21 protein-coding genes (1 of these 21 only partly in view) are annotated in these 49,827 nt (G+C 71.4%); 9 read left to right on the top strand and 12 right to left on the bottom strand.

Annotated features, from left to right (window positions below; all coding sequences use genetic code 11):
• Window positions 1–52: 52 nt before the first annotated feature.
• From AB0F17_RS37535 to AB0F17_RS37505, 7 genes are read left to right on the top strand one after another with little or no spacing between them, the layout of a single operon-like run.
• On the top strand, window positions 53–2,194 hold the full coding sequence (locus tag AB0F17_RS37535) for an SDR family NAD(P)-dependent oxidoreductase (RefSeq protein WP_358032771.1): 2,142 nt from the start codon (window positions 53–55) through the stop codon (window positions 2,192–2,194).
• Window positions 2,195–2,226: 32 nt separating this feature from the next.
• Complete coding sequence (locus tag AB0F17_RS37530; RefSeq protein WP_358032769.1) at window positions 2,227–12,570, top strand: type I polyketide synthase; 10,344 nt, start codon at window positions 2,227–2,229, stop codon at window positions 12,568–12,570.
• Window positions 12,567–28,256 carry a type I polyketide synthase gene (locus AB0F17_RS37525; RefSeq protein ID WP_358032766.1) on the top strand — a complete coding sequence of 5,230 codons (15,690 nt, stop codon included), beginning with the start codon at window positions 12,567–12,569 and terminating at the stop codon, window positions 28,254–28,256. Before AB0F17_RS37530 ends, AB0F17_RS37525 begins: the two co-directional genes overlap by 4 nt.
• A gap of 6 nt (window positions 28,257–28,262) precedes the next feature.
• Window positions 28,263–32,708 (top strand): type I polyketide synthase, encoded by a 4,446-nt coding sequence (locus AB0F17_RS37520; RefSeq protein ID WP_358032763.1) that lies wholly within the window; start codon window positions 28,263–28,265, stop codon window positions 32,706–32,708.
• Window positions 32,705–34,183: an FAD-dependent monooxygenase gene (locus AB0F17_RS37515; protein WP_358032760.1), complete on the top strand. Its 1,479-nt coding sequence runs from the start codon at window positions 32,705–32,707 to the stop codon at window positions 34,181–34,183. Before AB0F17_RS37520 ends, AB0F17_RS37515 begins: the two co-directional genes overlap by 4 nt.
• Window positions 34,183–36,690 (top strand): cytochrome P450, encoded by a 2,508-nt coding sequence (locus AB0F17_RS37510; protein WP_358032757.1) that lies wholly within the window; start codon window positions 34,183–34,185, stop codon window positions 36,688–36,690. The genes AB0F17_RS37515 and AB0F17_RS37510 overlap by 1 nt, the downstream gene beginning before the upstream one ends.
• On the top strand, window positions 36,687–37,430 hold the full coding sequence (locus tag AB0F17_RS37505; protein ID WP_358032755.1) for an alpha/beta fold hydrolase: 744 nt from the start codon (window positions 36,687–36,689) through the stop codon (window positions 37,428–37,430). The genes AB0F17_RS37510 and AB0F17_RS37505 overlap by 4 nt, the downstream gene beginning before the upstream one ends.
• Window positions 37,431–37,455: 25 nt before the next feature.
• Here the strand turns inward: AB0F17_RS37505 and AB0F17_RS37500 are convergent, their stop codons facing one another.
• The 5 genes from AB0F17_RS37500 to AB0F17_RS37480 form a co-directional block, all read right to left on the bottom strand.
• Window positions 37,456–38,433, bottom strand: a complete 978-nt coding sequence (locus tag AB0F17_RS37500; RefSeq protein ID WP_358032752.1) for an SDR family NAD(P)-dependent oxidoreductase — start codon at window positions 38,431–38,433, stop codon at window positions 37,456–37,458.
• A 36-nt stretch (window positions 38,434–38,469) separates the two neighbouring features.
• Window positions 38,470–39,231: a chitosanase gene (locus AB0F17_RS37495; RefSeq protein ID WP_358032750.1), complete on the bottom strand. Its 762-nt coding sequence runs from the start codon at window positions 39,229–39,231 to the stop codon at window positions 38,470–38,472.
• Between the two features lie 116 nt (window positions 39,232–39,347).
• Window positions 39,348–39,953 carry an FMN reductase gene (locus tag AB0F17_RS37490; RefSeq protein WP_358032747.1) on the bottom strand — a complete coding sequence of 202 codons (606 nt, stop codon included), beginning with the start codon at window positions 39,951–39,953 and terminating at the stop codon, window positions 39,348–39,350.
• A 12-nt stretch (window positions 39,954–39,965) separates the two neighbouring features.
• Complete coding sequence (locus AB0F17_RS37485) at window positions 39,966–41,033, bottom strand: LLM class flavin-dependent oxidoreductase (RefSeq protein ID WP_358032796.1); 1,068 nt, start codon at window positions 41,031–41,033, stop codon at window positions 39,966–39,968.
• A 75-nt stretch (window positions 41,034–41,108) separates the two neighbouring features.
• Window positions 41,109–41,759 carry an NAD-dependent epimerase/dehydratase family protein gene (locus tag AB0F17_RS37480; RefSeq protein WP_358032745.1) on the bottom strand — a complete coding sequence of 217 codons (651 nt, stop codon included), beginning with the start codon at window positions 41,757–41,759 and terminating at the stop codon, window positions 41,109–41,111.
• Between the two features lie 191 nt (window positions 41,760–41,950).
• Here AB0F17_RS37480 and AB0F17_RS37475 point away from each other — a divergent pair, with 191 nt between their 5' ends.
• Entirely contained in the window at window positions 41,951–42,856 is a 906-nt protein-coding gene (locus tag AB0F17_RS37475) for a helix-turn-helix transcriptional regulator (protein WP_358032742.1), read from the top strand.
• A 2-nt stretch (window positions 42,857–42,858) separates the two neighbouring features.
• On the opposite strand, the gene AB0F17_RS37470 is transcribed toward AB0F17_RS37475, so the two are convergent.
• The 3 genes from AB0F17_RS37470 to AB0F17_RS37460 form a co-directional block, all read right to left on the bottom strand.
• Entirely contained in the window at window positions 42,859–43,680 is an 822-nt protein-coding gene (locus tag AB0F17_RS37470) for an SAM-dependent methyltransferase (protein ID WP_358032739.1), read from the bottom strand.
• Between the two features lie 100 nt (window positions 43,681–43,780).
• Window positions 43,781–44,794: a hemolysin family protein gene (locus tag AB0F17_RS37465; RefSeq protein WP_358032737.1), complete on the bottom strand. Its 1,014-nt coding sequence runs from the start codon at window positions 44,792–44,794 to the stop codon at window positions 43,781–43,783.
• Window positions 44,791–46,104 (bottom strand): hemolysin family protein, encoded by a 1,314-nt coding sequence (locus tag AB0F17_RS37460; RefSeq protein ID WP_358032734.1) that lies wholly within the window; start codon window positions 46,102–46,104, stop codon window positions 44,791–44,793. The genes AB0F17_RS37465 and AB0F17_RS37460 overlap by 4 nt, the downstream gene beginning before the upstream one ends.
• Before the next feature lie 69 nt (window positions 46,105–46,173).
• Between AB0F17_RS37460 and AB0F17_RS37455 the strand changes: the two genes are divergently transcribed.
• Window positions 46,174–47,358, top strand: a complete 1,185-nt coding sequence (locus tag AB0F17_RS37455; protein ID WP_358032732.1) for an acyltransferase — start codon at window positions 46,174–46,176, stop codon at window positions 47,356–47,358.
• A 70-nt stretch (window positions 47,359–47,428) separates the two neighbouring features.
• Here AB0F17_RS37455 and AB0F17_RS37450 read toward each other — a convergent pair whose 3' ends face one another.
• The 4 genes from AB0F17_RS37450 to AB0F17_RS37435 form a co-directional block, all read right to left on the bottom strand.
• Window positions 47,429–47,887, bottom strand: a complete 459-nt coding sequence (locus AB0F17_RS37450) for a hypothetical protein (protein WP_358032729.1) — start codon at window positions 47,885–47,887, stop codon at window positions 47,429–47,431.
• Window positions 47,888–47,998: 111 nt separating this feature from the next.
• On the bottom strand, window positions 47,999–48,742 hold the full coding sequence (locus AB0F17_RS37445) for an FCD domain-containing protein (RefSeq protein WP_358032726.1): 744 nt from the start codon (window positions 48,740–48,742) through the stop codon (window positions 47,999–48,001).
• A 41-nt stretch (window positions 48,743–48,783) separates the two neighbouring features.
• The gene (locus AB0F17_RS37440) at window positions 48,784–49,197 is read right to left on the bottom strand and encodes an ACT domain-containing protein (protein WP_358032723.1); all 414 of its coding nucleotides are present in this window, start codon (window positions 49,195–49,197) and stop codon (window positions 48,784–48,786) included.
• Window positions 49,190–49,827: the 3' portion of an aminotransferase class I/II-fold pyridoxal phosphate-dependent enzyme gene (locus AB0F17_RS37435; RefSeq protein ID WP_358032721.1), read on the bottom strand. It continues 523 nt past the right edge of the window; 638 of the gene's 1,161 nt are visible here — the last part of the coding sequence; its start codon lies off the right edge, out of view — the gene reads right to left on this strand; it ends in the stop codon at window positions 49,190–49,192. Before AB0F17_RS37435 ends, AB0F17_RS37440 begins: the two co-directional genes overlap by 8 nt.

The raw sequence follows: 49,827 nt of genomic DNA, 5'->3' as shown, positions 1-49,827 counted from the left end.
GGGTGGGGCGTTTGTTCGTGGGGTGCCGGTTGAGTGGCCTGGGGTGGGTGGGGTGTCGGTTGATGTGCCGACGTATCCGTTCCAGCGTCAGCGCTACTGGCTGGAGCACACCCGCCAGGACCCCGTAGACGCCGAGCTCTGGCGGGCAGTCGAAGGCGGCGACCTCGACAGCCTCACCCAGACGCTCGACCTGGCCGGTGACCCACCGCTCAGCTCGGTCCTCCCCGCGCTCGCGAGCTGGCGCAACCGCCACCATGCCCGTTCCATCCTGGACACGTGGCGCTACCGCGTCACCTGGCAGCCTGCGGAATCCGCACCCCCCTTGCTCTCGGGCACCTGGCTGGTCGTCGTGCCGGAGAGCCACGTCGGCAACGCGACGGTGGAGGAGACCGTACAGGCGCTGAAGAAATACGGCGCGCTCCCAGTGACGCTGGCCGGTTCTGACCGGACCGCGCTCACAGCGGCGCTGGCGGCGGAGCCCGCAGGCGTGCTGTCGCTGCTCGCCCTCGACGAGCGGGCCGGGCCGGACGGCGTGCCCGGTGGTACGGCGGCCACGCTGGAACTGGTCCAGACGATGGCGGCGGCCGGAAGCAGGGCACCGTTGTGGTCGCTCACCAGTGGAGCCGTTTCAGCGGGGCCGGACGACACAGTGCGCAGCCCGGCACAGGCGGCCGTCTGGGGTCTGGGACGGGTGGCGGCGCTGGAGCATCCAGAGCTATGGGGAGGCTTGATCGATCTGCCGGAAGACCCCGGCGAGGCCGTGTACGCGCGGGTCTGCTCCGTACTGGCCGGGCTCGGCGAGGAGGATCAGGCTGCGGTGCGGCCTTCGGGGGTGTACGTCCGGCGGCTCATCCGCGCCCCGCTCGCGGGCAGTCCCGCCGGCGAGGTCCGTCTTCGCGGTACGGCGCTGCTCATCGGCGGCACCGGTTCGATCGCGCCGTACGTGGCCCGCTGGCTGGCCGAGCAGGGCGCCGAGCATGTCGTGCTGGTCAGCCGCCGGGGCCCGGACGCCCCGGGGGCCGCCGAACTGGTGGCCGAGCTGACCGCGCTGGGCACACGTGCGAGCGCCGTGGCCTGCGACGTGGCCGACCGGGACGCGGTGGCTGACCTGCTGGCCCGCCTCGACGCTGACGGGCAGACCGTGCGTACGGTGGTGCACGCCGCCACCGCCACCCGGCTGGCCCCGCTCGCCGACGTCACGGTTGCCGAACTCGGCGCCGTGGCGGCGGCCAAGATCCGCGGCGCCCAGCATCTGGACGAACTTCTCGATCCCCAGCAGCTCGACCATTTCATCTGCTTCTCCTCGGTGGCCGGGTTGTGGGGGAGCGGCGACCACGCCGCGTACGCGGTGGGCAACGCCTACCTGGACGCCTTCGCCGAGCACCGGCGGGCGCGAGGCAGGGCCACCACGTCGATCGCATGGGGCGTCTGGGCCAGTGAGCGCATGCCCGACGAAGTGGACGAGGCGCACCTGCGCCGCCAGGGACTGCCGACCCTGCCGCCCGAACTGGCGCTCGCCGCCCTGGCGCGGATCCTGGCAGAGGACGAGACGTTCGTGACAGTGGCCAACGTCGACTGGGCGGTCTTCGCGCCGGTCTTCGCCTCCGCCAGGTCCCGGCCGCTGCTTGCCACGATCGAGGCGGCACGTGGCGACGGCGACGCGCCGGCTGAGCCGTCCACCGGGGATTCCTGGGCGGATCGGCTGGCCAGGTTGCTGCCCGCCGAGCGGGAAACCGAGGTGCTGGCGCTCGTCACCGAGCACGTCGCCGCCGTACTCGGGCACGCGACGCCGGACACGGTCGAGGCCGAGCGGTCCTTCAGAGACCTGGGCCTCGGGTCGCTGAGCGCGGTGGACCTGCGTAACCGGCTGGGTGCGGCGACGGGCCTGCAGTTGCCGGTCACCCTGGTGTTCGACCATCCCAGCCCGGCCGCGCTCGTCCGCTATCTGCGTACCGAGCTGGAAGGGCTGCCCACAGTCCTCGATGATCTCGACCGGTTGGAGGCGGCGGTCACGGCGATGGCGGCCGACGGCCCGGACCGCGCCCTCGTCCAGAGCCGCCTGGCCGCGCTGGCCGCCAGGCTCAGCGGCGCCACCGAGGACGAGGTCACCTACGTCTCCGACGACGACGATCTCGAATCGGCGACCGACAAAGAGATTTTCGACCTCATCGATCGCGAGTTCGGCAGTTCCTGAACGGCCCGGCGAACCAAGGACGGCGGCTTCGTATGTCGGAAGACGAAAAGCTTCGCGAATACCTGAAAAAGGTCACCACCGAGCTGCGGGCCACGCGCAGGCGGCTCAAGGAGAACGAGGATCGCGATCGGGAACCGATCGCCATCGTCGGCATGGCCTGCCGCTATCCGGGCGGCGTCGACACGCCCGACCAGCTGTGGGAGCTGGTCGCGGCGGGCCGGGACGCGACCTCCGAGCTGCCGGGGGACCGGGGCTGGAACCTGGCCGCGCTGTATGACCCCGACCCGGGCCGGTCGGGGACGACATACGTCAGGCGCGGCGGCTTCATGAACGAGGTGGCCGGGTTCGACGCGGCCTTCTTCGGGATCTCGCCGCGTGAGGCGCTGGTGATGGATCCGCAGCAGCGGTTGCTGCTGGAGAAGGCGTGGGAGGCCCTGGAGAACGCCGGGCTCGACCCGCAGGGGCTGCGCGGCAGCCACACCGGCGTGTACGTCGGCATCAACTACCAGGAGTACGGCCCGCTGTTCCACCAGGCGCCACCCAACGTCAAGGGTCACGTGGTGACCGGTGTCGTGCCGAGTGTGGCCTCCGGGCGCATCGCGTACACGCTGGGGCTGGAGGGCCCCGCGGTCACCGTCGACACCGCCTGCTCGACCTCGCTGGTCGCACTGCATCTCGCCGCGCGAGCCCTGCGGGACGGCGACTGCGACCTCGCGCTGGCCGGGGGTGCCACCGTACTGTCGTCTCCTGGCTCGCTCGTGGAGCTGGGCGGTCAGCGGGCGCTGGCGGCCGACGGCCGGTGCAAGGCGTTCTCGGCCGGGGCCGACGGCATGGGCATGGCCGAGGGCGTGGGCATCCTGGTGCTGGAACGGCTCAGCGACGCCCGCCGCCATGGCCACCGGGTGCTGGCCGTGGTGCGGGCCAGCGCCATCAACCAGGACGGCGCCTCCAACGGCCTGACCGCGCCCAACAGCCTGGCGCAGCAGCGGGTGACCCAGCAGGCACTGACCAACGCGGGGCTGTCGTCCGATCAGGTCGATGTGGTGGAGGCGCACGGCACCGGTACCGCGCTCGGCGACCCGATCGAGGCACGCGCCCTGCTCGCGACGTATGGCCAGGGCCGGGAGCGTCCCCTGTGGCTGGGCTCGGTGAAGTCCAACATCGGGCATACGCTCGCGGCGTCCGGCGTGGCCGGCGTCATCAAAATGGTCCAAGCCCTGCGGCACGACACGCTCCCGCGCACGCTGCACGTGTCCGAGCCGACACCCCACGTGGACTGGGACGCGGGTGGACTGGCGCTGCTCGCCGAGCCTGTGGAGTGGACGCGCGGTGCGGAGCCGCGCAGGGCGGGCGTGTCCTCGTTCGGGCTGAGCGGCACCAACGCGCACACGATCCTGGAGGAGTTCCCCGGGGAGGCCGTCGCGGACGGCGCGGACGTGGTCGTCATGCCGGTCATGCCGGTCATGCCGGTCGTGCTGTCGGCCAAGACCGCCGAGGCACTGCGTGCCCAGGCGCGGCGGCTGCTGAAGGTCGAGCACGAGCCACTCGACGTCGCTTACACCACGAGCCTGCGGCCGGTGTTCGAGCACCGGGCGGTCGTGGTCGCGCAGGACCGCGAGGAACTCGCGGCCGGGCTGACCCGGATCGCCGAGGACACGTCGGATGCCGTCAGCCCCGGCAAGGTGGCGTTCCTGTTTTCGGGTCAGGGGTCGCAGCGGCTGGGGATGGGGTTGGAGTTGTGTGGCCGGTATCCGGTGTTCGCTGCGGCTTTTGATGAGGTGTGTGCGGAGCTCGATCCGCTTTTGGGTCGGTCGTTGCGTGAGGTGATCGCGGGCGACGGGCAGGCGCTGGATCAGACCGTGCATACGCAGGCGGCGTTGTTCGCGGTGCAGGTGGCGCTTTTTCGGTTGGTGGAGTCGTGGGGGGTGCGGCCGGATTATCTGCTGGGGCATTCGATTGGTGAGTTGGCGGCTGCGCATGTGGCGGGGGTGTTGTCGTTGGTGGATGCGTGTGTGCTGGTGGGGGCGCGGGGCCGGTTGATGCAGGCGCTGGCGCCTGGTGGCGCGATGTGTGTGTTGGAGGTCGGTGAAGCGGAGGTCGCTCCGGTGTTGTCGGGCGGGGTGGAGATCGCCGCGTTCAACGGGCCGCGGTCGCTGGTGATTTCTGGCGATGTGGGGGAGGTGGAGCGGGTCGCGGCGTATGTGGCGGGGTTGGGGCGGCGGACCCGGCGGTTGCGGGTCAGCCATGCTTTTCATTCGCGGCGGATGGAGCCGATGTTGGAGGCTTTTGCCGGGGCGGCGGCTGGTTTGTCGTTTAAGGCGCCGTCCATTCCGGTGGTTTCTACGTTGACGGGTGGATTGGCGCCCGAGATTGCTTCGCCAGGATATTGGGTGCGGCAGGTGCGCGAGCCGGTGCGCTTCGCCGACGGGCTGCGCGAACTGGTCGCCCGCAAGGCGACGGTGCTGGTCGAAGTGGGGCCCGACGGCGGCCTCGGGGCGATGTCGCCCGACCATCGGATCGTCCCGCTGTTGCGGAAGGGCCGCGACGAGCCCCGCACGCTCCTCGCCGCGCTGGGCGAAGCCCACGCTCGCGGGATGGCGGTGTCCTGGAAGCGCCTGTTCTCCGGCGCGCCCGCCACGCTGGCCGATCTGCCCGCCTATCCGTTCCAGCGGCAGCGCTACTGGCTGCCCCCCGCCTCCGGTACCGACGCGGGCGCTCTGGCCCCGACGGGTCACCCGTTGCTGAGCGGGTCCGTGGAGCTGGCCGAGGGCGACGGGATGCTGCTCACCGGCCGGATCTCCCTGGACACGCAGCCGTGGCTGGCCGACCACGTCGTGCTCGGCACCGTACTGCTGCCCGGCACCGCCTTCGTGGAGCTGGCGCTCCAGGCGGCGGCTCGCGTGGGCTGCGATCACGTCGAGGAACTGACCCTCCAGGCACCCCTGGTGCTGCCCGAGCAGGGAGCCGTACAGATCCAGGTGGAGGTCGGCCCGGCGGACGAGTCGGGGCGGCGTGCCCTCGCGATCCACTCACGACTTGAGGAGTCCGACGCCGCGGACAGCGGCTGGGTCCGGCACGCGGGCGGCTTCGCGGGCGTGCGGACCGAACCGGACTCCACCTTCGTTGACCTGGCCACCTGGCCACCGCCCGGTGCCGAGCCGGTCGAGGTCGAGGGACACTACGAGCTGCTGGCCAGGCGTGGTTACCACTACGGGCCCGCCTTCCAGGGGTTGCGCGCCATGTGGCGGGCGGGCGACGAGGTGTACGCCGAGGTGGCGGCAGACGTGGACGCAGGAGCGTACGGGCTGCACCCGGCGCTCCTCGACGCGGCTCTGCACGCCCTCGCCTCCAGCGACCTGCCCGAGGGGCGGGTGCTGCTGCCGTTCTCTTGGGCCGATGTCTCCCTCCGCGCCTCCGGCGCGGAGACCCTGCGGGTACGCCTGCGGCCCGCCGGCCCCGACATCGTGTCCATCGACGTGGCCGACGGCGCCGGGGCCCCGGTCGCCTCGGCCGGAGCGCTCACTCTCCGGCCGGTGACCGCGGGTGCCCTGTCGCAGGACCGGGCGAACACGGGCGCCCTGTACCGGGTCGGGTGGAAGCTCATTGAGGCGCCGGACCCTGAACCTGTCCGCTGGGCGCTGCCGGACGGCTGGGATCCGGCCGCCTGGCCCCACCCCGATGTGGCGGCCATAGCCGCTGACGCGCCTGACGTGGCCGTCGTCCCCTGCGTGGGAGAGGACGCCGTCGACGCCGTACATCGGGTGCTGGGCATCCTGCAGGAGCGGATCGCCGACGACCGCTCCGGCAGCTCCCGGCTGGTGCTGGTCACTCAGGGAGCGACTGCCGTCGGCGGCGAGGTCAGTGATCTCGGTGGCGCGGCGGTGTGGGGTCTGGTGCGGTCGGCCCAGGCCGAGCATCCCGGCCGGTTCACGCTGGTCGACCTCGACGCGGACGGTGCGGGCCGCGGTCTGCTCCCCGCCGCGCTCGCCACCGGAGAACCCCAGGTCGCGGTACGCGGAGGCGAACTCCACGTGCCCCGCCTGGCCGAGCACCCGACCGCGCCCGCCTGGACAGCTCCCGGGGGGACGGTGCTGGTCACGGGTGGGACCGGGACGTTGGGCCGGTTGGTGGCGCGTCATTTGGTGTCGGTGCATGGGGTGCGGGATGTGGTGTTGGTTGGGCGTCGGGTTGTTGCGGTTGATGATGTGCCGGGTGTGCGGGTGGTGGCGGTTGATGTGACGGATCGTTCGGCGATGGTGGCTTTGGTGGGGTCGTTGCCGGATCTGTCGGTGGTGGTGCACGCGGCGGGTGTGGTGGATGACGGGATGGTCGCGTCGCTGGACGCGGGGCAGGTGGATCGGGTGCTGGCCGCGAAAGTGACCGGTGGCCTCATCCTGCACGAGGTGACCCGGGACCGGGACCTCGCCGCCTTCGTCGCCTTCTCCTCCGTGGCCGGAACACTCGGCGGAGCCGGACAGGCCGCCTACGCGGCCGGAAACGCCTTCCTGGACGGTCTGATGTCCTGGCGGCGTGGCCAAGGACTGCCCGGCACCTCGCTCGGCTGGGGGCTGTGGGCCGAACGCAGCGACATGACGAACAAGCTCGGCCAAGCCGATCTGGCCCGCTGGGAGCGGATCGGACTCGGCGCCATGAAGACGGACGCGGCCCTGCGGCTCCTGGACCGGGCGGTCGCGACGGGTGCGGCCGCGCTGCTGCCCCTCCAGCTCGACCTGCCGACGTTGCGTGGGACCGCCGAGCAGGTTCCCACCATGCTGCGGGGGCTGGCCAGGGTGCCGGGGCGGGGGGACCGTACGGGGGCGCGGGAGACCCTGCGGCAGCGCCTCGCCGATCGGCCCGCCGCCGAGCGAGAACGGCTGGTTCTCGACCTGGTGCGCACCAATGTCGCCACCGCCCTCGGGCACCCGTCGCCGGCATCGGTCGAGTCAGGGCGTTCCTTCAAGGACCTGGGGTTCGACTCGCTCACCGCGGTCGAGCTGCGCAACCGGCTCACCACTGCGACCGGGCTGCGGCTGCCCGCCACGCTGGTCTTCGACTATCCCGAACCCGCCGCTCTGGCCCGCTACCTGTTGGGGGAACTGGCCGGGACGCTGCCGGACCGCGCTCCCGCGCGAGTACAACGGAGGGCCGACGACGATCCGGTGGTGATCGTGGGGATGGCGTGCCGGTATCCGGGTGGGGTGGCCTCGCCTGAGGATCTGTGGGAGCTCGTGGCTTCGGGTGGGGATGCCATCGGGGGCTTTCCGACTGATCGGGGCTGGGATTTGGCGGCGTTGTTCGACCCGGATCCTGGGCGTTCTGGGCGTTCGTACGTCCGTGAGGGCGGGTTCTTGTATGACGCTGCTGAGTTTGATGCCGGGTTTTTCGGGATTTCGCCGCGTGAGGCGTTGGCGATGGATCCGCAGCAGCGGTTGTTGCTGGAGACGTCGTGGGAGGCGTTCGAGCGGGCCGGGATCGACACGGCGTCCCTGCGCGGCAAGGACGCGGGTGTGTTCTTCGGCCTGATGCACCACGACTACTCGGCCCGGCTGCACACCACACCGGCTGACCTTGAAGGCCACATCGGTATCGGTAACTCCGGGAGCGTCGCCTCCGGTCGTGTGGCGTACACGTTCGGGTTGGAGGGCCCGGCCGTCACGGTGGACACCGCCTGTTCGTCGTCGTTGGTGGCGTTGCATCTGGCGGCGCAGTCGCTGCGGCAGGGGGAGTGTTCGCTGGCGCTGGTCGGTGGGGTGACGGTGATGGCGTCGCCTGGGGTTTTTGTGGAGTTCAGTCGTCAGCGGGGGTTGGCGGTGGATGGCCGTTGTAAGTCGTTCGCGGAGGCTGCGGATGGTACGGGCTGGTCCGAGGGTGTTGGGGTTCTAGTAGTGGAGCGGCTGTCCGACGCCACACGCAACGGCCATCAGGTGCTGGCTGTTCTGCGCGGCAGCGCGGTCAATCAGGATGGCGCGTCCAATGGTTTGACGGCTCCGAACGGTCCTTCGCAGCAGCGGGTTATCGGGCGGGCGCTGGCTGATGCGGGTCTTGTTCCCGGCGACGTCGACGTGGTGGAGGCGCATGGGACCGGTACGTCGTTGGGTGATCCGATTGAGGCGCAGGCGTTGATTGCGGCTTATGGGCAGGGTCGGGACCGTCCGTTGTGGCTTGGGTCGGTGAAGTCGAATATTGGTCATTCGCAGGCGGCGGCGGGGGTTGCCGGGGTGATCAAGATGGTGCAGGCGATGCGGCACGGCACGCTGCCGGCGACGTTGCATGTGGATGAGCCGTCGTCGCATGTGGACTGGTCGGCCGGTGCGGTGGAGTTGGTGACCGAGGCCCGGGAGTGGCCGGAGTCGGGTCGGGTTCGGCGGGCAGGGGTGTCGTCGTTCGGGGTCAGCGGCACCAACGCGCACGTGATCCTCGAAGCGGCCCCCGCCGAACCCGAGCCCGTGGCAAACCCGGAACCCGGGCCGCTGCCGTGGGTGTTGTCGGCTCGCAGCAAAGAGGCGTTGCGGGTTCAAGGGCAGCGGTTGCTGTCCTATCTGGAAGGGCGTCCGGAGGTCGGATTCGGGGACGTGGCGCGCACGTTGGCGACTGGTCGTAGCGCGCTGGAGCACCGTGCTGCCGTTGTGGGCGCGGATCGTGACGAGCTGATGGCCGGGCTGACCGCGCTCGCCGAAGGCCGCGAGGCATGGGGGTTGGTCACCGGTCAGGCGACCTCTGGGCCGGTGGCGTTCCTGTTCTCGGGTCAGGGGTCGCAGCGGCCGGGGATGGGGTTGGAGTTGTGTGGCCGGTATCCGGTGTTTGCGGCGGCTTTTGATGAGGTGTGCGCCGAGCTTGACCCTCATATGGATCGGCCGTTGCGTGAGGTGATCGCCGAGGGTGGGGAGGCGCTGGATCAGACGGGTTTTACGCAGACGGCGTTGTTCGCGGTGCAGGTGGCGCTTTTCCGGTTGGTGGAGTCGTGGGGCGTTCGGCCGGATTATCTGCTGGGTCATTCGATTGGTGAGTTGGCGGTTGCGCATGTGGCCGGTGTGTTGTCGTTGGCGGATGCGTGTGTGCTGGTGGGGGCTCGGGCCCGGTTGATGCAGGGCTTGGCGGCCGGGGGTGGGATGTGTGCGCTGGCGGCGGGGGAGGCGGAGGTTGTTCCGCTCCTGTCCGATGGGGTGGAGGTCGCTGCGGTTAATGGGCCGGTTTCGGTGGTGGTGTCGGGTGATGTGGGGGAGGTGGCGCGGGTTGAGGCTTATTTTGCGGGGTTGGGGCGGCGGACGCGGTGGTTGCGGGTGAGTCATGCTTTTCATTCGCGGCGGGTGGAGCCGATGTTGGAGGCTTTTGCTGGGGTGGCGGAGGGGTTGTCGTTTAAGGCGCCGTCGATTCCGGTGGTTTCTACGTTGACGGGTGAGTTGGCGCCGGAGATTGCTTCGGCGGGCTATTGGGTGCGGCAGGTGCGTGAGCCGGTGCGGTTCGGGCGGGCGTTGGGCTGGTTGCGTGATGTGCCGGTGTTGGTGGAGGTGGGGCCGGACGCGGTGTTGACGGCGATGGCCGCTGATCGCGACGTCGTGCCCCTGTTGCGGAAGGGCAGGGACGAGCCGCGCCAACTGCTCACCGCCCTGGCCACCGCCCACTCGCGCGGGGCGCAGGTCGATTGGCGTGCCATGCTCACCGGCACGCTGGTGGACCTGCCCACCTACCCCTTCCAGCGCCAGCGCTACTGGCTCGCGCCCACCTCTGGTGCGGACGCCGCTGGGTTGGGGCTGACTCCGGCCGGGCACCCGCTGCTCGGTGCCGCCGTCTCCCTGGCCGACGATGACGGTCTGCTGCTCACCGGGTACCTGTCCACAGACACCCATCCCTGGCTGGCCGATCATTCGGTGGCGGGGGCGGCGATCGTCCCCGGGACCGTCCTGGCCGAGCTGGCCTGGCAGGCCGCCGACCACGCCGGATACGCGGGGATCGAGGAGCTCGTCCTGCACGCCCCGCTGGTACTGCCGGAGACGGGCGGGCTGCGGGTCCAGGTGCGAGTCTCCGCCCCCGCTCCGGCCGGTCGTCCTGAGCTGACCGTGCACGCCCGTGCCACGGACGACCAGCCATGGGTACGGCACGCGTCGGGGACACTGGCTGACGTACCACCCGCCCCAGCCGGAGATCTCACCGTCTGGCCGCCGCCCGGCGAGCCGGTCGACGTGGATCTGCTGTACGCGGGGCTCGCGTCGGCCGGACTCCACTACGGTCCCGCCTTCCGCGGGCTGGTGACAGCATGGCGCGACGGCGACGACACCTACGCCGAGCTGGCACTGCCGGAGCCGTTGTCCACGGACGCCGACCGCTACGCCTTCCACCCGGCCTTTCTCGACGCGGTCCTGCATCTGCTGACGCCGGACGGCAGCGGGATGGCGCAGGTGCCGTTCTCCTGGCGGGGCGCGTATCTGCACGCCGCCGCCACCTCACGGCTGCGCGTCCGGGTCACCGCCGCGGCGCCCGGCCAGGCATCGATCATCGTCGCCGACGACACCGGCAGGCCGATCGCGGACGTCGAGGCCGTTGCCGTCCGCCCACTGGACATCGCGGCCGTTCAGCGGGTCCCTGCCGCTGACGCGCTGTTCGACGTCGAGTGGACCCCCTTGCGTACGCTCCCGACCGCCCAGGCGACCCAGTGGGCCGTCCTGGGTGAGGCGGAGCCGGGGCTGGAGGGCGACCGACATCCGGATCTGGAGTCGGTGGCCGCGGCGGGCGTGCCGGATGTGGTGCTTCTCCCGCTCGATTCCGGTGAGCTTTTACCCTCGCGGGCACGTGAGGCCGTGACGGTCGTGCTGCGAAGGATGCAGAGCTGGCTCGCCGATCCTCGGTTCGCTCGCTCGCGACTGGTCGTCGTGACCCGCGACGCCTCGTCCACCGACCCGGTGGGGGCGGCGGTCTGGGGTCTGGTGCGGTCGGTCCAGGCCGAGCACCCTGGCCGCTTCACGCTGCTCGACCTCGGTGAGAAGGCCGCCGCTGTCCTGCCTGCCGCGCTGGCCGCCGAGGAACCGCAGCTGGCCGTGCGGGATGGTGCCGTTCTTGTGCCCAGGCTGGTCAGGGTCATGCCCAGGGGAGGCGGTCCCGAGGGTACGGAGTTCCGCACCGGCTGGGACCCCGACGGCACCGTGCTCGTCACCGGTGGCACCGGCACCCTGGGCGGCCTGCTCGCCCGCCACCTCGTGACCGCTCACGGCGTACGGCATCTGGTGCTCGCGAGCAGAAGCGGCACCGGCGCGCCGAACGCGGTCAGCCTGGCCGCCGAGCTCATCCGCCTGGGAGCGAGCGTCCGCGTCGCCGCCGTCGACGTCGCGGACCGTGAAGCCCTGACCGCGTTCCTCGCCACGCTCGATCGGCCGTTGACCGCGGTGGTGCATGCGGCGGGGGTGTCCGACGACGCGCTGGTCGAGTCGCTCACCCCGGACCGGCTCGACACCGTCCTCCGTGCGAAGGCCGAGGCCGCCTGGAATCTCCACGAACTCACCCGCGACCACGAACTCGCCGCGTTCGTGATGTTCTCCTCCGCCGCAGGTGTCCTTGGCAGCCCGGGACAGGCCAACTACGCCGCCGCGAACCAGTTCCTCGACGCGCTGGCCAGGCACCGCCGGGCCGCCGGGCTCCCCGCGACCTCGCTGGCCTGGGGGCTGTGGGCGGAAGCCAGCGGCATCAGCGAGGGGCTCAGCGCGGCCGATTACGCCCGCATCGCCCAGCTTGGCATCCGGCCGCTGGCCACCGCCGAGGCGCTGGCTCTGTTCGACGCCGTGCTCGCCGACGGCCGGGCCACCGCCGTACCGGTCAAACTCGACCCTGACGCCGGGCGCGCACACCCGCTCCTGCGCGGCTTCTCGCCCGCTGCCGCCCGAAGGGCGGAGCGGCCCCCGGCGCCGCTGCTGGAACGGCTGGCGGCACTGCCGGACGCCGAAGCCGCAGACCTTCTCCTCGATCTGGTACGGCGGTACGTCGCGAGCGTGCTCGGCCACTCGGACACCGGTGAGATCGACCCGGACAGGCAGTTCAAGGAACTCGGCTTCGACTCGCTGACCAGCGTGGACCTGCGCAACCGCCTCCGCGCCGAGATCGGGCTGGACCTGCCGGCCACGCTCGTTTTCGACTACCCGACGCCGGAGGCACTCGCCGGGCACCTGCGTGAGCGGGTCCGTCAGGCAGCCCCCGACCCGGTCGGCGCCGCGTTCGACCGCTTCGAGGCCACGCTGGCCGCGCAGAAGGACGATGCGTCCCGTGACCGGATCGCGGCCCGGCTGCGCGCACTTGTCTCGCGACTGGCACCGGAGGCCGCCGACCTGGCCGCCGCCAGCGACGACGAACTCTTCGACCTTGTTGAGAATCTGGGGGCTGACACCGCATGACGAACGCCAACGAGGACAAGCTGCGCGAATACCTCAGACGGGCCATCGCCGAGGCTCAGGACGCCCAGCGGCGCCTGCGCGAGGTCGAGGAGGCGGACCGCGAGCCCATCGCGATCGTCGGCATGGCCTGCAGGTTCCCCGGCGGGGTGACCTCACCGGAAGAGCTGTGGGACCTGGTCGTGGCGGGGCGGGACGCGATCACCGAGTTCCCCGCCGACCGGGGCTGGGACCTTACCGCACTGCTCGGCTCTGGGACGGGGCCGGGCACGTCCTCCACTCGGTACGGCGGCTTCCTCCAGGGTGCCGCCGATTTCGATGCTGGGTTTTTCGGGATTTCGCCGCGTGAGGCGTTGGCGATGGATCCGCAGCAGCGGTTGTTGCTGGAGACGTCGTGGGAGGCGTTCGAGCGGGCCGGGATCGACCCCGGATCGCTGAGCGGCAGCAGTACCGGCGTGTTCGCCGGACTGATGTATCACGACTACCAGTCGCGGCTGCACAGAGTGCCGGAGGAACTGGAGGGCTTCCTCGGCAACGGCAACGCGGCGAGTGTCGCGACCGGGCGGGTCGCCTACACGTTCGGGCTGGAGGGGCCGGCCGTCACGATCGACACCGCCTGTTCGTCATCTCTGGTGGCGTTGCATCTGGCCGTCCAGTCGCTGCGCCGCGGTGAGTGCACACTCGCCCTGGCGGGCGGGGTCACCGTGATGGCGTCGCCGAACACCTTCGTGGAGTTCAGTCGTCAGCGGGGGTTGGCGGTGGATGGCCGGTGTAAGTCGTTCGCGGAGGCGGCGGATGGTACGGGCTGGTCTGAGGGTGTCGGGGTTTTGGTGGTGGAGCGGTTGTCGGATGCCACCCGTAACGGCCATCGGGTGCTGGCCGTCCTGCGCGGCAGCGCGGTCAACCAGGACGGCGCCTCCAACGGGCTCACCGCTCCGAATGGTCCTTCGCAGCAGCGGGTTATCGGGCGGGCGCTGGCTGATGCGGGTCTTGTTCCGGGCGACATTGACGTGGTGGAGGCGCATGGGACCGGTACGTCGTTGGGTGATCCGATTGAGGCGCAGGCGCTGATTGCGGCTTATGGGCAGGGTCGGGACCGTCCGTTGTGGCTTGGGTCGGTGAAGTCGAATATCGGTCACACGCAGGCGGCGGCGGGGGTTGCCGGGGTGATCAAGATGGTGCAGGCGATGCGGCACGGCACGCTGCCGGCGACGTTGCATGTGGATGAGCCGTCGTCGCATGTGGACTGGTCGGCCGGCGCGGTGGAATTGGTGACTGAGAGGCAGCCCTGGTTGGTGGCCGATCGGCCGAGGCGGGCGGGGGTGTCGTCGTTCGGGATCAGTGGGACCAACGCGCACGTCATCTTGGAGGAGGCTCCCGCACAGGCTGAGGAGGATCGCGTCGCGGTTGCCGGGCCGGTGCCGTGGGTGTTGTCGGCACGGAGTCCTGAGGCGTTGCGGGCGCAGGCAGGCTGGCTTCTCACGATCGTCGATGACGCTGATCTCAACGACGTGGCGTACTCGCTGGCCACTGCGCGGGCGGGGCTGCCGCATCGGGCCGCTGTCGTCGGGCGGGACCGGGAGGAACTGACGCGGGCGCTCACCGCTGTGGCCTCCGGAGCGCAGCTGGCGAACCCGGTCAAAGGCAACAAGACGGCGTTCCTGTTCTCGGGTCAGGGGTCGCAGCGGCCGGGGATGGGGTTGGAGTTGTGTGGCCGGTATCCGGTGTTTGCGGCGGCTTTTGATGAGGTGTGCGCCGAGCTTGACCCTCATATGGATCGGCCGTTGCGTGAGGTGATCGCCGAGGGTGGGGAGGCGCTGGATCAGACGGGTTTTACGCAGACGGCGTTGTTCGCGGTGCAGGTGGCGCTTTTCCGGTTGGTGGAGTCGTGGGGGGTTCGGCCGGATTATCTGCTGGGTCATTCGATTGGTGAGTTGGCGGTTGCGCATGTGGCCGGTGTGTTGTCGTTGGCGGATGCGTGTGTGCTGGTGGGGGCTCGGGCCCGGTTGATGCAGGGCTTGGCGGCCGGGGGTGGGATGTGTGTGCTGGTGGCGGGGGAGGCGGAGGTTGTTCCGCTCCTGTCCGATGGGGTGGAGGTCGCTGCGGTTAATGGGCCGGGGTCGGTGGTGGTGTCGGGTGATGTGGGGGAGGTGGCGCGGGTTGAGGCTTATTTTGCGGGGTTGGGGCGGCGGACGCGGTGGTTGCGGGTGAGTCATGCTTTTCATTCGCGGCGGGTGGAGCCGATGTTGGAGGCTTTTGCTGGGGTGGCGGAGGGGTTGTCGTTTAAGGCGCCGTCGATTCCGGTGGTTTCTACGTTGACGGGTGAGTTGGCGCCGGAGATTGCTTCGCCGGGGTATTGGGTGCGGCAGGTGCGCGAGCCGGTGCGGTTCGGGCGGGCGTTGGACTGGTTGCGTGATGTGCCGGTGTTGGTGGAGGTGGGTCCGGACGCGGTGTTGACCGCGATGGCCGCTGATCGCGACGTCGTGCCCCTGCTGCGGAAGGACAAGGGTGAAGCCGAGGCGGTGGTGACCGCGCTCGCCGACCTGCACGTCCGCGGCGCTCGTCCGCGTTGGTCCGGTCGGCTGGTGGACCTGCCCACCTACCCCTTCCAGCGCCAGCGCTACTGGCTCGCGCCCACCTCTGGTGCGGACGCCGCTGGGTTGGGGCTGACTCCGGCCGGGCACCCGCTGCTCGGTGCCGCCGTCTCCCTGGCCGACGGTGACGGTCTGCTGCTCACCGGGCGGCTCTCCGCCGATACCCACGCATGGCTGGCGGACCACGTCGTCGCGGGTACGTCCATGCTGCCCGGTACCGCCCTGGTGGAGCTTGCCGTACGGGCCGCCGACCAGGTCGGCTGCGACCATGTGGAGGAACTCACTCTCGAGGCGCCACTCGTGCTGCCGGAGCGGGGCGCGGTGTCGGTCCAGCTTCTGGTCGGCCCGGCCGACCAGGCCGGCAGGCGTGAGGTGAGCATCTACTCCAGCCCCTCAGGAGAGGACTGGACCCGGCATGCCACCGGAACGGTCACTCCCGAACCGGCCGGGCGCGGCACCGACGGGCAGGCGCTCGGGACCTGGCCGCCGCCCGGAGCCGATCCGGTCGAGCTGGACGGCCTCTATGAGGCGCTCGCCGAGGCGGGTCTCGGCTATGGTCCGGCCTTCCGGGGACTGCGGGCGGTCTGGCGGGCGGGAGACGACGTTTACGCCGAGGTCGCCCTTCCCGAGGCGGCCGGCGCGGACGCGTACGGACTGCATCCGGCGCTCCTGGACGCGGTCCTGCACGCCCTCGCGGCCGCGGCCCCTCCGGCGGCCGGGCAGGTGCCCCGCATCCCGTTCTCCTGGTCTGGCGTGACGCTGCACGCCGCCGCCGCGACCACGTTGCGTGCGCGGCTGTCACCGGCCGGCGGAGACGCCGTGTCGATCATCGCCGCGGACGCCACAGGCGCGCCCGTCGTCATGGTCGACTCGCTCGTCCTCAGACCGCTGGCGGCCACCGCTCCTCGGCATGACGACTCCCTGTTCCGGGTCGAGTGGACACCGGTGCCGGTTGAGGCGGAGGAGCTCGGTGGCGTCACCGTTGTGCGCTGCGAGCCGCATGAGACGGGCGACCTGGCCGCGGACGCCCATGCCTCGGTGCACGGTGCGCTCGCCGCCATACACGAATGGCTGGCCGGAGAGCCCGGCGACGACGCCCGCCTGTTGATCGTCACCAGGCGGGCGGTGGCCGCGGTCCCCGGTGATCCCGCGCCCGATCCGGCCGCCGCGGCGATCTGGGGGCTGGTCCGCGGCGCGCAGGGAGAGCATCCGGGCAGGATCCTGCTCGTCGACACCGACGCGCCCGCTGACCCCGCGGGGCTGATGGTCGCCGCCGAGCCGCAGATCGCGATCCGAGCCGGCCTGGCCTACGCCCCCCGGCTGGCGCGGATGTCCACCCATCCCGGCTTGGTGCTGCCCGCCTCGCCCAACTGGCGGCTGGACGTGACGGCCAAGGGCACCCTGGACGACCTCGCCCTGTCCGCGTACACGGAAGTGGAGCTCGCGCCCGGCCAGGTACGCGTCCGGGTGCGTGCGGCGGGCGTCAACTTTCGCGACGTGCTCATCGCGCTGGACATGTACCCGGCCGACGTGCCCCTCGGCGGCGAGGGCGCCGGAACCGTCATCGAGGTGGGCCCCGGGGTGACCGGGCTGGCGCCGGGAGACCGGGTGTTCGGCCTGTTCTCCCACGCGTTCGGGACGAGCGCGGTCGCCGATCACCGGATGCTCGCGCCGATCCCGAGCGGATGGTCGTACGAGGAGGCGGCCTCGGTCCCGATCGCCTACCTGACCGCCTACTACGGCCTGGTCGAACTCGCCGGGCTGGAAGAGGGGGAGCGCGTCCTGGTGCACGCGGCGACCGGCGGTGTCGGGTCCGCTGCCGTCGCCCTCGCCCAGCACCTGGGCGCCGAGGTGTTCGCCACCGCGAGCCCCGGCAAGTGGGGCGCCCTGCGCGAACGCGGCCTCGACGACGCGCACATCGCCTCCTCGCGCACCCTGGACTTCGCCACGACCTTCACCGGGGGTATGGACGTGGTCCTGAACTCTCTCACCGGTGAGTTCCTCGAGGCCTCGCTGCGGATGCTGACGCACGGCGGCCGGTTCCTGGAGATGGGCAAGACCGACCTGCGCGATCCCGCGAACCTTCCCGGGATGGACTACCGGCCGTTCGACCTGATGCTGGTCGAACCCGCGCGCATCCAGAGCATGCTGGTCGACCTGCTCGCCCTGTTCGAGTCCGGCGCCCTGAGGCTGCCGCCCATCACCACCTGGGACGTACGGCGGGCGCCCGAGGCGTTCCGCCACGTCAGCCAGGCTCTGCACATCGGCAAGGTCGTCCTGACCGTGCCTCGTCCCCTCTGGGCTCCCGGAGGGACGGTGCTGGTCACGGGCGGGACCGGGACGTTGGGCCGGTTGGTGGCGCGTCATCTGGTGTCGGTGCATGGGGTGCGAGATGTGGTGTTGGTTGGGCGTCGGGGCGTTGCGGTTGATGTGCCGGGTGTGCGGGTGGTGGCTGCTGATGTGACGGATCGTTCGGCGATGGCGGCTTTGGCAGGGTCGTTGCCCGATCTGTCGGTGGTGATCCACGCGGCCGGTGTGGTGGATGACGGGATGGTCGCGGGGCTGGACGCGGGGCAGGTGGATCGGGTGCTGGCCGCGAAAGTGACCGGTGGCACGGTGTTACACGAGGTGACCCGGGATCTGGCCGGGTTCATCGTGTTCTCCTCGGCTGTCGGGACGCTCGGCGGTGCGGGACAGGCCGCGTACGGCGCCGCGAACGCCTTCCTGGACGCGCTGGTCACCCAGCGGGTCGAACGGGGACTGCCCGGCGTGTCATTGGCCTGGGGACTCTGGGCGGAGTCGAGCGGCATGACGAGCGGGCTCGGCGCTGCCGACTTGGCGAGGATGTCCCGCTCCGGCGTCGCCCCGCTCACCACCGAGCACGCGCTCGACCTGCTCGACGCCGCCCTCGACGTGGCCGAACCGGTGCAGGTGCCCGTCGCTCTCGACCTCGCCGCCTTCCGTGGCGGCGCCGAGGTGCCCGCGATGCTGCGCGGCCTGGTCAAGGCGCCGGTCCGCAGGGCGACCGCGCGGTCCGCGACTGAAACCTCCTACGCCCAGCGCCTGGCCGCCATGCCGGACGCGGACCGGGACCGCGCGCTCCTCGATCTGACCCGCGAGCACGCCGCGGCCGTCCTGGGGCATGCCCGGCCGGACGCCGTCGACGGTGAGCGGCCGTTCAAGGATCTCGGCTTCGACTCGCTGACCGGCGTCGAGTACCGCAACCGGCTCACCGCCGCCACCGGGCTGCGGCTGCCCGCCACTCTCACCTTCGACTATCCGACGCCGGTCGCGCTCGCCACCCATCTGCGGCGTGAGCTGCTGGGGTCGTCGCCGGTCGTGGCCGCGCCGGTGGCCACCGACGTGTCCGACGATCCGGTGGTGATCGTGGGGATGGCGTGCCGGTATCCGGGTGGGGTGGCCTCGCCTGAGGATCTGTGGGAGCTCGTGGCTTCGGGTGGGGATGCGATCGGGGGTTTTCCGACCGATCGGGGCTGGGATCTGGGGACGTTGTTCGACCCGGATCCTGAGCGCTCGGGACGTTCGTACGTCCGTGACGGCGGGTTCTTGCATGACGCGACGTACTTTGATGCTGGGTTTTTCGGGATTTCGCCGCGTGAGGCGTTGGCGATGGATCCGCAGCAGCGGTTGTTGCTGGAGACGTCGTGGGAGGCGTTCGAGCGGGCCGGGATCGATCCGGCCGAACTGCGCGGAGAGCCGGCCGGGGTGTTCGTCGGAGGGATGTACCAGGAGTACGGCCCGCCCTTCGGCCAGGGCGCCGAGGGGGTGGAAGGGCATCTGCTGACCGGCAGTGCGGCCAGCGTGTTGTCCGGTCGTGTGGCGTACGCGTTCGGGTTGGAGGGCCCGGCCGTGACGGTGGACACGGCGTGTTCGTCGTCGTTGGTGGCGATGCATCTGGCGGCGCGGGCGTTGCGGCAGGGGGAGTGTTCGCTGGCGCTGGTCGGCGGGGTGACGGTGATGTCCTCACCCGGCGTTTTTGTGGAGTTCAGTCGTCAGCGGGGGTTGGCGCCCGATGGGCGGTGCAAGTCGTTCGCCGAGGGGGCGGATGGGACGGGGTGGTCCGAGGGCGTCGGGGTGTTGGTGCTCGAACGGCTCTCCGACGCCACCCGCAACGGCCACCAGGTGCTGGCCACTCTTCGTGGCAGCGCCGTCAACCAGGACGGCGCCTCCAACGGGCTTACCGCTCCGAACGGTCCTTCGCAGCAGCGGGTGATCGGTCAGGCGCTGGCGGACGCACGCCTTGCCGCTGGTGACGTCGACGCCGTGGAGGCGCACGGGACTGGCACCGCGTTGGGTGATCCGATCGAGGCGCAGGCGCTGATCGCGGCTTATGGGCAGGGTCGGGACCGTCCGTTGTGGCTTGGGTCGGTGAAGTCGAATATCGGTCATTCGCAGGCGGCGGCGGGGGTTGCCGGGGTGATCAAGATGGTGCAGGCGATGCGGCATGGCCTGCTGCCGCGGACGTTGCACGTGGACGAACCGACCCCGCACGTGGACTGGTCCTCCAGCGCTGTGTCGCTGCTGACCGAGCAGCAGCCCTGGCCCGCGGCCGACCGGCTGAGGCGGGCGGGGGTGTCCTCGTTCGGGATCAGCGGCACCAACGCGCACGTGATCCTCGAGGAAGCGCCCAGGCAGGCGCCCATGGCGGAGGCGCCGGGGGAGGCACCCGTTCTCCTGTCGGCGCGCAGCGCGGACGCTCTGCGGGCCCAAGCGGCCGAACTCGCGGCATTCCTGCGGAAGAACCGGGATGTGCCGGTGGGGGACGTGGCCTATTCGTCCGCCCAGCGCCCGGTATTCGCCCACCGTGCCGCGATCGTCGCAGGCGACCGCGACGAACTGCTCGCCAAGCTGGCCGAGGTCGGCGACACCGCACCCGTAAGCCCCGGCAAGGTGGCGTTCCTGTTTTCGGGTCAGGGGTCGCAGCGGCTGGGGATGGGGTTGGGGTTGTATGACCGGTATCCGGTGTTCGCTGCGGCCTTCGACCAGGTGTGTGCGGAGCTGGGTCGGTCGTTGCGTGAGGTGATCGCGGGCGACGGGGAGGCGCTGGATCAGACCGTGCATACGCAGGCGGCGTTGTTCGCGGTGCAGGTGGCGCTTTTTCGGTTGGTGGAGTCGTGGGGGGTGCGGCCGGATTATCTGCTGGGGCATTCGATCGGTGAGTTGGCGGCTGCGCATGTGGCGGGGGTGTTGTCGCTGGTGGATGCGTGTGTGCTGGTGGGGGCGCGGGGCCGGTTGATGCAGGCGCTGGCGCCTGGTGGCGCGATGTGTGTGTTGGAGGTCGGTGAAGCGGAGGTCGCTCCGGTGTTGTCGGGCGGGGTGGAGATCGCCGCGTTCAACGGGCCGCGGTCGCTGGTGATTTCTGGCGATGTGGGGGAGGTGGAGCGGGTCGCGGCGTATGTGGCGGGGTTGGGGCGGCGGACCCGGCGGTTGCGGGTCAGCCATGCGTTTCATTCGCGGCGGATGGAGCCGATGTTGGAGACTTTCGCCGCGGTGGCGCAGGGGTTGACGTTCCGGCAGCCGTCCATCCCGATCGTCTCCACCTTGACCGGCCGGCCGACGCCGGACATCGCCACACCCGGCTATTGGGTGCGGCAGGTGCGCGAACCGGTGCGGTTCGCGCAGGCGCTGGAGTGGTTGCGTGATGTGCCGGTGCTGGTGGAGGTGGGCCCGGACGCGGCGCTGACCGCGCTGGCCGGCGACCGCGAGGTCCTGCCGTTGCTGCGGAGAGGCAAGGACGAGCCACACGAACTGCTCACCGCCCTCGCAACCGCCCACACACGCGGAGCGCATGTCGATTGGGGCGCCGGGCTCACCGGCACCCTGGTCGCCCTGCCCACCTACCCCTTCGAACGCGAGCCGTACTGGCTGGCGCCCACCCCTGGCGGCGACCCGGCGGGGTTCGGCCTGGCCCCGGCCGGGCACCCGCTGCTCGGCGCCGCCGTCTCCCTCGCGGAGGAGGGCGGGGTGGTCGTCACCGGCAGGCTGTCCACGTGGTCCCATCCGTGGCTGGCCGACCACGTCGTGGCGGGCGCGCACGTGATGCCCGCCGCCGTCATCGCCGAACTGGCCCTCCACGCCGCCGCTCACGTCGGCCGCGACCAGATCGGCGAGCTCTCCCTGGAAACCCCGCTCGTCATCCCGGAAGGCGGCGAGGTCACCGTCCAGATCTGGGTGGACGCCGACGGGCACGCGCTCACCATCCACGCCCGCCCCGGCACCGACCAGCCCTGGACCCGACACGCCACAGCCACACTCGGCGCCTCGCCACCCGAGCGCGGTCCGGAGCCGGACCTGGCGAACTGGCCTCCCGAGGGCGACCCTGCCGACGTCGACACGCTGTACACCGCCCTGTCCGCGGCCGGGCTGGACTACGGCCCGGCTTTCCAGGGCCTCCAGGCCGCATGGCGACACGGCGGCCGGGCGTATGCCGACGTCGTGCTGCCCGCGCCGCAGCAGACGGGCGCCGACCGGTACGTCCTCCACCCGGCGCTGCTCGACGCGGCACTCCACGCGGCCGGGCTCGGTGTACTCCCCGGCACGGAGGCGGCGCGGATCCCGTTCGTCATGACCGGTGTCCGCGTGCGGGTGCCCGGCGTGACCGCGGCGCGAGCCCGCCTGACGCCGCTCACCCCGGACTCGCTGGCCCTGACCCTGGCCGACGCCACCGGCCGCACGGTCGCCACCGTGGACGCGATCACCTTCCGACCGCTCCCGCCCGCCCGGCCCGGCGGCGACATGTACTGCGTGGACTGGGCCGAGGTCGAAGCCCTTGACGCCGTTTCCGAGGCCGGCGTCGCCGTGCTCGGCGAGCTGTACGAGGGGATCGCCGCACCGGTCTACCCCGACCTGGCCACTCTGCCCATCGGCGCGCAGGCGCCGGAGTTCGTGCTGGTCCCGCTCACGGCGGCGCACGAGACCGGCCAGGCCGGGCGGCGGGAAGACGAGGTGGCCGCCGTGCACAGGACGGCCGAGCGTGCGCTGGCGTTGGCGCGCGACTGGCTGGCCGACGACCGGCTTCCGGGCGCCCGCCTCGTCCTGCTGACCCAGGGCGCGATGGCGCCGCGACCAGGAGACGACGTCACCGACCTGGCCGGCGCGGCGGCGTGGGGCCTGATCCGCTCCGCGCAGTCCGAGCATCCAGGCCGTTTCGTCCTCCTCGACCTCGACGAGACGGCGGCGTCCCGAGACAGTGTGCGGAACGCGCTCGCCACCGGCGAACCGCAGCTGGCGCTGCGCGGCGGCACGAGCCTGGCGCCACGCCTGGCCCGCGCGAGGACAAGGGACGAAGCCCCTACGGCGTACGACCCGGAAGGGACGGTACTGATCACCGGCGCGACCGGGGCGCTGGGCGGACTGCTCGCCCGGCACCTGGTGTCCGAGCGCGGCGTGCGCAGGCTGCTGCTGGCCAGTCGGAGCGGTCCGGATGCTCCAGGAGCGCCTGGGCTGCGGGCCGAGTTGGCGGGGTTGGGAGCGCACGTGGAGTTCGTCGCGTGCGATGTGTCGCACCGTGACCAGGTCGCCGCCTTGGTCGGCGCCATCGACCCCGAGCACCCGCTGACGGCTGTGGTGCACGCGGCCGGTGTGCTCGACGACGGCGTGCTGGAGTCCCTCACCCCCGACCGGCTCGCCGCCGTGCTCCGCCCGAAGGCCGACGCCGCACTGCACCTGCACGATCTCACCCGGGGTCTGGCCGCGTTCGTCTTGTTCTCGTCGGCCGCCGCCGCGTTCGGGACGCCTGGCCAGGCGAACTACGCCGCCGCCAACGCCGTGCTGGACGCGCTCGCACAGCGCCGCCGGGCCCGCGGCCTTCCGGCGACCTCGCTCGCCTGGGGCCTGTGGGACGTGGAGAGCGGCATGGCGGGCACCGCCAGGCCGGGGACCGCCGCCCTGACGCCCGAAGCGGGGCTGGCCTCGTTCGACACGGCCGACCAGTATGGCCAGGCCGTCCTGCTGCCCGCCCGTCTGGACCTCGCGGCGGTCGCGCGCTCCGGCGAGGTGCCGCACCTGCTGCGCGGTCTGGTCCGCACCCGCCGGCACCCTGCGGAGTCCGGTGGCCCGCAGCTGACCCGCCGCCTGGCCGGGCTGTCCGGCGAGGAACGGGAGCGGGCCGCCCTGGAGGCGGTGCGGGCCGAGGTCGCGACGGTTCTCGGGCATCGCGGTCCGGAGGCCGTACCGCCCACCGCGACCTTCGCCGAGCTGGGCCTGGACTCACTCACCGCCGTTGAGTTGCGCAACGGCCTTGCCACACGCACCGGCGCCCGCCTGCCCGCCACCTTGGTCTTCGACCATCCGACGCCCGCCGCACTGGCCGGATTCCTGCTGCGAGAGATCCTGGATGTCCCGGCGACGCCCACCTCTGTAGTCGTGGACCGGCCGAGCGCGGACGAGCCGATCGCCATTGTGGCGATGGCCTGCCGCTACCCGGGTGGCGTGCGCTCGCCGGAGGACCTGTGGGACCTGGTCGCGGCGGGCGGCGACGCGATCTCGCCGTTCCCCGCCGACCGGGGCTGGGACCTTTCCGCCCTGTACGACCCCGACCCGGACCGCCCCGGCACCAGCTACACCCGCGAGGGCGGCTTCCTGCACGACGCCGACCGTTTCGATGCCGACCTGTTCGGGATCGGCCCCCGCGAGGCCCTGGCGATGGATCCTCAGCAGCGGCTGCTGCTGGAGGTCGGCTGGGAGACGTTCGAGCGCGCGGGGCTGGACCCCACCTCGGTGTCCGGCGGCGACACCGGCGTCTTCGTCGGCGTGATGTACCACGACTACGTCACGCTTCTGCCGTCCGTGCCCAGCGACCTGGAAGGCTACGTCGGCACCGGTACGGCGGGCAGCGTCGTCTCCGGCCGCCTCGCGTACGCGTTCGGGCTGGAGGGCCCGGCCGTCACGATCGACACAGCCTGCTCGTCGTCGCTGGTGGCGATGCACCTGGCGGCGCAGGCGCTGCGGCGCGGCGAGTGTTCGATGGCACTGGCGGGCGGTGTCACGGTGATGGCGACGCCGGGTACGTTCGTGGAGTTCAGCCGCCAGCGCGGGCTGGCGGCTGACGGACGTTGCAAGTCGTTCGCCGCCTCCGCCGACGGCACCGGCTGGGCCGAGGGCGTGGGCCTGCTGCTGCTCGAACGGCTCTCCGATGCCACCCGTAACGGCCATCAGGTGCTGGCCGTCCTGCGCGGCAGCGCCGTCAACCAGGACGGCGCCTCCAACGGGCTCACCGCTCCGAACGGTCCCTCGCAGCAGCGGGTCATCCGGCGCGCGCTCGCCGACGCGCGCCTTGCTCCCGGCGACATCGACGTCGTGGAGGCGCATGGGACCGGTACTTCATTAGGCGATCCGATTGAGGCCCAGGCGCTGATCGCGGCTTATGGGCAGGGTCGGGAGCGGCCGTTGTTGTTGGGGTCGGTGAAGTCGAATATTGGTCACACGCAGGCGGCGGCGGGGGTTGCCGGGGTGATCAAGATGGTGCAGGCGATGCGGCACGGCACGCTGCCGGCGACGTTGCACGTGGATGAGCCGACTCCGCATGTGGACTGGTCGGCCGGTGCGGTGGAGTTGGTGACCGAGCGGCAGCCCTGGTCGACGGCCGATCGGCCGAGGCGGGCGGGGGTGTCGTCGTTCGGGATCAGCGGCACCAACGCGCACGTGATCCTCGAAGCGGCCCCCGCCGAACCCGAGCCCGTGGTGAACCCGGAACCCGGGCTGCTGCCGTGGGTGTTGTCGGCGGCGACCGAGCCCGCGCTGCGCGAGCAGGCTCGGCGCCTGCTGACCCGCCTGGAGCGCGACCCCGCGCCCGATCTCGCCGGCCTGGGCCTCGCCCTCGCCACCACCCGAGCCGGCTTGGAACAGCGCGCGGTGCTGGTGGGCGATGACGTTCCCGCTTTCACCCGAGGGCTGGCCGCGCTCGCCGAGGGCGAGCCCGCGGCCGGAGTCGTGCGGGGGTCCGCCCGTGCCGAGACCGGGGCGGTGTTCGTCTTCCCCGGCCAGGGACCGCAGTGGCTCGGCATGGGGGCGGCGCTGCTCGACTCCTCGCCGGTGTTCGCCGCCCGGATCGCCGAGTGCGCGCAGGCGCTCGCGCCCTACGTGGACTTCTCCCTTGAGGACGTGCTGCGCGGGAAGGGCGACCTGGAGCGGGTGGACGTGGTCCAGCCCGCGCTGTGGTCCATGATGGTCGCTCTGGCCGAGCTGTGGCGCGCCTACGGCGTGCGGCCCGCCGCCGTCGTCGGACACTCGCAAGGTGAGATCGCAGCCGCGTGCGTGGCGGGCGCCCTGTCGCTGGCCGACGGCGCGCGGGTGGTCGCGCTGCGCAGCCGCGCGCTGCGTGCCCTCGCGGGCACGGGTGGGATGGCGTCGGTACTGGCGTCGCCGGACCAGCTTGATCTGGACGGCACCGGGCTCGCCGTCGCCGCCGTGAACGCTCCGTCGTCGGTGGTGGTCGCGGGCGACGGCGAGGCCCTGGACGCCCTGGTCGCCCGGTGCGAGGCGGAGGGGATACGCGCCCGGCGGCTGCCCGTCGACTACGCGTCCCACTCGCCGGGTGTCGAGCCGATCCGCGACGAACTCCGCGCGGCGCTGGCCGGGATCGTGCCTCGTCCGCCCGCCGTGCCGTTCCTGTCCACGGTGACGGGGCAGTGGGTGGAGGGCGACCTGCTGGACGCGGAGTACTGGTACCGCAACCTGCGGCAGACCGTGCTGTTCGCCGAGGCCACCCATGCGCTCCTTGACCGGGGGCACCGGACGTTCCTCGAGGTCAGCCCGCATCCCGTGCTCGCCGCGGGCATCCAGGAGAGTGGCGAGCAGGCGGAGCTCGCCGTCACCGTGGCGGCGACGCTGCGACGTGACGACGGCGGCCTGGATCGCTTCCTGACCGGGCTGGGCGAGGCGTATGTCAACGGCCTGACCGTGAACTGGCGGGTGGCCTACGACGGCGGCCCGGCCACGAGGGTCGAGCTGCCCACGTACGCGTTCCAGCGACGGAGGTACTGGCTGGAGGCCGAACCCCCGACCGCCGGGGCCGACCCGGCGGAGGCCGCCTTCTGGGCGGCGGTCGCGAGCGCGGACGCCGAGCAGGTCGCCCGTACGCTCGGCGTGGACGATCCCGGTCCGCTCGGCGCGGTGCTGCCCGCGCTGACCGACTGGCACGCCCGCCGCCGCGAGCGGGCCGAGACGACGTCCTGGCGCTACGAGGTCACGTGGACGCCTGTCGCACCCGAGACAGCCGGGCTGTCCGGCACCTGGCTCCTGGTAGTCCCCGAGACGCCCACCGCCAGCGAGAGCGCCGCGTTCTGTGCCGCCGCGCTCGCCGAGGCGGGCGCCAAGGTGGAGACCGTCACCCCCGGCCCGCGGTTCGCGCTGCCCGACGGGCTCGCTGGAGTGGTGTCCCTGCTCGCGCTCGACGACGCGCCCATGCCGGGACACCCCGCCGTATCCGCCGGGCTCGCCGCCACGGTCGCGCTGGTTCAGGACCTGGACGGGGCCGACGTCCCGCTGTGGCTGTTGACGCGTGGTGGCGTGCGCACCGGCGCGTCCGACGGGCCAGGTGCGCCCGGCCAGGCGCAGGTGTGGGGGCTGGGGCGCACCGTGGCGCTGGAACTTCCGCGGCTGTGGGGCGGCCTGGCCGACCTGCCCGCCGCACTCGACGCCCGCGCCGCCACCCACCTGACGCGCGCCCTCGCCGGCGCGGGGGACGAAGACCAGCTCGCCGTACGGCCCAGCGGCCTGCTGGCCCGCCGCCTGACCAGAATGCCGGCCCCGGCACCCGGGCCAGGCTTCCGCCCGCGCGGCACCGTGCTCGTCACCGGAGGGACCAGCGGCTTCGGCGCGCACGTGGCCCGCTGGCTCGCCGACCTGGGCGCCGAGCACCTGGTGCTCGTCCCCGAACACTCAGGGGCCGGCGACCTCGACCCCGCCGCGTTCGGCGGCACCCGGGTGACCGTCGCCGGCTGCGACCTCACCGACCGCGCCGCGCTGGCCGCCCTGCTCGCCGAGCATCCGCCGGCCGCCGTCTTCCACACGGCGGGCGCGCTGAACGCCGCCGCGCTGGCCGACACCACCCCGGCCGAACTGGACACAGTCCTCGGCACGAAGGCGCTCGGCGCCACCCACCTGCACGAACTCCTCGCCGACCACGAGCTGGACGCCTTCGTACTGTTCTCCTCGATCGCCGGAGTGTGGGGAAGCGGTGGGCAGGCCGCCTACGCCGCCGCGAACGCCCACCTCGACGCGCTGGCCGAGCACCGCCGCGCCCAGGGCCTGCCCGCCGCCGCCGTGGCGTGGGGTCTGTGGGCCGAGGTCGATCTCGGCGACCCGGCGGCCGAGGCCGAACGGCGCGAGCAACTGCGCCGCAGGGGCGTGCCGCCGATGCCGCCGGCCCTCGCGCTGGCCGCGCTCGGCCAGGCGCTGGGGGAGGATCGCCCGGCCCTCGTGCTGGCCGACGTGGACTGGGAACGGTTCGTGCCCGCGTTCACCGCGCTTCGGCCACGGCCGTTCGTCGAGGACCTGCCCGAGGTGGCCCGCCTCCTTCGCGCCGCCGCTGAGAGCCAGCTCGCCGACGCCGAGAGCGCCGAACTCCCGCGCAGACTCGCCGGGCTCACCGACACCGAACGGCGCCGCCAGTTACTGCGGGCCGTACGCGGAGAGATCGCGGCAGTGCTCGGCCACGACGGCGCCGACGCGGTCGAACCCGGCCGTCAGCTGCGCGACCTCGGCCTCGACTCCCTCGCCGCCGTGAACCTGCGTAACCGGCTCGGCGCCGCCACCGGGCTCGATCTGCCCCCCACCCTCGTCTTCGACCATCCGACGGCCGAGGACCTGGTGGCACACCTGGGCGCTCGCCTGGACGAGGCCGCCCGCCCGTCTCTGGACGACGCGCTGGCGGGCATGGCCACGGCGATGGCCGCGATCCCGCCGGGCGACCCCGCGGCCGAGCGGGTCGCCGCCCGGTTGCGGTCGTTGCTCGGCGAACTGACCGCACGCCACGAGCCGCCCGGCCCGCCGCCGGAAGCCGTCGCCGAACGGCTGCGCGTGGCCAGCGACGCCGAACTGTTCGACTTCCTCGACGCTGAACTGGAAGGGTGAGGATCGGTGACCGCTGACGCCGCGCCGACCGAAGACGAGTCAACCGAAGACAAGCTGCGCGGCTACCTCAGACGGGCCACGCTGGAGCTGCACGAGACCCGCCGCAGGCTCCGTGAGGCCGAGGAACGGCACCGCGAGCCGATCGCGATCATCGCGGCGAGCTGCCGCTACCCCGGCGGCGTACGCACGCCCGAGGACCTGTGGGAGCTCGTGGCCGGGCAGGTGGACGCGATCGGCCCGTTCCCCGCCGACCGAGGCTGGGACCTCGAGTCCTTGTACCACCCCGACCCCGACCACCCCGGCACCACGTACGTCGTCCAGGGCGGGTTCCTCGACGACGCGGGCGACTTCGACGCGGCCTTCTTCGGCATCTCCCCGCGCGAGGCCCTGGCGATGGACCCGCAGCAGCGGCTGCTGCTCGAAACCTCCTGGGAACTGCTCGAACGCGCCCGCCTCGACCCGGAGTCGACGCGCGGCAGCCGGACCGGGGTCTTCGTCGGCACCAACAACCAGGACTACGCCACGCTGCTGGACCCGGTACCCGACGGGCTGGAGGGCTACCTGCTGACCGGGGTGGCGGCGAGTGTGCTGTCGGGCCGGCTGGCGTACAGCCTGGGATGGGAGGGGCCCGCGCTCACCGTCGACACCGCTTGCTCCTCCTCACTGGTGGCGTTGCACCTGGCCGCGCAGTCGCTGCGGCTGGAGGAGTGCTCGCTGGCCGTGGCGGGTGGTGTGTCGGTGCTGTCCACTCCCTCGGGATTCGTGGAGTTCAGCAGGCAGCGCGGGCTGGCCGCGGACGGCCGGTGCAAGTCGTTCGCCGCCTCCGCCGACGGCACCGGCTGGGCCGAGGGCGTGGGTTTGGTGCTGCTCGAACGGCTCTCCGACGCCCGCCGCAACGGGCACCAGATCCTCGCCGTGATCCGGGGCAGCGCACTGAACCAGGACGGCGCCTCCAACGGCCTCACCGCGCCGAGCGGCCCCGCGCAGGAGCGGGTGATCCGTGCCGCGCTCGCCTCCGCAGGGCTGGGGCCCGCCCAGGTCGACGCCGTCGAGGCACACGGTACGGCGACCGCGCTCGGTGACCCGATCGAAGCGCGGGCGCTGCTCGCGACCTACGGTCCGGACCGGGATCGGCCGCTGTGGCTGGGGTCGATCAAGTCCAACCTGGGGCACGCCGCGGCTGCCGCCGGGGTGGCCGGAGTGATCAAAATGGTGGAGGCGATGCGGCACGGCGTGCTGCCCGCCACCCTGCACGTGGACGAGCCGACACCCAGGGTTGACTGGTCGCGCGGCAACGTCGCCCTGCTCACCGAGGCTCAGCCGTGGCCCGACACGGGGGAGCCGCGCCGGGCGGGAGTCTCGGCGTTCGGCGTGAGCGGCACCAACGCACACGTCATCCTGGAAGCCGCTCCACCTCCGGAGCCTCAGACAGGACCCGAGCCCACGACGGGTGTCGCCGGGGCAACAGCGGTTCCGTGGCTGCTGTCGGCCAGATCCGAAGCCGCCCTCCGCGCCCAGGCCGCCCGCTTACGCCCCTATGCCGAAGGCTCGCCGACACCCTCGGCCGCGGACGCGGAGCACGGTGAACTCTCCCACGTTCATCGGGTCGCCTGGTCGCTGGCGACCACGCGGGCCGCGCTCGACCACCGTGCGGTGTTGGTCGGCGCCGAGCCGACCGACTTCGCCCGGGGCCTCGACGCGCTGGCCGCGGGAGAGTCCGCCCCCGGGCTCGTGCGGGCGGTGGCACGGCCGGGGGCACAGGTCGCGTTCGTGTTCTCCGGGCAGGGCGGCCAGTGGGCAGGGATGGGCAGGCAACTGCTCCGCTCCTCTCCGGTGTTCGCCGAGGAGATCGGCCGCTGCGCCGACGCGCTGGCGCCGTACGTCGACTGGTCTCTGAGCGAAGCCCTCTACGGCGGCCCGGACGCCCCCGACCTGCGTCGCGGCGACGTGGCGCAGCCGGCGCTGTGGGCGACGATGGTGGCGCTCGCCCGGCTGTGGCGGGCGGCCGGAGTGGTCCCCGACACCGTGGCAGGACACTCGCAGGGAGAGCTCGCCGCCGCGACCGTCGCCGGCGCGCTGTCCCTGGACGACGGTGCCCGGGTGATCGCGCTGCGCGCCCGGCTGATGGCCGAGATGGACGGCGGAGGCGGACTGCTCGCGATCACGCTGCCCGCCGACGAGGTCGAGCGGCGCTGGGGCGATCGGGTGACGGTCGCCGCCGACACCGGGCCGCTCTACACGACGGTGGCCGGGGAGGAGGCGCCGCTGGCGGAGGTGCTGGCCGAGTGCGAGGCCGCCGGGGTGCGGGCCGGCCGGGTCGAGGTCAGCTATGCGGCCCACTCCCCGTACGTCGAGCCCGCCCGGGACCGGCTGGTCGCCGAACTCGCCGACTTGGTGCCCGGCACGGCGGAGATCCCGTTCTACTCCTCCGTCACGGGCGGGCCGCTCGACGGCCGTGAACTCGACGGCGCCTACTGGGGCCGGAACCTGCGCGAGCGCGTCCGCTTCGCCGACACGGTCCGGGCTCTGCTCGCCGATGGTGCCACCTTGTTCGTGGAGCCCGGGCCGCACCCCGTGCTGACGGCGGGTGTGGCGGCGACGGCGGAGGCAGCGGGCTCACCCGCCGCCGCGATCGGCACGCTGCGCCGCGACTCGGGTGACCTCGGTCGTTTTCTCAGTACGCTCGGCGAGGCCCACGCACACGGGGCACGGGTCGACTGGCGGGCCGTCCTCACCCCCGCACCCCCGATCGATCTGCCCACGTATCCCTTCCAGCCACGGCGTTTCTGGCTCGAACCCCGCAGACCGGCCACCCCCGAGGCCGACTCGTGGCGCTACCGGCTCAACTGGCAGCCGATGCCCGCGGCGGCTTCGGCGGCTGCGCTGTCCGGCACCTGGCAGGTGCTCGTCCCCGCGGCCCACGAACGGCACGAACTGGTCGAGGACGTCGTCGCCGCTCTCGTCGAGCACGGTGCCAAGGTCGAGACGAGCAGCGAGGCGCGGTCCGGGGCGTACACGGGAGTGGTGTCGCTGCTGGCCCTGGACGAGTCCGCACATCCGGAACATCCCGCGCTGAGCCGGGGCCTGGCCGCCACGCTCGCGCTCGCCCAGCCCGGTGGCCTCGACAGCGGTCCCCTCTGGCTCGTCACCCAGGGCGTGGTCGCCGACGCCACTGCCGACGGCGGTGCCGGGGATCCGGCGCGCGGCCGGATCTGGGGTCTGGGACGTTGCCTCGCGCTGGAGCGGCCTGAGCTGTGGGGCGGCCTCATAGATCTGCCCGAACGGCTGGATGAGCGGGCGCGCGCCGCATTCGTCCGCGCGCTCGCGGAGCCGCCCGGCGGCGAGGACCAGGTGGCGGTGCGCGGCGGCACGCTGCTCGTACCTCGCCTGAGCCGCGCGCCGCACGCGGCACCCGTGTGGCAGGCCGGCGGCACCGTCCTCGTCAACGGCGGCTCCGGCTCGTACGGACCACACCTCGCCCGCTGGCTGGCCGACTCCGGCGCCGACCATGTCATCCTCGTCGCCGACGAACCGGTCGCGGACCTGGGAGAACGGATCACCGTCGCCGTCGCCGACCCCTCGGACCCGGCCGCGCCCGCCCGGCTGGTCGCCGAGCACCAGCCGTCCCTGGTGGTGCACGCGGCCGACCATCTGGAGGAGAGCACCCTGGCCGCGCTCACCCTCGACCGGCTGGAACGCGTCCTGGTCGCCAACGCGGTCGAGGCCAGGGCGCTCAGTGAGGCCACGGAGACGGACCTGGTGCTGTTCTCCACGATCGCGGCCACGTTCGGCGGCGTCGGCCAGGCGGCATACGCCGCGGCGGGCGCGGAGATAGACGCGCTGGCCCGGCATCGGCACGCTCTCGGCCGTCCCGCCATGGTGGTGGCCTGGGGCCCCTGGATCGAACGCGACAACGGCGAGCTGGGCACGCGCCTGGAGAGCCGGGGCGTGGCGAGGATGCGGCCCGGCCCTGCCCTGGAGGCGCTACGGCGCGAGCTCTCCGCCCTGGGCGCCGACGGCATGCGCGGCGGCCAGGGCGGCGGTACCGCTGCCATCGCCGATCTCGACTGGCCCCGTTTCGCCTCCGCCTACGGTGAGGCCCGCCACCGTCCCCTGGTCGCCGACCTGGCCGAGGTCCGGCCGCGCGGTGGCACCGGCTCCGCGACCACGGGCCACACCCCCGGGCAGGTCGACACCCACGGCCAGGAAAGCCTGATCACCCTCGTCTGCGGCCACGCCGCCGCCGTCCTCGGCCACGACAACCCCGCCGACATCGACGCCGACAGCCGTTTCACCGATATCGGCTTCGACTCACTGACCGGGTTGGAGCTGCGTAACGCCCTCGGCCGGACCGTGGACCACCGCCTGCCTCCCGACCTCGTCTTCGAACATCCCACCCCACGCCGGCTCGCTCAGCACCTGGAGCAGATCCTGAAGGAGCACGACCGATGAACCAACGCGCCAAAGTCTTGATCGTCGGGGCCGGGCCCGTAGGACTGATGGCGGCGTGCGAACTCCGCCGCCGTGGTGTCGAAGCGGACATCGTGGACGCTGCACCGGAACCCGGCACCGGATCCCGGGCCATCCTGCTGTGGCCGCCATCTCTGGAGATCTACCGTGACCTCGGCCTCTTGGAGGAAGCCCGCAAACGCGGCGTGGCGGTCAAGGCGCTGAGTTACCACGTCGGCAGCGGCACCACGCTGCGGCTGCCGCTCGCCCCGATCATGTCGCCGCTCATCCTGCCGCAGCAGGACACCACCGAGTTGCTGCAGGACGAGCTGCGCAGGCTCGGCGGGCAGGTACGTCGCGGCCTGGAGGTGGCGACGCTGACTCAGGATCGCGACTCGGTCACCGTGACCGCCTGCGAAGCGGACGGCCGTGAGGTGACGCTGGAGGCGGAGTGGCTGATCGCGGCCGACGGCTTCCGCAGCACCGTACGGGACCTGATCGGCGCGGACTTCACCGGCGCGCCCCTGCCGATCACCTTCCTCCTCGCCGAAGGCCGGCTGGAGGGCGACTACGACACAGAAGCGGTGAACTACTACCTCGGCCGTGCCGGGGTGGTGCTCGTGGCGCCGCTGCCCGGCGGCCGGGTGCGGATCTCGGGCGCGGTCCCCGACGGCACCGAGCTCACCGACGAGACGGGGCAGCGCCTGCTGGACGAGCGCGGGCCGGGCGGCCTGCGGCTCACCGACCTGACCATGAACACGCTGTTCACCAGCCACGAGCGGATCGCCTCGCCGCTGCGGGCCGGCCGCTGCTTCCTGGTCGGTGACGCCGCGCACGTCCACTCCGTGGTCGGCGGGCAGGGGCTCAACCTGGGGTTCGGAGACGTGCGGAACCTGGCGTGGAAGCTGGCCGGTGTCCTTGACGGCAGGTACGCCCCGCACATCCTGGACAGCTACGACATCGAGCGCCGCGCCGCCGCCGAGCAGACCGTCAAGGCCACCGGCCGGATGGCCAGGCAAGCGGTGCTCAGCCCGGTCGCGAACCGGGTCCGAAACCTCGTCATGACACTCATGCACCGCACCGGCGCGCTCGGCCGTCAGTTACCGCCGCTGCTGTCGGGCTGGCTGATCACCTATCCGGACACGCTGATCCCGGCCGAGGGCAAGGTGCCGCCGGGGCTGCCCCAGCCGGGCATCCGCCGGCCGAAGTGGGCGCTCGAACCCGACGCCGCCGACCGTTTCCAGCTCGTCACCACCGGGCCGGATCGCGGCCAGGCCAGGAGCCAGGGGGAGGCGCTCGCCCACCGGCTGCCCGAGCTGGTCACCCATCGCCACCGGCCGGGCGCCGTCGACGCCTTCGTGCTGCTCCGTCCCGACGGCTTCGTCGGCGCGAGCGGCCCGGCCACCGCACTTCCGCATGCCGCCACCGCTCTAGAGCGGCTCGCACCCGACGCTTCGCACCGCCTGAAGGGACAATGATGACCGAGCAGCAGGAGCTTCCCCCCGTACTCGACGGGTTCGACCTTTCCGACCAGAGCCGGTTCGGCGACGGGTTTCCTCACCACGTCTTCACCCGGTTACGCAAGGAGGCGCCGGTCTTCTTCCACCCACCGGGCACCACCGCCGACGGTGAGGGGTTCTGGGTGCTGAGCCGCTACGCGGACATCCGTGCCGCGGCGGCCGATCCGGCGTTCTCCTCACAGGGTGGGGGCGGCCGGGCCGGCGGTGGCACCCACATCGACGACCTCGCGCCCGGCGTCCACGCGGGCACCATGCTGAACATGATGGACGACCCCAGGCACCAGGCGCTCAGAGACCTGGTCAGCCCCTCGGTCGACGGCGGAACGGTCGCCTCGCTGGAGCCGGAGCTGCGCGCCATCGCCGAGAACCTGGTCGCCGAGGCCGTGGCGGACGGCAAGGGCGACCTGATGGTGGACATCGCCGGGCCGTTCGCGATCAGGGCGGCGCTGCTGGCCCTCGGTGTACCCCGCCGTGACTGGCCCGCCCTGCACGCGTGGGCCGACGTGAGCATGGGCTTCGACGACCGCGAGGTCGGCGAGGACACCGAGCGCTCGCAGATGTCCCGGCTCGCGCTCTACCAGTACGGCAGCGGCGCCCTCAAGGCGCTCGCCGCCGTGCCGGGCCCTGGGCTGCTCTCGCTGGCCGCCACAGGCGAACTGCCCGAGGGGGAGCGGCCACTGTCGAGCTACGAGCGCGAGGTGTTCTTCAACCTGATCCTCGGCGCGGGCTCCGAGCCACCGCGCAACGCGATCGCGCACGGCTTGCTGGCCCTGGCCGAACATCCCGACCAATGGAAGGCACTGCGCGAGGACCGCTCGCTGATCACGGGCGCGATCGAGGAGATGCTGCGCTGGGCGTCGCCGACGCCGTACAACCGGCGTACCGCCACCAGGGACGTAGAGGTGGGCGGCCTGCAGATCAAGGCTGGGCAGAAGGTGACGTTCTGGTGGGCTTCCGCCAACCGGGACGAGGAGGTCTTCGCCGACCCGCACATCTTCGACATCCGCCGCGAGCACAACCCCCATCTGGCGTTCGGGTTCGGCACCCACGGCTGCATGGGCGAGCGGCTGGGCCGGCTGGAGCTGCGGCTGGTCCTGGAGGCCCTGCTGGACCGGGTGGGCGAGCTGAGCACGGCCGGCCCTGTGAGGTGGGCCCGCAGCAACAAGCACACGGTGATCCTTCGCCTGCCCGTCGCCTACGGCGACCTCACCTCGGTCGACCCCCCTGAGCTGCAGGAGGAGCCGCCGCCCACGATTCCGGCCAACCCGGGCCTGTACGCCATCAGCCGGCTGTTGCCGTTCAACCCGTTCGATCCGGAGTTCCGCGCCGACCCGTACCCGATCTACCGGCGGATCGCCGAGAACGGCCCGGTCATGCGGACTCCAGGCGGCATGGTCGTCGTCATGGGGCACCGGGAGGCGTCGGACGCGCTGCGGGACCCGCTCATCGGCTGGGGAGACGGCCAGTCGGTGGCGGAGCACTTCGGCCGCGACCACGAGGGCAGGCCGGTGCGCCAGTTCATCTTCATGGACCCGCCTGACCACACTCGGCTGCGATCCCTGGTGAGCGGGGCGTTCACCGCCCGCGTCGTCGAACGGCTCCGCCCACGCGCCGTTGAACTCACCGACCAGCTGCTGGCCTCGGCCGGATCCTCCTTCGACCTGATGGACGCCATCGCCCATCCTCTCCCGGCGCTGCTGCTCGGCGACCTGATGGGCGTGCCGGAGGAGAACATGGACCGCTTCCGCGGCTGGTCAGCGGCGATCGGGCGGGGCCTTGACCCCGACTTCGCGCTCACCAGAGCCCAGGTCGCGCAGCGACAGGGCGCACGGGAGCAGTTCAACCAGTACTTCACCGAACTGGCCGCGCAGCGCCGCGCCCAACCCGCCGACGACCTGATGAGCAAGCTGGTCGCGGTCGAGCAGGAGGGCGACCGGCTCACCGAGACCGAGCTGGTGACCACCTGCACGCTGCTGGTCTCGGCAGGGTACGCGCTGACCGTGCATCTGATCGGCAACGGCATGCTCGCGCTGCTGCGCGAGCCGGAGCAACGCGCCTGGCTGCGTGCCAATCCGGACCAGATCGGGGCCGCTGTCGAGGAGCTGATCAGGTACGACGCGCCCGCCCAGGTGATCTCGCGGACGGCCCTGAGCGACACGGTGATCGGTGACACGCCGATCCAGCAGGGGGAGCAGATGCTGCTGGTTCTGGGCGCGGCCAACCGCGACCCGGCCGCCTACGACGCGCCGGACCGGCTCGACCTGGCCCGCCGGGCATCGGCCCGCAACCTCGGCTTCGGGCACGGCATCCACTTCTGCCTCGGCGCGCCGCTGGCCCGTCTCGCCGTACAGGTGGTGATCGGGCGGCTGGCCGAGTTGGACCTCACCATCGCCGACCCGGGGCCGCGGCACACCGAGGGCATGGTCGTCCGGGGCCTTGCCTCCCTCCCCGTGGTGGCCGGATGACCGCGATCGAGCTGGACCTCTGGCTGCGCCGTTTCCACCAGGGGCCCGGCGCGGGGCCACTGCTGGTGCTGCTCCCGCACGCGGGCGGCTCGGCGTCGTACTTCCACAGCCTGTCGACGCTGCTGGCTCCGGCGCTCGACGTGGTCGCGGTCCAGTACCCCGGCCGCCAGGATCGCCGTGAGGAGAAGGCCGTCGAGGACATCCGCGCACTCGCCGACCAGATCGCCGCCGTCGTGACGGCTGCGGCGGCCGGGCGGCCGGTCGCGTTGTTCGGGCACAGCATGGGGGCGAGCGTCGGCTACGAGATGTCTCTGCGGCTCCAGGAGGACGGCGTGGACGTGGTACGGCTGTTCGCCTCGGGACGCCGGGCGCCGAGCAGACGGCGGCAGGGGATCCCGGGCCGGCAGGACGACAGCTCGCTGCTGGCCGAACTGCGCACGCTCAGCGGCACCGACAGCCGCCTGCTGGACGACGCGGATGTGGTGCAGATGATCCTGCCCGCGCTGCGCGCCGACTACCGGGCGATCGAGGCGTACGAGTGGCGGCCCGGCGAGGTGCCGAGTTGCCCGATCACCGCCCTCGTGGGGGACGCTGATCCCCGAGTCGGCGAGGACGACGCACGGGCCTGGGCTGGGCACACGACCGGTGGCTTCGAGCTGATCACCTTCACCGGCGGCCACTTCTACCTGGCCGAGCACACCGAGGAGGTGGCGAAGATCGTCGTCGACCGCCTCACCTGACGGGGGAAGGACGGCTTGAACCCGGTCAGTGGGCCGAGCCGACGGAGAGTTCTGTGAGGTGGGCGTCCGGTGGGATGGTGAGGGCGGTCAGGACCAGCGAGGCGATCGTGGACGGGCGCAGGCACTGGTCGGGGTCGTACGGCGAGCCGAAGTCGGCCCTGACCTTGCGTAGGAGCTCGGTGGCCGTGCCGCCCGGGTAGATCGTGGTGACCCGGATGCCGTGCCGGCGTTCCTCGTCCCGCACGGCGTCGCCCAGCTCGCGCAGGGCCGCCTTGCTGGCCGCGTAGGCGGGCCAGCCTCTGGGGCTCAGGCCGGGGGCGGCGTTGATGAGGATCACCCGGCCGCGGCGCGTGCGCAGGGCGGGCAGGAGGAGGCGCAGGAGCTCGGCCGCCGAGGCGACGTTGACGTTGAACGTGTCGCGCCACAGTTCCACCGAGCTGTCCGCGGTGGCCACGACCTCGGCGATCCCCGCGCAGTGGACGAACGCGTCCAGCTCCCCGATGGCCGGCAATGCCGCGGCCAGTGTCTCCGGCCGGGCCAGATCCGCCACGACGATGGTGACACCTGTGGGGGTGGGGTCGGCGGATGGAGTGGCCGGGGTCATCATGTTCGGCCAAGGGAGGTTCGCCGCCATCGGGGTGATCTCGCTCAGGAGGGCGAGGTCGTCCACAGCGCCGGGCCCGCTCGACCCGGCGGCCTCTTCCGCCGGCTCGCCCGGCCCGGCGCCATCCTTCGTGGGTCCGCCCGGCCGGGCGACCTCGTCCACCGCACCGGGCGGGCCCGAGCCGATGGCCTTGTACGCGCGCCCGCCCGCCCCGGTGGCGTCATCCACCCCGCCCGAGCCCACGGCGCCCGCCCCCGTGTTCTCGTCAAGGGAGCCGAGGTGGGAGGGGTCGCGGACCAGGGCCAAGACCCGGTAGCCCGCGTCCAGCAGCGCCCTGGCGATCGCCGAGCCGATGCCACCCGTCGCCCCCGTCAATAAGACCGTCCCAGCGTGGGTCATGGTCAGAGAGTGGCAGAGGCGCCGGTCGTCCGTCTATTAGGACTTGATCGTGTAGCTGTCGCCGTACACCTTCCAGGTCAGCGGCGGGTTCAGGTCGAGGTTGCCGTTCTTGAGGAAGACGCGCTGCTCAGTGTCGACGCGGGTGGTGTCCTCGTGCGCCTCCTCGGCCTTCATCGCGGCCTTGCGGGCGTCCAGGAACGCGTTGAGGTACGTCGTCTCGTTGCCGCCCTGCGCGGGGGTCTTGGCCTTGGACATCGCGGTCTTCCTGATGCCGCCGAAGCTGAGCTTGTCGCTGCCGGGGCCGTGCATGACGATCGCGTCGTAGTAGATGAACTGGCCCAGCGCCCGCAGTCCGTCCGTCTTGGCCTGCTTGACGGACGGGTTGAAGTACACGCGGTCGCGCTCGTCGTTCTGCGCGGTCTGGAAGACGGTGTCCTTGGCGGCGGTCTTCCAGTCCTTGGTGAAGTTCGGGTCGAGGCCTGTGTGCGAGTCGCTGCCGTTGACCTTGCGGAGCGCGGGCAGGTATTTGGCCAGCACGTTGCCGGGCTTGCGGGTGGCGTAGAGCTCGACGAGCGCCAGCATGTCGCTGGTGCCGGAGCAGAAGCCGATGATTCCGGCCGTGTAGCCGCGGCCGTCGTCGATGTCCTCGATGTAGCCGTACTGGGCCTTCCAGTCGAGCGAGGAGTTCTCGGCACTGGACACCAGCTGCATGGCGATGTCCTTCTTGTGCGGATCGGTGAGGTCGACCGCGGCCTGGCTGGTGCCCGTGAGCGCGAGAGTGGTGGCTAAAGTGACCATGGCGACGAGAGTGGTTCGGAGCAACGCGATCTCCTGCTCTTCGTTAGGAAAGATTCCTAACGAACCATACTCACAGGAGTCATCTTATGGGGCCTATGTTGTGAAATTTGGGCCCCTTACCGGCGTAGTGCGGCGAGTTGCTGTTCGAAGGGAACGACCGGCTCCATCGGCTCTCGGGCCGGGGTACGGCTGCGCGACAGGTCGGCCAGCTCGGCCGCGGCGCGGTCGATCCGCTCCGCCAGGCCGTCCGTGAAGTCGTCACCGCCGCCGCCCCAGTCCTCCGACGCCGCGTAGACGGCGGTCGGCGCCACCACGGCCCGCAGGTACGCGAACAGCGGGCGCAACGCGTGCTCCAACGCCAGCGAGTGCCGGGCCGTCCCGCCGGTCGCCGCGATGAGCACCGGCTTGCCCGCCAGCGCGGTGGGGTCCAGGACGTCGAAGAACGACTTGAACAGGCCGCTGTAGGAGGCGCTGAAGACGGGGGTGACCGCGATCAGGCCGTCGGCCTCCGTCAGCGCCTCGATCGCCGCGCGCAGCCGGGCGCCGGGGAAGCCGGTGACGAAGTTGTTCGCGATGTCGACGGCGAGATCGCGCAGCTCGATCACCCGCACCTCGGGCGCGGGGTCGTCGAGCCGCCGTACGGTCGCCTCGGTCAGGCGGTCGGCGAGCAGGCGGGTGGAGGACGGCTGGGTCAGACCCGCCGTTACGACGACGAGCTTCATGGGTTCTTCTCCTCAGGCGTTGACGCGGGTCGTGTGGACGGGGCCGTCGGGGACGTCGGCCGGCCGGTTCGCGGCGAACTCCCGGCGCAGCACCGGCACGACCTCCTCCCCGAGGATGTCGAGCTGCTCCAGGACGGTCTTCAGCGGCAATCCCGCGTGGTCCATCAGGAACAGTTGCCGCTGGTAGTCGCCGAACGACTCCCGGAACGTCAGCGTCTTGTCGATGACCTGCTGCGGGCTGCCCACCGTGAGCGGCGTCTCCTCGGCGAACTCCTCCAGCGACGGACCGTGTCCGTACACGGGCGCGTCGTCGAAGTACGGGCGGAACTCGCGTACCGCGTCCTGCGAGTTCTTCCGCATGAACACCTGGCCGCCGAGCCCCACGATGGCCTGCTCGGGCGTGCCGTGGCCGTAGTGGGCGTACCGCTGGCGGTAGAGGGTGATCAGCCGGATGAAGTGGTCCTTCGGCCAGAAGATGTTGTTGGCGAAGAACCCGTCGCCGTAGTAGGCCGCCTGCTCGGCGATCTCCGGGCTGCGGATCGAGCCGTGCCAGACGAAGGGCGGCACCCCGTTCAGCGGCCGCGGCGTGGAGGTGAAGCCCTGCAGCGGCGTACGGAAACGGCCCTCCCAGTCGACGACGTCCTCGCGCCAGAGCCGGTGGAGCAGCGCGTAGTTCTCCACGGCCAGCGGGATGCCCTGCCGGATGTCCTGCCCGAACCATGGGTACACGGGCCCGGTGTTGCCCCGGCCCAGCATCAGGTCGACCCGGCCGTCGGCCAGGTGCTGCAGCATCGCGAAGTCCTCGGCGATCTTGACCGGGTCGTTGGTCGTGATCAGCGTGGTGGCCGTGGACAGCGTGAGCCGCTCGGTCCTGGCCGCGATGTAGCCGAGCATGGTGGTCGGCGACGACGGCACGAACGGCGGGTTGTGATGCTCGCCGGTCGCGAACACGTCCAGCCCGACCTCCTCGGCCTTGAGCGCGATGGCCACCATCGCCTTGATGCGCTCATGCTCCGTAGGCGTCCTGCCGGTGGTGGGGTCCATGGTCACGTCGCCCACGCTGAAGATCCCGAACTGCATATCGCTCACCGCCCCTTACTATTGAAAGTTCAACAACCACCCAAGCAGCAGGTGGCCCAAGGTTATTCCGTACGTTCAGAGGGCGTTGATCTCCAGCGGCCCGAGCACCCGTTGGGGCGCCCCGCGCTCCGCCACGGTGATCATGGCTCTGCCGATCTGCTCGGTCGTGGTCACCGCCGTGGGGAAGAGCCGCCGCAGCACCGGATAGAGCGGCGCCGTCACCACGTACGCCAGCCGATACCAGGTCGTCCGCGACGTGACGCCGTGCATGGGCTGGATGTAGCCGGGCCGGAACATGTACGCCTCGAGCGGCAGTGCCAGCAGCGCGTTCTCGGTCCGGCCCTTGACCCGGGCCCACATCGCCCGGCCGTGCTCGTCGGTGCCCACCCCGGACACGTAGACGAACGTCGAGCCGGGGCTGAGCCGTGCGAGGGTGTCGCCGGCCGCCAGCGTGTAGTCGTAGGTGACGCGCCGGTAGTCCTGCTCGCTCATGCCCGCCGAGGAGACGCCGAGGCAGAAGAAGCACGCGTCGTAGCCGGACAGGCCGGCCTCGATCGGGGTGAGGTCGAGCAGGTCGCCGTGCGTGATCTCGCGCAGCTTGTCGTGGGTGCGGCCGGTGGGGGTGCGGCCGACCGTGAGAACGGCCTCCACCCGGTCGTCGGCGAGGCATTCCCGTAGCACGCCCTGTCCGACCATGCCGGTGGCGCCGAAGATGATGACTTTCATGGCGAGCTCCGTTCCCGGCCCGAATGCTATCGCCCGTTCGCCGCCAGGGTGCTCATCGAGGGTCGTACCGTCTATCTGGCGCCGCGACCTGGTATTCCCGCTATTAACCCGCCTCATGGCAGCGAAGCTGGCTAGCGTGGCAGGATTGTCTGAGCGTCAGGCTGCCACAGTTTGTCGATCTAGGAGCGTATATGCCGAATGCTCGGGATATTGACGACCTGACCGAAATATCCGGTTTGGAGTCTCGTCAGTCCGGGCCGACAGCACTGCGGATATTGGTGGGCAGACAACTCCGCCGGCTGCGTGAGTCGCGGGGGATCTCTCGTGATGCCGCGGGATACGCGATCCGTAGTTCGCATTCCAAAATCAGCCGCCTGGAATGCGGGCGGACGAGTTTCAAGCTCCGCGATGTGGACGATCTGCTCACCCTGTACGGCGTGGTCGAGGAGGCCGAGCGCGAGCTCGTGCTCTCGCTGACCAAGCAGGCCAATGCTCCCGGCTGGTGGCACGACTACCGCGACGTGGTGCCCGACTGGTTCGAGGACTACCTCGGGCTGGAGCAGGACGCGGCGATGATCCGTACGTACGCGGTCCAGCACATCCCCGGCCTGCTCCAGACGGCGGACTACGCCCGCGCGATGATCACGTGCGGCAATCCGGACAGCCCGGAGGCGGAGATCGAGCACCGGGTCGCGCTCCGGATGCGCCGCCAGCGGCTGCTCCGGGCGTCCACGGCGCCCAAACTCTGGGTGGTGCTGGATGAGGCGGCGCTGCGCCGTCAGGTCGGCGACGCCGCCACGATGCGGGCGCAACTCGAGCACCTCAAGAAGATGGCCGACCGGCCCCTCATCACCATCCAGGTGCTGCCGTTCAGCTATTGCGGACACATCGGCGGGGTCGGCCCCATCACCATCCTGCGCTTCGCCCAGGCCGAACTCGACGACGTGGTCTACCTCGAACAGATCGCCAGCGCGCAGTACCTCACCAGGCAATCCGACGTGCACCCGTACCACCATCTGATGGACGAGCTGGGCATCCACGCGCAGCCGTCGGCCGTGACCCGGGCGATCCTCGACCAGATCCTCGACGAGCAGTAGGTCTACGGCTTGCGGGCCACGCCGCAGAAGGCGTCCACCTCGTCGGGGACGCCGAACACGGCGGCTTCCACCCGCCAGCGGGAGACCGAGATGACGCCCGGATCCACCAGTTCGAGGCCGTCGAAGAAGCGGGCGATCTCGTCGGGGGTGCGCAGGCGGTAGGAGTACGGCTGCTCTTCGTCGTGGAGCCGTCCGGCTTCCGCGGCCGCATCGGGTTTGATGGTGTTCGTGCCGTCCTCGAACACCAGGTAGCTGCCTGACGGCAGCGCGTCCAGCAGCCGCCGCGTCAGGGCGCGCGCCTGGTCGTCGTCGAAGACCGTGCCCATGACGCCGAGGAGCATGAGCGCGGTGGGCCGGCTGAGGTCCAGCGTCTTGGCCGCGTAGTCGAGGATCGTGTCGGGGTCGCGCACGTCGGCCTCGATGTAGTCGCAGGCGCCCCGGGGATCGCTGGTCAGCAGCGCCTGGGCGTGCACCAGCACCAGGGGATCGTTGTCGACGTAGACGACACGGCTGGCCGGGTCGACGCGCTGGGCGACCTCATGGGTGTTGTCGACGGTCGGCAGTCCGGTGCCGATGTCCAGGAATTGCCGGATACCTGCCTCTTCGGCCAGATATCGGACGGCGCGTCCCAGGAAAGCGCGTGCGTGGCGGGCGATGTCCTCCATGCCCGGGTAGATCTGCTGGAGTTGTTCGGCGTGCTCGCGGTCTACCGGGTAGTTGTCCTTTCCACCCAGCCAGTAATTCCACACCCGGGCCTGATGCGGCTTGGTGGCGTCGATTTTGGAGGGCAGCGCCGGGTCGGTCGGCGATCCTTCATCTGGCACGAAACCTTCTCCTCTTTTGTCGCCTCTTTGGTGTCCAGGCACAGTCTTCCGGCGTTATATCCCGCTGTCACCTACAAAACTGTGTCTGTTCGTACGTTCATCACAAATTCGGAGGTTGGCGGACGATACCGCTGAGTACGTCGTCCAGGGTGACCACGCCGAGCATCTGCCCGTCGGCCCCGGTCACGGCGGCGAGCTGGGCCCGTCGCTTACGCATGGTCGCCAGGATGTCCGCGAGCGTCGCCGTCTCGCCGATCAGCGGCAGGGCGCGGATCGGCAGCGGCTGACGCGAGCCGTGCCCGTTGAGCGCGTCCAGGACATGCAGGTAGCCATGCAGCTCGGCGGGGCTGTCGCCGTGCACCGGGAACCGGGAGTGACCGTAGCGGCCCGCGTACTCCTGCAGCCCGAGGCTGTCGATCGTCGCGGGGACGCTCACCACCTCGTCGATCGGCACCATGACGGTGCTGACCGGGCGAGCGTGCAACGCGAGCGTGGCGATCATCCGGTCGCGCTCGTCCTGGCGGAGCAGTTTGTGCCGGCGAGACTCCTCGATCAGCACCGGAAGTTCCTCCGAGGTGTAAACGGTGCGGATCTCGTCGGTCGGCGGGATGCGCAGCAACCGGAGCACCACATCCGACATGGCCTTGACCAGGGTGAGCAGCGGGCGTATCGCTCGGGCGAGAACGAACAGAGCGGGCACCAGCCACAGCGCCGCCGTGTTCGGGCCGGACAGCGCGAGGTTCTTCGGCACCATCTCACCGATGATCACGTGCGCGGAGACCACCAGGAGCAGCGCCAGGGCGAAGGCGAACGGGTGCACCATCTTCTCGGGCAGGCCCACGGCCGCGAAGAGCGGCGCCACGGCACGCGCCACGACCGGTTCGCCGAAGGCGCCGAGCATCAGCGAGGCCAGCGTCACGCCGAGCTGGGCCGCCGCCAGCATCGTGGGCATCGTGTTCATGGCGCCGAGCACCGCCTGCGCCCGGCGCGAGCCCGCCTGCGCCTGCGGCTCGAGCTGGGTCCGGCGCGCGGAGATGAGGGCGAACTCGGCGGCCACGAAGAACCCGTTGACGGCCAGGAGTAGCACGAGGACCAAGCCGTCGGTGATGGTCATGAGGGTTCCTGACTCGGCGCGGTGAGGGTGATCTGCTCGATGCGCCGGTTACGCATGGACTCCACCCGGAGCGTCCACCCGTCCACCTCGACCTCGTCCCCCGGATCGGGGATGCGGCCGAGCCGGGCCATGACCAGGCCCGCGAGCGTCTCGTAGGGCCCTTCGGGCATGCGGAACCCGGTGCGTTCCTCGGCCTCGTCCGCCCGCAGCACGGCCGGCGCGCTGATCGAGGCGCCCGGCGCGAGCAGCGCGGCCGTGGGCTCCGCCGACTCCTCCTCGGGCAGGTCGTACTCGTCGGCGATGTCGCCGATCAGCTCCTCCACCAGGTCTTCCACGGTGACGATGCCCGCGAAGCCGCCGTACTCGTCGATCACCACGGCCATCTCCACACCCGCCGGGCTGAGCCGTTCCTGAACCACCTCCAGGTTCACCGACTCGGGCACCGTGACCGCCGGCCTGGTGATCGCGGTCACCGGCGTCCGGTCCCGCTCCGCCACCGGCACGGCGCACGCGCGCGGCACGCTGGCCACGCCGAGGATGTCGTCCAGCTCCGCGCCGCACACCGGGATACGCAGGTGCCGGGTGCGGCGGGCCAGCTTGAGGAACTCGGCGACGCTGGTGGATCCGGCTATGGTCACGCAGTCCGTACGCGGGGTCATCGCCTCGGCCGCGATCTTGCCACCGAAGCGCAGCGCCCGCTGGAGCATGGCGGCCGTGCTCGGCCGCAGCACCCCCGCCTCGGCCGAGAACCGCACCAGCAGGCCCAGCTCCTCGGGGGAGCGGGCCGAGGCGAGCTCCTCCTGCGGCTCGGCCCCCAGACGGCGGACGATGCCGTTGGCCACCGCGTTGCACGCCTTGATCAGCGGTCCGAACGCCGCGGAGAACACCCGCTGCGGCGGCGTCGCCAGCCTGGCCACGGCCATCGGCCTCGACAGGGCGGCGTTCTTGGGCACCAGCTCGCCCAGGACCATCTGCGCCACCGTGGAGATGACGATCGCCAGGACGACCGCGGCGCCACGACCGGCGGGAACGTCGTCCAGCAGCGGTTCGAGCAGGTCGGCGATGGCCGGCTCGGCCACGACGCCGAGCAGCAGGGACGTGACGGTGATGCCGAGCTGCGCCCCGGACAGGTGGAACGACAGCCGCCGCACCGCGGCCTCGATCCCCTGCGCGCCCCGATCCCCGGCCTGCGCCAGTTGGTGGACCCGTACGCGTTCGACGGTCACCAGGGAGAACTCCGCCGCGACGAAGATCCCGTTGGCCAGGATCAAGGCCAGCGCCCCGAGCAGGAACACCACATCCAGGACCATGGGCGAAAGCTAGCACCAGAGGAGGACAAGTGCGTTTGGCGGAGCCACCGTTTCGATACGTTGGAGCATATGGCGACTTCTCACCTAGAGGCCCCCCAAGTCGTTCAGCCGGCGCTGCCCAGACTCGCCTGGCTGGACGCACTGCGCGGCATCGGCGCGCTCGCGGTCGTGGGTGAGCACCTGCTGACCTGGGCCATGCCCTGGTTACGGCCCACCTCCTTCAACCTCGGCATGTACGGCGTGCTGGTGTTCTTCCTGGTCAGCGGGTACGTCATCCCGATCTCGCTGGAGCGGCACGGCGACGTGCGGGCCTTCTGGATCGGCCGCCTCTTCCGCCTGTATCCGCTCTACCTCGCGGTCGTCGGCCTGGTCCTGGCCCTGTCGTGGTGGATTCCGGTGCGCGTCGAGGTGCCCCGGGATCCCTCTTCGGTGGCCGCGCACGCGACCATGCTGATGGACGTGGTCGGCTCCGGTGCCGTGGTGAACACCATGTGGACGCTGTCGTACGAGATGGTCTTCTACCTGCTGGTCGCCGCCCTGTTCGTGACCGGGGCGCGCGGTGGTCGCGGGCTGCTCGCGGTCGGGTTCGGGCTGGTCGCCGTCATCGCCGGCCTCGTGCTGTCCAGGACGCCGCTGACCGGCGGGTGGCTGGCCTGGGTGTCGTTCGCGGTGTTCGCCGTCGGGCTGGTGTGTGTGATCTCCGGCCGCATGCGGACGGCCGCGGGCTGCGCGCTGGGGGTGATGGCGCTGGCTCTGCTGCTGCTGAGCAGCCGGGTGCCGTGGTTCGGCGCCGCGATGCTCGCGGTGATGTTCATCGGCACGGCGATCCATCGGTGGGAGCGGGGACAGGGCCGTCTGTGGCCGGTGGCGCTCGCCGCGACGCTGGTGACGCTGTCGCCCTTCTGGGCGATCAACGCCGGGTGGTGGTGGGTGCGGCCTCAGGTGTGGGCGCTGACCATCGTCCTGGCGGCCGTGACGTTCGCGGGTGGCATGGCCTGGCGAGGGCGGCGCGTTCCGTACGTCCTCAGCTGGCTCGGAGTGATCAGCTACTCCCTCTACCTGATGCACCTGCCGATCCTCACCCTCGTCATCCAGGTGGTGGGCGAGCTGCGCTGGTCCCCCTGGCCGATGCAGATCGGCATCGGCCTGTTCTTCATGAGCGTGGTCCTGCCGGGGAGCTGGCTGACCTACCGATTCCTGGAGCAGCCCATGCAGCGCCTCGGCCGCCGGCTGGCTCGTGGCGGATCAGCGTGATGCCGTAGGTGATGATCCAGAAAGCGCTGGCCCGCGAGCTCCTGGCCTGAAGGTGCTCGCGGGCCGGCGGTCAGTCGCCGGTGTTGGTCGCCCAGACCGGAGAGCGGCCGCTGTCGTAGATGACCACGTTGCCGTCATCCTGTATCGCCAGGAATGCCCCTCGCTGCCACGTCTGCGAGGCCCAGATCGGAGAGCCGGCGCTGTCGTAGACCACGAAGTTGCCGTCCTCCTGGAAGACGGCGGAGTCGCCGCGCCCCCAAGAGTTCGGGGCCTGCCATACCGGCCACCCGTTCTTGTAGAGCACGAGGTTGCCGTCCTCCTGCAGGCGCAGGATGGCTCTGCCATTTCCTGAGGTCCAGGCCTGGTTCCGGTAGAGCGTGGCCCGCGGCCAGATGGCCGTGTCAGACCGTGCGGCCGCGACCTGTACGGCAGGCGTAACCGCTTCGGCGGTGCAGGTGGCGACGCCACCTGCGAGAGCCAGTCCGGCGGTCGCGCACACGATGCAGACAGTGCTGCGGAGTTTGAGCATGGGTCACTCCTTGGGCAGTCGCGCCCGAGGCTCGGGCTTCGATCACTCTGCGTATGTAATCGAATGCCATAAGTGATGTCCATGAACACGCTGGCGAGCCGCGGGGTGACCTCAGGGGCCGGAGGCGTCGTCCACGGGCAGGGGGCGGGCTTTGAGACCGGCGAGCATCTCGTCACGGAAGAACCTCAGATGCTGCCGCCAGATCTCGCCCGCCTGCTCGGCGTCGCCGTCCTCGATGTACTGGATCACCATCCGCGCCTCGTCCATGTGGCCCTTGCGGGTGTGGTCGGGGATCAGCGCCTGGGAGCGGAGCGCCACCCAGCGTGGCGATTCGGTGTAGCGCAGGGCCTCCTCCAGGGCCCGCTCCAGGATCGGGTTGCGGGCGGCGCGGGCGATGGCCCGGTGAACCGGCAGGTCGCTCTGGTAGTGGCCGGTCGTGCGGAACTCCTCTTCGAGCGCTCGGCCCATGGCCTTCAGTTGTTCGATGTCCTCGGGGTAGCGCTTGGCCGCGGCGAGCTCGGCGAGCTGTGGTTCCACGGCGAGCCGGGCCTCGAAGACCTGGGTCGGCAGCAGCTCGATGCCCCAGTTCTCCACATGCGAGGCGGTGGCGACGACGACGTTGCCCCGCCCCTGGTAGGACTGGATGATGCCGGCGAGTTCGAGGGCGGCGAGCGCCTCGCGGAGCGTGGGGCGGCTGACCCCCAGCCGCTGGGCGAGGTCGCGCTCCGAGGGCAGGCGCTCATACCGCTCGATCGGCTGGTCCCGGATGGCCGTGACGATCCGGTCCGCGACCTGCGCGGCCGCACTGCGTACCACGACCGGGGCGAACAGATCGTCAGGGGGTTCGGTGTTCATCTCACATCCATCGTGAAGGGAGGGTATGCCCGGCAGGCCGGCTATACCGGAGTGACGGTGTGACCCGCTGCGGCCAGGGTCGCGAACGCGGCATTCGCCTGTTCGGACCTGACCAGAACGTAGTCCGTGTCATAGGTCGAGACCACGAAGATCGGGATATTGGCTTCGGTGAGTGGCCCGGCGATCGACGCGAGGATGCCCGTCAGGGAGAAGTCCAGCGGACCCGCCACCATCAGGCAGGTCCAGCCGGGCTCGACCCTGGCCTCCGCCGGTGGGGCGAGAGCCTCGGGGCAGACGAGGGACAGCTCGTCGGCCGTCCTGGTGAGGGAGTAGAGCGAGCCTGTTCCCGTGACCGGGACGGTGTGCTCGGCCGCGGGGTCCATGCGGCACACCGCGTACGTCTCGGGAAGCACGTGCAAGGTCACGCGCGGCGGGGTCGGCGGGGTCTCAGTCATGGGCGGGATCCTGTTCGGCCATGGCGCGCACCACCGGTGTCATGGCCTCAAGGGCCTGGGCCACGTAGTCGCGGCCGAATCCGACGTTCATCCGGAGATAACCTTCGCACCCGAAATACACCCCCGGGCAGATCAGCGTGGAGGCGTCGACACGTAGACGATGCCCGACCTCGACGGAGTCAAGCGCGGTGGCGAAGCGGACGAAGGCCAGGGGAGTGGCCATCGGCCGGTGCGCCGTGACGAGGCCCCCGAGCGACCGCTTCCAGTCCTCGAACAGGGCCCATCCCTCGCCCATCGCCGCGCGGTTGCGGCCGAGGATGCGGGCCGCGGTGTCCTTGCGCAGCGCGAGGGCGGCCAGCACGTTGTCCAGGCGCCCGGTCGCGATGGCCGCGTACTCGTGACGCCGCCACAGCTCCCGGATGACGTCCGGCGGACCGGCTGCCCAGCCGACGCGCAGGCCCGACAGGCCGTACGACTTGGACATGCTGTTGACGCCGATGACCCGGTCGTAGCGGCCGACGAAGGTACGGGCGGGGGCGGCCGGGTCGTGCTCGCTGCCGTGGTAGACCTCGTCGGCGATCAGCCAGGCGCCGCAGCGCTCGGCGATCTCCACGATGGTGGTCATCTCGT

This window comes from Nonomuraea sp. NPDC026600 (genome assembly GCF_040638335.1).
In the GTDB taxonomy this organism is placed as follows: Bacteria; Actinomycetota; Actinomycetes; order Streptosporangiales; family Streptosporangiaceae; genus Nonomuraea.
Note: the sequence above shows the minus strand (reverse complement) of the source record. Positions and strands in the feature narration are given on the sequence as shown.

Bases quoted from the DNA above. Each gene is read 5' to 3' on its own strand.
- AB0F17_RS37530 (WP_358032769.1), top strand. From the start codon at position 2,227: ATGTCGGAAGACGAAAAGCTTCGCGAATACCTGAAAAAGGTCACCACC.
- AB0F17_RS37525 (WP_358032766.1), top strand. From the start codon at position 12,567: ATGACGAACGCCAACGAGGACAAGCTGCGCGAATACCTCAGACGGGCC.
- AB0F17_RS37515 (WP_358032760.1), top strand. From the start codon at position 32,705: ATGAACCAACGCGCCAAAGTCTTGATCGTCGGGGCCGGGCCCGTAGGA.
- AB0F17_RS37510 (WP_358032757.1), top strand. From the start codon at position 34,183: ATGACCGAGCAGCAGGAGCTTCCCCCCGTACTCGACGGGTTCGACCTT.
- AB0F17_RS37505 (WP_358032755.1), top strand. From the start codon at position 36,687: ATGACCGCGATCGAGCTGGACCTCTGGCTGCGCCGTTTCCACCAGGGG.
- AB0F17_RS37500 (WP_358032752.1), bottom strand. From the start codon at position 38,433: ATGACCCACGCTGGGACGGTCTTATTGACGGGGGCGACGGGTGGCATC.
- AB0F17_RS37495 (WP_358032750.1), bottom strand. From the start codon at position 39,231: ATGGTCACTTTAGCCACCACTCTCGCGCTCACGGGCACCAGCCAGGCC.
- AB0F17_RS37490 (WP_358032747.1), bottom strand. From the start codon at position 39,953: ATGAAGCTCGTCGTCGTAACGGCGGGTCTGACCCAGCCGTCCTCCACC.
- AB0F17_RS37485 (WP_358032796.1), bottom strand. From the start codon at position 41,033: ATGCAGTTCGGGATCTTCAGCGTGGGCGACGTGACCATGGACCCCACC.
- AB0F17_RS37480 (WP_358032745.1), bottom strand. From the start codon at position 41,759: ATGAAAGTCATCATCTTCGGCGCCACCGGCATGGTCGGACAGGGCGTG.
- AB0F17_RS37475 (WP_358032742.1), top strand. From the start codon at position 41,951: ATGCCGAATGCTCGGGATATTGACGACCTGACCGAAATATCCGGTTTG.
- AB0F17_RS37465 (WP_358032737.1), bottom strand. From the start codon at position 44,794: ATGACCATCACCGACGGCTTGGTCCTCGTGCTACTCCTGGCCGTCAAC.
- AB0F17_RS37460 (WP_358032734.1), bottom strand. From the start codon at position 46,104: ATGGTCCTGGATGTGGTGTTCCTGCTCGGGGCGCTGGCCTTGATCCTG.
- AB0F17_RS37455 (WP_358032732.1), top strand. From the start codon at position 46,174: ATGGCGACTTCTCACCTAGAGGCCCCCCAAGTCGTTCAGCCGGCGCTG.
- AB0F17_RS37450 (WP_358032729.1), bottom strand. From the start codon at position 47,887: ATGCTCAAACTCCGCAGCACTGTCTGCATCGTGTGCGCGACCGCCGGA.
- AB0F17_RS37445 (WP_358032726.1), bottom strand. From the start codon at position 48,742: ATGAACACCGAACCCCCTGACGATCTGTTCGCCCCGGTCGTGGTACGC.
- AB0F17_RS37440 (WP_358032723.1), bottom strand. From the start codon at position 49,197: ATGACTGAGACCCCGCCGACCCCGCCGCGCGTGACCTTGCACGTGCTT.